Below are 56,423 nucleotides of genomic sequence, written 5' to 3'. Positions count from 1 at the left end.
GAGGCGGTAGTCCAGCTTCTGCACCGCCGCCGTCGTCTCCGCCGTGGTGTGCCGGATCGTGTACGTCGCGCCGGGCGTCAGCGAACCGGCCTCGGCGAGCCAGCACACCATCGCGTCCAGATCCTGCCCGGTGTGCGGCCGGTTCGCCGGGCGGCAGATCAGGTCGCCGCGGCCGACGTCCAGCTCCCCGGTCAGCTGCATCGTCACGGCCTGCGGCGGGAACGCCTCGGTGACCGGCATCCCGCCCGGCCCCCAGATCGCCGCCACCCGGCTGGACAACCCGGACGGCAGCACGACCACCTCGTCGCCTGGCTTGAACACCCCGCCCGCCACGGTTCCCGCGTAGCCGCGGAAGTCCCGGCCGCCCTGGCGGATCACGTACTGCACGGGCAGCCGCGCGTCGATCAGGTTGCGGTCGGAGGCGACGTGCACCTCCTCCAGGTGGTGCAGCAGCGACGTGCCCTCGTACCACGGCATGCTCGCCGAGCGGTGCACCACGTTGTCGCCGTGCAACGCGGACACCGGGATGAACGACAGGTCGGTCACGTCCAGCTTCATCGCGAACCGGCGGAAGTCCTCGCGGATCTCGTCGAACCGCTCCCGCGACCAGCCCACCAGGTCCATCTTGTTCACGCACAGCACCAGGTGCGGGATTCCCAGCAGGGAAGCCAGGAACGCGTGCCGCCGGGACTGCTGCAGCACACCCTTGCGCGCGTCCACCAGGACGAGCGCGAGGTCCGCTGTGGACGCTCCGGTGGCCATGTTGCGCGTGTACTGGATGTGGCCCGGTGTGTCGGCGATGACGAACTTCCGCCGCGGTGTGGCGAAGTAGCGGTAGGCCACGTCGATCGTGATGCCCTGCTGGCGTTCGGCGCGCAGGCCGTCGGTGAGCAGCGCGAGGTTCGGGTAGTCCTCACCGCGCTGCCTGCTCGCCCGCTCCACCGCGGCCAGCTGGTCGGTGAACAGGGACTTGGAGTCGAACAGCAGCCGCCCGATGAGCGTGGACTTGCCGTCGTCCACGCTGCCGGCCGTGGCCAGGCGCAGGAGCTGGGGCATCAGAAGTAGCCCTCCTTCTTGCGGTCCTCCATGCCTGCCTCGGAGATCCGGTCGTCCGCGCGAGTCGCGCCGCGCTCGGTGACGCGGGTCGCGGCGACTTCGGCGACCACCTCGTCGGCCGTGCTTGCGGTGCTGTTCACGCAGCCGGTGCAGGTGGCGTCCCCGACGGTGCGGAACCGCACGGTCGCCTCGTACGGCTCCTCGCCGTCGAGCAGCCGCAGGAACCTGGTGTGCGCCAGCAACATCCCGTCCCGCTGCACCACCGGGCGGCGGTGCGCGTAGTAGATCGGCGGCAGCTCGATGCGCTCGGCCGCGATGTAGGACCAGATGTCCAGCTCGGTCCAGTTGGACAGCGGGAACACGCGGATGTGCTCGCCGCGCCGGTGCCGCCCGTTGTAGAGGTTCCACAACTCCGGCCGCTGGTTGCGGGGATCCCACTGGCCGAACTCGTCGCGGAAGCTGAAGACGCGTTCCTTGGCGCGCGCCTTTTCCTCGTCGCGGCGGGCGCCGCCGAACACCGCGTCGAACCCGCCCTCGCGGATCGCCCGCAGCAGCGTGACGGTCTGCAACCGGTTGCGGGAGGCGCGCGGGCCGGTGTCCTCAGTGACGCGGCCGGCGTCGATGTCGTCCTGCACGCGGGCGACGTGCAGCCGCAGGCCCATCCGGTCCACCACCCGGTCCCGGAACTCGATCACCTCGTCGAAGTTGTGGCCGGTGTCGACGTGCAGCACGCCGAACGGCAGCGGCGCGGGCCAGAACGCCTTGGCGGCCAGCGCGAGCATGACCACCGAGTCCTTGCCGCCGGAGAAGAGCAGCACCGGGTGCTCGAAGGTGGCCGCCACCTCGCGGAAGATGTGCACCGACTCCGCCTCGAGCAGGTCGAGGTGGGACAGCTCGTAGACCGTGGTCACCCGGAAAAATTAGAACACGTTCTTGCCAGCGGTCAACCGGGCGAGCATGCTGGGCGCATGGACCTTGCCGCGATCGAGGCGATCCGCCGGACCAAGCACGCGTACCTGCGCTGCGTCGACCTGAAGCGCTGGGACGAGATCGGCGGGACCTTCACCGAAGACGCCACCGCCGACTACGGCACCCCCACCTACGGCGACCCGATCCGCCTGTCCGGCCGCGACGCGATCGTGGGCTTCCTGCGCGAGCGCCTTGTGCCCGAGATCATCACGGTGCACCTGGCCACGCAGCCGGAGATCGACGTCGACGGCGACACCGCCACCGGCACCTGGGCGTTCCAGGACCAGGTGATCGCCACCCAGCACAACGTCGCGATCATCGGCGCCGCCTTCTACGAGGACCGCTACCGGCGCGAGGCCGACGGCGTCTGGCGGATCTCGCACACCGGGTACGTCCGCACCTACGAGGCGATGCTGTCGCTGGCGGACCTGAAGAGCTTCCAGCTCACCGCGAACCGGTGGGCCGTCCCATCCGCTTAGAACACGTTCCAGGAGCCGCCGGTGCTCACGCAGCCGTTCGCCGAAGCCCTCGCCGAGGCCGAGAAGATCATCCGCGAAGCCCCGCACATCGCGGGTGAACAAGATCTGGTCGAGGGTCTGGACTACCTGGCCGGCAGCATCCGCGCCTCGCTGCAGATGGCCTGGGCGTACGAGAAGGACTTCCCGTTCTTCGTCCGCTCCACCGGCCCGTACACGAAGATGGGCCTGGACAACCCGGACACCCTGTACTTCCACTCCTACCTGCGCGACGACGCCGAGTACGTGGTCACCGGGCAGCGCGGTACCACCGCCGACCTGAGTTTCCAGGTGCTGAACGGCAACTACTCCCCCGTCGAGGTGCCGGACAGCCTCACCGCGTTCGACGACCGCGCCTTCGACATCGACGACGACGGCCGGTTCGAGATCCGGTTCGGCCCCGGGCTGAGCGGCCGCAACCGCTTTCCGCTCGGGCCGGGCTCGGCGATGCTGATCGTGCGTGAGGTGTTCAGCGACTGGGCCGCCGAGCGGCCGGGGATGGTGCGCATCCACCGCGTCGGCGCCGAAGGGCAGGCTCCGCCGCCGCTGTCGCGGGACACGCTCGTCAAGCGGTACGGCGTCGCGGGCAAGATCCTGCTGTCCCGGCTGAACACCTTCCTGGCCTTCCCGAAGTGGTTCTACCTCGACCTGCCGGTCAACACGATGACCGAGCCGCGCGCCACGCCGGGCGGGCTGAGCACGCAGTTCTCCTCGGTCGGGCACTACGACCTCGACGACGACCAGGCGATGGTGGTGACCGTGCCGCGCTGCGCGGACGCGCCGTACCAGGGCATCCAGCTGGGCAGCATGTGGTACGTCTCGCTGGACTACGCCAACCACCAGACGAGCCTGACCGCGGACCAGGCGCGGGTGGACCCGGACGGGAAGATGCGGTTTGTCATCAGCGAGCGCGATCCCGGCGTGGCGAACTGGCTGGAGCGCACCGGTCACCGGCGGGGGTACGTGCAGATCCGGTGGCAGCGGCTGTCGCGCGACCTGAAACCGGACGACGGGCCGGAGGTCGAGATCGTGCCGGTGGCCGAGCTGCCGGACCGGCTGGCCTACTACGAGCAGGCGACGGTGACCCCCGCGGAGTGGTCCGCCCGGATCGCGGCCCGGCAGGCCGCCACGGCCGCGAGGATGCTGGGCTGATGTTGTTGCGCGACAAGGTGGTCGTGGTGTCCGGGGTCGGGCCGGGGCTGGGCCGGTCGATCGCGGTGGAGAGCGCGAAGGCAGGCGCGGACGTGGTGCTCGCGGCGCGCACCGAGTCCCGGCTGGCGGAGGTCGCCAAGGAGATCGACGAGCTGGGCCGCCGCACGATCTCGGTGCCGACGGACATCACCAGCGAGAGCGACGCCCAGCGGCTCGTCGAGGCCACTGTGGACACTTTCGGCCGGGTGGACGCGCTGGTGCACAACGCGTTCGCGATCCCGCCGATGACGAACCTGGCCGACGTGGACCTGGACGGGGTGCGCGCGGGGTTCGAGGCGAGCTCGATCGCGGCGCTGCGGCTGACCCGGCTGTTCCTGCCCGCGCTGGAGTCCGCGGGCGGCTCGGTGGTGGTGATCAACTCGGCGGTGCTGCGGCACTCGCGGCAGCCGTACGGGCCGTACAAGATGGCGAAGGCGAGCCTGCTCGCGCTCGCGCAGAGCCTGGCGACCGAGCTGGGACCGCGCGGCATCCGGGTCAACTCGGTGGCGCCCGGCTACATCTGGGCGGACTCGCTGAAGTGGTACTTCGGCTACCTCGCCGAGAAGCGCGGGATCACGCGCGACGAGGTGTACGCCGAAACCGCCTCGACCATCGACCTGCGCCGGCTGCCCGAACCCGACGAGATCGCCGACGCCGTCATCTTCCTTGCCTCGCCGATGGCGCGGGCGATCACCGGGCAGTGCCTGGACGTCAACTGCGGCGAATACCACCACTGAGGAGGCTCCGGCGATGAGCATCGGACGCGACAGCGTCGGCACGGTCGACGACCTGCACGCCTCCGCGACCCGGTTCTGCGGATTGAGCGACTTCGGCGGCGACGAGTACCACGAGGGCCTGGCCGTGCTGCTGGAGTCCTACGCGCGGGACGCCGGGCTGACCCCGTTCGGGAACAAGATCAAGCGCGCGTTCCTGCGGCAGGCGCTGGTGGCCCGGCTGCTCAGCGAGGAGGCGTGGAAGCGCTTTCCGGAGTACGCCGAGGTGCGCCTCGAGCGGCCGATCTTCGTCACCGGGCTGCCCCGCACCGGGACCACGGCCCTGCATCGGCTGCTCACCGCCGATCCGGCGCACCAGGGGCTGGAGGTGTGGCTGGCCGAGGTGCCGCAGCCGCGGCCGCCGCGGGAGATGTGGGCGGCGAACCCGGTGTTCCAGGGCATCCAGGCCGGGTACGAGAAGCACCACGTCGAGCACCCGGAGTTCCTCGGGGTGCACCACAGCTCCGCCGAGCAGGTCGAGGAGTGCTGGCAGCTGCTGCGGCAGTCGGCGAAGTCGGTGTCGTACGAGTGCCTGGCCCACGTGCCGACGTACTCGGAGTGGCTGGCGGCGCAGGACTGGACCGACGCGTACGCGCGGCACCGGCGCAACCTGCAGCTGATCGGGCTGCCGGACCGGGACAAGCGGTGGGTGCTGAAGAACCCGTCCCACCTGTTCGCGCTGGACGCGCTGCTCGCGGTCTACCCGGACGCGCTGGTGATCCAGACGCACCGCGCGCCGGAGACGATCATCGCGTCGGTGTGCAGCCTGAACCAGCAGGCGTCGGCGGGCTGGTCGACGGTCTTCCAGGGCCCGGTGGTCGGCCGGTCGCAGCTGGAGCTGTGGTCCCGCGGGGCGGCGACGTTCAAGCGGGAACGGGCCAAGCACGACCCGGCGCAGTTCTACGACGTCGACTACGCCGACTTCGTGGCCGACCCGCTGGCGGTGGTCGCGTCGGTCTACGAGCACTTCGGGTTGCCCTTCACGACCGCCGCGGAGTCGGCGATGCGGGCGGTGTACGAGGAGAGCACCACCGGCGCCGGCCGCCCCTCGCACCGCTACACGCTGGAGGAGTTCGGCCTGACGGCGGAGGAGGTGCGGGAGCGCTTCGCCTGAGGCTGCTGCCGCCGTCACGGCGTCAGGCGGGACAGGTGGTGATCCACGAGCGAGATCACCTCCGCCGGCGTCCGGTGCCCCAGCAGGACCGCGTCGCCGAGACCGGCGACGAGGGCCAGCAGCAGGTCGGCTTCCCGGATCGGGTCCAGGTCCGCGTGCAGGTCGCCGTCGGCCTGGCCGGCGGTGATCATGGTGGCGACGGCGTCGCGGAGTTGCGCGTGGCCGAGGCGGAACCGCTCGGCGATCTCCGGGTCCTTCAGCGCCTGATCGGTGAGCCGGGACGCAGCGAGCAGACCGCGCCTATCCGCGACGCCGACGACCAGGCCGCGGGGCTCGGCACCGTGCTCGCCACGCTGGGCCCCCCGACGTCCACCTCGTCGGCTACTCCTTCGGCGGGTGGCTCGCAGCCAACTTGGCCGTGCGCGCACCGGACCGGCTCGCCTCGCTGCCCCGATCGACCCGGTGCGGACCTTCACCCCGTTCCCGGTCCCCCTGCGCGTGCGCACCGCCCTCACGCTCGTCCCCGCCTTCCTGGCCTGGATCTCCGGCGGCGCCGAAGTGGCCGAGGACGACCCGGTGACCACGGTGATCGATGAGGGCATGCGGACCTACCGGATCACGCTGCCCACGCCGGCGCTGTTCACCGACGCGCGACTGCGCGGCCTGACCGTCCCCGTCCTCGCACTCATCGCGGCCCGCAGCGTCATCCACGACGGCCGGCGCGCGGCCACCCGCGCCCGGGAGCTGCTGCCGGACGCCCGGGTCGAGCTGTGGCCGCGGGCGATCGCGGGCGAGTCGGCTGACGAGGTCAACGCCCGGGTGCTGGAGTTCCTCGCCGAGCTCGAGCAACGACGTGAGTCACCCGAGCGCTTCGCCTGATCTAGCGAACGCTGTCGAACCGTTCCGTGCCGACCACGCCCAGCAGCTGCAGCTTCTCCGCCGCCTCGGTGCGTGGCGGCGCCGTCAGCACCAGCAGCATCTGCGACTGGTCCTCGGTGAACAGCACCTGGCAGTCCACCTCGATGTCGCCCAGCTGGGGGTGCACGAGCACCTTGTGGTCCACGAACCGCTTGGCCACCTCGTGCCGTTCCCACAGCTCCGCGAACTCCGGGCTGGCCTTCGTCAGCACCCGCACCAGCTCGCCTGCCCGGGACTGCGGCCCCATCGACCCGAGCGCCGCCCGCAGGCCCGCCACGAGGGCCCGGCCTTGGCGCCCCCGGTCGTGCTCCGGGTAGATCCGGCGCTCCGCGGGGTCGGTGAACCAGCGGTAGATCTCGCTGCGCGCCCAGCCCGTCAGGTGCGACCGGTCGCCGTAGAGGGCGTCGGCCATGCTGTTCTGCACCAGCACCTCGCCGAGGTTCGACAGGATCAGCGCGGGCGTGTCCGACAGCCGGTCCAGCACGCGCTGCAGCGCGGGCGCCACGTGCGCTGCCGCCACCACCGGTGTGGGTGCGTTGCGGCCGGCGATGCGGAACAGGTAGTCGCGCTCGGTGGCGGTCAGACGCAGCGCGCGGGCGAGCGCGGCCAGCATCTGCTCGCTCGGCTGCGGGCCACGCTGCTGCTCCAGCCGCGTGTAGTAGTCGGTCGACATCGCCGCCAGGGCCGCGACCTCCTCCCGCCGCAGACCCGCCGCCCGGCGACGCGGCCCGGCGGGCAGCCCGACGTCCTCCGGCCGCAGCTGTTCCCGGCGGCTGCGCAGGAACGCCGCCAGCTCTTCACGCTCCATACCCCCAGTATCCGCCCCCGGGCCGGGCGAACCAGGGACCGCCGATCCCCCGATGAGCGATCTCTTCACCGCCCTGTCGCGCCCGGCCAGACTCGGGAACATGAACATCAGCGGAAACACCATCTTCATCCCGGGTTCCACCAGCGGCATCGGCCTCACCCTCGCGCGGCGGCTGCGGGCCAAGGGCAACACCGTCATCGTCGGCGGCCGCCGCACCGAACTGCTCGACTCGCTCGCCGCCGAGGGGTTCGACACCGTGCGCATCGACACCGCCGACGCCGGCAGCATCCGCGCCGCGGCCGACGAGGTCATCGGCAAGCACCCCGACCTCAACGTGATCATCGCGATGTCCGGCATCATGCGCGTCGAGGACTGGCACCGCCCGGAGGGCTTCCTGGCCTCGGCCGAGGAGACCGTGACGACGAACGTGCTCGGCCCGATCCGGCTCATCGCCGCATTCGTCGAACACCTCCAGAGCAAGCCTGACGCGACCATCGTGACCGTGTCCTCGGGCCTGGCGTTCGCCCCGCTCAAGGCCACGCCGAGCTACAACGCGAGCAAGGCCGCCATCCACATGCTCAGCGAGTCGCTGCGGCTGCAGCTCGCGGACACCTCCGTCAAGGTCGTCGAGCTGGAGCCGCCGTCGGTGCGGACCGCCCTGCTGCCCGGCCAGGAGGAGAGCGAGTTCGCCATGCCGCTCGACGACTTCGCCGACGAGGTGGTCAAGCTGTTCGAGACGCAGCCGGACGCCAAGGAGATCCAGGTGGAGAACGTGAAGTTCCTCCGCTACGGCGAGGCCCGCGGCGACTACGACCAGGTCGTGGCCACCCTCAACGCCGCGGACCCGCACGGCAAGCACTAGGTGGCCAGGCGCCGCCAGGACAGCAGGAACACCAGCGCCGCGACGATCGACCCGGCGGAGGCGAACGATCCGGCGCCCAGGTAGATCACCCACTCGTCCGCCCCGGCCAGGCCCTCGCGCGCCAGCGGGACACCCCACAGGATGGCGCCGAGGGTCAGGCCGGCCAGGGCGGCGAGCACCGCGAAGGCACCGATGACCACCCGGCCGAGCCGGCGGTTTCCCTCGTACGGGTGCACCGCGCCGCGCCGCGCGAGCCACCACGACGCCAGCGCCGCCAGCGCGAGGGCGATCGCGTCGGCGGCGAGGGTGTCGGAGAGCCGGTGCCACTTCGCGGTGAGCGTGTACTGGCCGATGCCCACCGCCCACGGCAGCACGACCAGCATCACCACGCCGCGCCAGCGGTACGGCGCGACGATCACGGCCGCGAACAAGACGGTCATGGCGATCGTGGTGTGGCCACTGGGCAGGCTGTTGTGGCCGAAGTCGCCCGTCACCGGCACCAGCGCGGGCCGGACCAGCACGAACCGCTTCAGCACCTGCACGACCACCTGGCCGAGCACGATCACCCCGACCGCCGCGACCGCGAGGTCCCAGCGGCGGCGGAGCGCGCCCGTCAGCGCGATGAGCAGCGTCGCCCCGGCCAGCGAGTAGACCGTGATCTCGTCGAGCGCCTGCCACGCCTGCCCCGACTCGGCCGCGTCCGCCTGGTCGGCGCCCCGCAGCGCGGCGTTCTCCAGCGCCTGTCCACTCGCCGTCCACACGGCCAGCAGGTAGACCGCCACCGTCAGCGCGGCCGCCACGGCGGCGATCACCAGCCACCGCCGCGACGAAACGCCGGCGGTCCGCCGGACCACCTCGTCGTCCACCACCACCCGCCCAGGATGGATCAAGCCGGTCCTCCGCGCCTGTCGTGCGATGCTGACCAGGTGAACGACCTGTACGTGACGGGCGTGCGCCCGTGGGGCGGCCCCCTGTCCGACGTGGAAATCCGCGACGGCCGGATCGCGGCGGTGACCGCGGCCGGCGGTTCCGCACCGGAGGGCGTGCCGCAGCTCGCGGGCGAGGGGCGGTTGCTCGTCCCCTCGTTCTCCGACGTGCACGTCCACCTGGACTCCACGCGGCTGGGCCTGCCGTGGCGGCCCAACGACTCCCCCGGCGGGGTGTGGGCGAACATGCTGCACGACCGCGCCCACTGGCGCGAGGGCGACGTGCCGATGCGTGAGCGGTCCACGCACATGCTCGGCCAGCTCATCGCGCACGGCGTCACCCGCGTCCGCGGCTACGCCCAGGTCGACGCCGACTGCGAGCTGGAACGCCTGGAAGCCGTCGTCGCCGCGCGGGAGGCGCACGCCGGCCGGGCCGAGGTCGAGATCATCGCCTTCCCGCAGGCCGGGCTGCTGCGCGAACCGGGCGTCCCGGACCTGATGGAGGCCGCGCTGCGGGACGGCGCCGGCGTGATGGGCGGCATCGACCCGTGCGGCGTGGACGGCGACCCGGTGCGGCACCTGGACATCGTGTTCGGGCTCGCCGACCGGTACGGGGTGCCGGTGGACGTCCACCTGCACGAACCCGGCGAGCTGGGCCTGTTCAGCCTCGGCCTGATCATCGAGCGGACCCGCGCGCTGGACCTGCGCGGCCGGGTCACCATCTCGCACGCCTTCACCCTCGCCCACACCCCGTCGCCGCGGCTGGACGAGGTGCTGGCCGAGATGGCCGAGCTGGACATCTCGGTCGCCACCGTCGCGCCGCCGGGCCGCGGCACGCTCCCGCTGCAGCGGCTCACCGAAGCCGGCCTGCGCGTCGGCCTCGGCGACGACGGGCAGCGCGACTACTGGTCCCCCTACGGCAACGCCGACCTGCTCGACCGGACCTGGCAGCTGGCGTTCACCAACGGGTTCCGAAACGACCACCTCGTCGAGCACGCGCTGGCCGTGGGCACCTGGGGCGGCGCGACAGTGCTCGACCCGTCGCTGCCGCGGCTGCAGGACGTGCGGGACCGCCCCGGAGTCGCGGTGGGCGACCCGGCGGACCTGGTGCTGCTCGACGGTGAGGCGCCCGCGGCCGCGGTGCAGGACCGGTTGCCGCACCGCACGGTGGTCCACGCCGGCCGGGTGGTCGCTCACGACCTCGCGCTGGTGTGAAGGAGCGCGCCGACGGCGAGTTCGTAGATGCCGCGCAACCGCCCGAACAGCGCGGGGTCGCTGTCCGGGGTGATCTGCGCGGTGGCACTGACGGCGACGGCCCGGCGGCCGTCCAGGGTGGCCGCGGCGAACTGCGTGTAGCCCGGGGTGTTGCCGGTGTGCCCGTAGACGCGGCCGTACCGCGTGTCGTAGCGGAAGATGCCGAGTCCGGCCGCGTTGACACCCGGCCCCGGCGGTTCCGAACCGCCCGGCCGGAACGTGAGCTGCGCGGCGCGCACCGCCGGGTGCAGGAGCGCCCGGTAGCCGCCGATGAAGCGCGCCAGATCGGCCGGTGTGGACACCACTCCGCCGGAGGCCCAGCTCCAGCCCGCGGCGACGAGCCGGGTCACGTCCTCGGTGCCGTCGTAGCCGTGCAGGTGCGGTTCGGGCAGCGCGGAGCCGCGCGGCAGGCTCGTGCGGTGGAGCGCCAGCGGTTGCGCGACGTGCCGCCGCAGCAGGTCCTCGTAGCGCCCGCCGGCCGCGGCCTCGCACATCAGCGCGACGAGGATGTTGTCCGAGTTGGAGTAGGCGTACCGGGTGCCGGGCGTGAACAGCAGACCGGGGTCGTCGAGGTAGCCGAGCAGGTCGCGCGGGGGCGGCGGGTCCTGCAGGGACGCCAGCAGCGCGTCGCGGAACCGCTGTGACCGGCTGAAGTCCGGGATCCCGCTGGTGTGTCCGAGCAACTGACGGAGGCTCACCGCCGACCACTGCGGGGGGAAACCGTCCAGCCGCCGCCCGACCGTGTCGTCGAGCCCCAGCCGGCGGCGGCTCACCAGGGACAGCGCGGTCGCGGCGCTGAACGCCTTCGCCACGCTCGCGACGCGCATGTGGTCGTCGGGCCGGGGTTTCCGGCCCGTCGCCACATCGGACACGCCGACGCTGCGGAAGGCCGTGCCGTGGTTCCGTCTGAACGCGACGGTAATGGCGGGCGGACCGCCTGGCGCGCCTTGCAGTTCGCGCATCGCCTCGCGCAGGGCTCGCTCGACGGGTGGTGATTCACCGGCCACCGCGCGGCCCGTGAGGACCGTGCACCCGGCTGTGCCGAGTGCCCCCAGCTTCAGGACCGCCCTGCGCGACAGTGCCATCGAGCGAGGGTAACACCGCGACCCGTCAGAGCTGAAGCGCCGATTTCTCTTGCCGCAGAAGCGATTCGATCTTACCGGGGTGCTCGTCGGCGACCACCACGGCGCCGCGGACCAGGTCGCGCGCCCCGTCGAGCAGCTCCGCGGCGAGCGCGAGCCCGACCTCGGCCTCCCGCTCCCCGGCAGCCTCCAGATCGGACAGTGCCCGCGGCGGGATGGTCACGTCCGGGACCTCGTAGGCCAGGTACTCGGCTTCGGCGAAGCCGGACAGCGGCGCGATCGCCACCAGCACCGGGATGTCCACTCCGGACAGTTCGGCGACCATCCGGGACAGGCCCTCCAGCTCGTAGACCGGCCGCGTGATGAGGAACTGCGCGCCCGCGGCGATCTTCGCCTTGGTGCGGGACAGTTCGGCGTCCTGGTCCTCCGCGCCGGGGTTGACGCGCGCGCCGATGTGGAAGGCGGTGCGGGTGGCCAGGGTGAGGCCGGTGTGGTCGCGGCCGGAGTTGAGGCCGGCGAGCAGCCCGATCAGGCCGACCGAGTCGACCTCCCAGATGCCGTCGGCGCCCGGGTAGTCGCCCAGCGGTGCCGGCGTTCCGGTCTCGCACACGACCGTGCGCAGGCCGAACGCGTGGGCGCCGAGCAGGTCCGCCTGTAGCGCCGCGAGGGACCGGTCCCAGGCGGTGACGGTGGTGATCGTGTCGACGCCCGCCTCGCGTTCCAGGCGGAGCGCTTCGCCGAAGTTGCCGCGCACCAGCGCCAGGTCGGCGCCGCGGACCCGCTCCACGTCCTCCGGTTCACCGTGCGGGGTGACCTGCGCGGCGAGCACGAAGCCGGGCCGGGCGAGGCGGCGGGCGAGCGGGCTCTGCGGCGGCGCCGGGCGCGGCTTGGGCACGGCCGTGACGGGGCTGGCCTGGCGGGGCCGCAGGTCGGCCAGGCGGGCGACGACCTCGCGGATGTGGCCGGGTGTGGTGCCGCAGCAGCCGCCGATCATGGCGGCGCCGTGCTCGGCGAAGCGCCGCGCGTACCGCCCGAAGTGCGCGCGGGCGACCGGGTAGGTGAAGCGCCGCCCGGTGCGCCGCGGCATGCCCGCGTTGGGGTGCACGCCCACCGGCAGGTCGCCGGCGTCGCGGAGTTCGTCGAGGATCGCGAGCATGTGCTGGGGGCCGACGGTGCAGTTGGCGCCGACCGCGGTGACCGGGAGGCCGGTGAGGGTCTTGACGACCTCGCGGGGCGTCTCGCCGGCCGGGGTGAGGCCGTCGCTGGTGAAGGTGGCCTGGGCGACGATCGGGAGGTCGGTGACCTCCGCGGCGACCGTGATGGCTTCGACCAGTTCATCGAGGTGGCCGAAGGTCTCCAGGACCAGCAGGTCGACGCCGCCGTCGACGAGGGCCTGGACCTGCTCGCGCACGACCTCGGCGCGCTCGTCCGCACGGACGCCGGCCCGCGCGGACGAGGACACCGCCGGGGAGACGGACCCGGCGACGAAGATGGTCCGGTGCACCCCGCGACGAGCCTGCCGGGCGAGCCGCACGGCGGCGAGGTTGATGTCGCGGGCGCTAACGGAGCACCCGTGCTCGGCCAGCCGCAGCCGGTTCGCGCCGAAGGTGTTGGTGAGGAGCACGTCCGCGCCCGCGGCCACGTAGCTCTCGTGGATGGTGCTGACGAGCTCCGGGTTCGAGAGGTTGAGTTCCGGCAACGCCCGGTCCAGCGAATTGCCCGCCACGTGCAGGACGGTGCCCATGGCCCCGTCGAACACCAGAACCCGCTCGGACAGCTGCTCCGCGAACCGACCTCTCACGTACCCTCCCGGCGCCGTTACCTCCGGGCGTGCACGTGCACGAGGATCCGGCCGGCGCCGCACCCCCACCAGAGCACCGCGCCGCCCGCCATGCACCCATCCTAGGCGCTGAAACGGGCACATCGACCGGTTCGACACCGCAGGTGCACCACCACTGGGCCGTCCGGGTGACCCGCCCACCGCGGTGGTGGCCGGTCGGTGTGCGATATGTTGTCGTTCACCCTTGGATGGGTGCGGGCGCGGCTGTGTGCGCCCGCCTGGGGCCGGTAGCTCAGCTGGTTAGAGCAGGGGACTCATAATCCCTTGGCCGCGGGTTCGAGCCCCGCCCGGCCCACCGGTTCTGACCAGCGAAAACAACTTCAGACGATCAACCGAAGTTGATCATGGGTGCGAGTGTCCTAGGGTGATGGCGCGAACACGCCTTGAAGCCCGCCAGCGCGGCCGCATCGAGCAGCGCGGCGACAGCCTCCGAGTGGTGCTCTACGCCGGCATCGACCCAGTCACCGGCCGTCGTTCTTACCTGCGCGAGACGATCAAGGGCTCCGACGACGCCGCATGGCGCAAGGCCGCCGAGACGCACTTCAGGCGAGAGGTGCGACCACTACGGCAACATCGTCCCACGGCTCGACACCAAAGCGCGTGGCCCCACCGAACCGAACCCGAGGCAGACCTTCTTCAGACAGTCCCCTCGCACCCCGCCGACGGAGGATGCACCGACACCGTGCGCCGACCAAGTGATTGCCGCGAGCTCCATCGAACCGCGATCGGAGTCGGACGTGTGGGCTTCGCCAGGGGGCAAGTGAGAACCAAGAGTGCACCCATGCCCGGCAGCTACCACGCGGTCGCCGAATGCACGAGCGCCAGGTACGCCTACGGAAGCTGGGAACGGCCGGAAGCTCCGGGCAGTCCACCACCAATTGCGGCAACGTGCGTCCGATCTCGGCCAGCGTCGGCCTGAGCCAGTCACAGGCACGCAGCCCGGGTACCACTGGAATCCACCACTGCGGGATCAGGCCCGTGGTCGACCTGTCAGCTCCACAGGAGATGACCGCCGGCGAGAATTCCGGTCACGCTGGTGATCGCTGTGGCGATGAGCAGGGTCCGGGGCGCCACGGCGCGACGCGGGAACAGCCCGGCCCGCAGCAACACGACAGCGGCCACCGCGGCGGACAGCGCCGTCCGCCGCCACGCCAGCGCCGTCCGCTCCGGCTGCAGCCCCGGGTCCCGCTCGCTCACGGCCGGTGGGTCAGCACGACGAACACCACGACCAAACCGGTGAGTGCCGCGATCGTGCCCATCGCGGCCGGTAGCCAGTCCATCGGCAGCGGCCGCTGGTGCCGCATCGCCCGCTGGACCGTCGCCCACCGCCGGTGGGCGAAGGCCGCCAGCACGGTACCTGCCACCGCCAGCAAAACCGCCAGCCCGGTACGCAACCAGGCCACCGAAAACGACGGCACCAACTGCGCCAACGCGACCGCACCGGCGATCAACGCCAACGCCGTGCGCAGCCACGCCAAGAACGTCCGCTCGTTGGCGAGGGTGAACCGGTAGTCCGGCTCCTCCCCCTCCTCGTACCAGCGGGGCGTCACGATTCGGCCAGGAACGCCCAGTAGGTACCGAGCAACGGATCGCCGGTGGCGTCCAGCCAGGCGAGCAGCTCCCGCCGCGCCGCGGCCAGGTCCTCCCCGTACGCGGGGTCCGCGGCGAGGTTGGCCAGCGAATGCGGGTCGGCCCGCAGGTCGTAGAGCTCCTCCGGGGCGCGGTGCAGGTAGAAGCCGACCCGGTCACCACCCGCTTCGACCATCGCCGGCCAGGTCAGGCCCAGCATGTTCTCGGCGCGGTACTCGCGAACGCCGTCGGACCAGGCGTTCCAGATGTAGCCGAACCGGGCGTCCTGGCGGCAGCGCATCTCGAACCGGCCTTTCGCGGCCGTCTCGTGGAACACCGTGTGCACCGCGTCGCGCCCGTCCTGCGGTTCCCCGCGCAGCAGCGGAAGCAGGCTCTGTCCGTCCACTCCGGACGGTACGGGCACCTCGGCGGCCGCGCAGAAGGTCGGGAAGAGGTCCAGCGCCGACACGAACGCCGTGTCCTCGCCCGTGCCGGGCCGGGTGACGCCCGGCCAGCGCACGATCAACGGCGTCCGGCTGCTCTGCAGGTAGCAGTTGGCCTTGGCGAACGGAACCGCGATCCCGTTGTCGGAAAGGAAGACGACGAGCGTGTCCGTCGCGTCCACGGCCCCGAGGACGGCGGCCACCACGTCGTCACAGCGTCGGGACGAGCTGAGGTACTCGCGGTACTCCTGCCGCACGGCGGGCAGGTCCGGCAGGAAACCGGGCACCCCGACGTCGTCCTCGGGCCCGAACACCCGCGACGGCGCCGGGTACGTCGCGCGGGCTTCGGCGGGAAACCGCTCCTGCTCGGCCTGGCTGCCGGAGTAGGGCCGGTGTGGATCGTGCGCGTTCGCCATCAGGAACCACGGCCTGCCCTGCTCGGCCGCCTCGGCGACGAAGGCCGCCGAAGCCTCGCCGTAGGCCGCGGGGCTGCGGCCCATGCCCAGCTCGCGCATGCCCCGCGTGAAGTCCCAGCCGAACCGCTCGACCGGTTGCAGGTGGTCGACCTTGCCGAGGATCCCGCAGAAGTAGCCGGCTTCGCGCAGCACCTCGGTCAGCACCGGGACGCCGTCGGCGATCGGTTCGAAGCCCTGCGCGCCGTTGCGGTGCGGCCAGCGGCCGGTCATGATCGCCGACCGGCTGGGCTGGCACACCGCGACAGCGACGTGCGCCCGCCCGAACGTCATGCCTTCGGATGCGAGCCGATCGAGGGTGGGGGTGACGCCCGCCGGGCCGCCGAAGCAGCCCGGCGTGTCGCCGCCCATGTCGTCGGCGGTGATCAGCAGGATGTTCGGCGGCATCACGCACTCCCGATCCGCAGGGTGGCGCGGACGTCCCCGAGGCCGCGGGCGAGCAGCAGCTCCCCGTCCGGTGGCAGCTCCACCCAGTTCCCGCTCTCCCAGCGGCGCCGCAGCCGCGGATCCCCGGTCACTTCGACCCTCGCGCTCTGCCCGGGTTCGAGGGTCGCGGCGCCCCACCCGACGAGCCGCACGGGTTGCCGTTCGTCCGCCGGGCGGAAGTACACCTGGACGACCTCGCGGCTGGTGCGGCCGCCCGTGTTGGTGACGGTGACCGCGACCTGGTGGCCGTTGTCGTCCAGCACGGCGGCGTCCGAGTAGTCCCAGGTCGAGTAGCCGAGGCCGTGGCCGAACCAGAACGCCGGCGCAGGCGCTCGGCCTGCCTCGTGGCCGCGGTAGCCGATGAACGGGCCTTCGGCGTACTCGAGCCGGCCGTCCACCGGCGTCACCGACCACGCGGGAGACGCGCCGTCCGCCGCGGGGAAGGTCGTCACCAGGCGCCCGGCGGGTTCGAGGTCGCCGAGCAACGCGGCCGCGACGGCGTGGCCACCCTCCTGTCCCGGCAGACCGGCCCAAAGCACGGCGTCCACCTGCTCCAGCCACGGCATCAGCACCGGGGTGGCGGCGTTCACGACGACCACGGTCCGGCGGGCGGCGGCCGCGACCGCACGCACGAGGTCGTCCTGCGCGCCGGGCAGCCGCAACGTCGTCTTGTCCACCGCCTCGGTTTCCTGCTCCTCGGTCAGCCCGACGACGACCACGGCCACGTCGGCGGCGCGCGCGGCGGCCACCGCCCGGCCGACCGCCTCGGTCACGTCCTCCGGGGCCGGGCGCGCGACCAGCCCGTACCGGCCCCGGCCGCCCGGCTCGAGGGTGACCTCGGCTTCGAGCAGCGCGCCCGGCTCGACATCGACGAGCAGGGTGTCACCCGGTGGCTGCAAGACCGCTTCGCCGACGTCGCCACTGGTGAGCCCCAGCTCGAACCGGCCGGTCCGGCCGCCGGCGCGCACTTCCCACGTACCGACGCCGATACCGCCGACCAGCATTCGCCCGCCTCGCGGCAGTCGCGCGGACAACCGGACGGCTCGCGGCGCCTCCGGCAGGTCGTCGTCGATCCCGATCATCGTGCTCGTCGCCGCGAGATCGCGTTCGCCGAGCAGCGAGCCGTCGGCCGCGTGCAGCGTCACGCGCATGCCGGGCTCGCCGGTCGACGGGTGGACGACGAACTCCGGCCCGGCCGGGACCGGACGCTCCCGGACCTCCACGCCGTCGACGACGGTGACCGCGTCGCCGAGCAGCTCGGTCAGCCCCTCGGCGACGCTCACCTGGTACGGCGGGTTCACCTGCGCCGAGCCGCCGCCCATGTCGACGGTGTCGACGGCGTGCCGGCCGACCAGCGCGACCGTCGTTTCGCGTCGCAGCGGCAGGACGCCGTCGTTCGTCAGCACCGTCATGCCTTCGGCCGCCAGCCGGGTCAGCTGCGCCCGCCGGGCCGGGCTGTCCGGCGCGGGAACTTCGCGGGCAGGCCGCGGAGTGCTGACGCGTTCGGCGAGCAGCAGCAGGCGGCCGAGGTGGTCGTCGATCACGGCCTCGTCGACCTCACCGGCCTTCACGGCGTCGACGAGCCGGTCTCCCCACGGCCCGACCGGACCGGGCATCACCAGGTCCAGTCCGGCGTTGGCCGAAGGGGCCGTGCTCGTGGTGGCCCACCAGTCGGACACGACCAGCCCGCGGTAGCCCCACTCCCCCTTCACGATGTCGGTGAGCACGTGCCGCTGTTCCGTGGCGGGGGTGCCGTTGACCCGGTTGTAGGCCGCCATGATCGACCACGCGTCCGCGTCGGCGACCGCGATCTCGAACGGCAGCAGGTACACCTCGCGCAAGGTCGCTTCGTCGACGACGCTGTCGACGGTGTGCCGCTCGGTCTCGGACTCGTTGGCCACCAGGTGCTTCAGGCACGCACCGACCCCGTGGTCCTGCAGGCCCCGGACGTACGCGGCGGCGAGCGCCCCGGACAGCAGCGGGTCCTCGGAGTACGCCTCGAACAGGCGGCCGCCGAGCGGGCTGCGGTGCAGGTTGATCGTCGGCCCGAGCACGACGTGGATGCCCTGCGCCGAGGCCTCTTCGGCCAGCATACGCCCGACTTCGTAAGCAGTGCCGGTGTTCCACGCCGACGCCAGGAGCGTCGCGTTGGGGAACAACGTGACCGCCGGGCCGCCGGAGAACGTCAGGCCGCGGACCCCGGTGGGCCCGTCCGACAGGCGCAGCTCGGGCAGCCCGATTGCGGGCTCCGGGCGCAGGGTGAACATGCTCGCGCCGGTCAGCAGCGCGACCTTGGCCGGCAGGTCCAGCGCACTGTCCACAGTGGAAGTCATCGGAAACCTCTCGGTCAGGCGGGGTCGGCGGCCGCGATCATCTTGTCCCAGGCCGCGTGCCGCTCGGGCGTCCACGCGACGTCCGAAGCGTGCCAGGACACCGGAGTCGCTCCGGTCGCGGTCGAGAGCCGTGCGGCGAGGTCGTCGGCAAGGTGGCCACGCCCGGTTGCGCGCAGATGTTCCTGGTACCGCACAGGGTCGTTGTAGTAGACCGGCCCGACCTGCAGCGTCGTCTGCATCGGATCGGGCAGCGCGCCCGGACGCCCCGCGTAGGTGTGCAGCCACTCCGCCAGGTACGTCCGCATCCGCGCGGCCAGCTCCGGCTCCTTGTCGAGCAGGTCGGTGGTGAGGTGCGGATCGGCGGTGACGTCGAACAGCTGCTCCCACTCCGCGCGGAACGCCCCGGGGTGGTAGGTGCGGATGTAGAGGTGGTCGCGGGTGCGGACCGACCGCTGGTAGGTGTGGGCGCCGTGGCCCAGCACGAGATACGGCCGCGACGGGATCTCGGCGCCGCGGACGGCGTCGGCGAACGAGGTTCCCTGCCAGCCACGGGGAATCGGAACGCCGAGCAGGTCGCAGATCGTGGGTGCGAAGTCGATGTTGTAGAGCAACGCGTCGCAGTGGCGCGCGTCGTCGGGCAGCTGATCGGTGACGCCGGGCCAGTAGACGACCAGGGGCAACCGGTGGACCGGCTCGTTGGCCAGCCCGTGCTCGGCGTAGGAACCGTTCTCACCGAAGGATTCGCCGTGGTCGGCGCTGACGATGATCGCCGTCTCCCCGGCGATGCCGAGTTCGTCCAAAGTGGCCAGAAGCTCGCCGAAGAGGCTGTCCCAGTACATGATCGTGCCGTCGAATCCGTTGATCAGGTGCTCGAAGTCGGCGCGGGTGCGGATCGCCTCGGGCATGGTGTCCGGGTACGGCGACTTGCGCGGGCCCACCGAATAGTGCAGGTCCAGCGCGCTGCGGGGCCCATAGACCTCGGCGTGCCCGTCGATCGCCTCCTGATCCGGCCACGCCGGAGCCGGACCGGACGCGGCGGCCCGCTCGGTCCACTCCTTTCCGGTGAGGTACGGGGTGTGCGGCTCCCAGTAGGTCAGGTGCAGGTACCAGTCGTCCTCGTGCGCGTGCCGGCGGATCCAGTCCAGCCCCACGCGGTTGATCTCCCGGCCGTCCTCGTCGTTGATCTCGTCGGTGGCCCGGATCGACTCGCGGAAGTTGCCCAGGAAGTGGTAGGCGCGGTGCCGTTCGGCGAACATCGAGACGGCGGCGGTGTAGTGGCCGTGCTGTCCGAGGCGCTGGCCGAGCAGCGGCCGGTCCGGGTGCGGGGCGTGGCCGGAGTCGAGCCGGAACCGGGCGGCTTCGCCGAAGTGGCCGATGACGCCGTTCGTGATGCCGAACTGCCCGCTGGTCATGGCGGTGCGGGAGGGCAGGCATGGCGAGTCGGAGCAGTAGTAGCGGTCGAACACCACTCCCTTGTCGGCCAGTGCCTGCAGGTTCGGCGTGGTGGGCCGGTGGTAGCCGTACGGCTGCGTGTGGTCGGCGCGGAGCGTGTCGACGTCGACGTAGATGACGCGCATGGAAACCCTTCTCGTGGCGGCGGTCAGCCGGGATCGCGGGCGCAGCGGAACCCGGTGTTGCCACCGGAGCTGTCGGGGGTGTTGTGCGAGCGGGCGGCGACGCGGTAGCGGTTGCAGTAGGAGACGTGGCAGAGGTAGGAACCACCGCGCGTCACGCGGTCGGTCCCTGTCGACGGCCCGATCGGGTCTCGCGCCCGGGGCGGGTGGTCGGTGCCCCAGCGGTCGGCGCACCACTCCCAGACGTTGCCGGCCATGTTGTGCAGGCCGAAGTCGTTGGGCGGGAACGCGTCCACCGGCGCGGTGCCGGCGTAGCCGTCTTCGGCCGTGTCGGTGACCGGGAAGCGGCCCTGCCAGATGTTGGCCAGGTGACGGCCGCCCGGGTTCAGTTCGTCGCCCCAGGGGTAGCGGCGCTGGTCGTGCCCGCCGCGGGCGGCGTACTCCCACTCTGCCTCGGTCGGCAGCCGCTTGCCCGCCCACGCGGCGTACGCGCCGGCGTCGTGCCACGACACGTGGACCACCGGGTGGTCGCCGCGACCGCTCAGGTCGCTGCCGGGGCCTTCGGGACGCCGCCAGTCGGCGCCGGTCACCGCGGCCCACCACGGGGTGACATCCGGGCGGGGTGAGATCCGGCGCAGCTCCCGGTCCAGGAACCGGACGAACACGTAGGACCAGCCGAGGCGCTCGGCCTCCGTGACGTATCCCGTGTCCGCGACGAAGGCGGCGAAGTCGTCGTTCGACACCGCGTACCGGTCGATCAGGAACGGGGACAGCTCGACGGTCCGGACCGGGCCCTCGCCGTCGGCCAGGAAGCCTTCGGCGTCGTCGGTGCCCATGCGGAACTCCCCGCCCGGCAAGGCCACCATCCCGTCGGTGGACCCCGGCCGAGTCGGCAGCGGCGCCACCGGGGTCTCGTGCGAGCCGGGCGACCGGCCCGGGGTGCAGCAGCTCATGCGACCGCTCCGGTGCGGGCGAGTTCCCCGGCGAAGTGGCAGGCGGCCAGCTGCCCACCTTCGGTCGGGGTGAGCTCGGGGTCCTTCTCGGCGCAGACCGTCCGGTCCGGACGGTGCAGCGGGCCGATCGGGCAGCGGGTGCGGAACCGGCACCCGCTCGGCGGGTCCTTGGGGCTGGGCAGGTCACCGCCGAGGACGATCCGCTCGCGGGTCCGCCCGCCCGTGTCCGGCACGGGCGATGACGCCAGCAATGCGGCGGTGTACGGGTGCTGCGGCGACGAGTAGACGGCTTCGGCGTCCCCGATTTCGACGAACCGGCCGAGGTACATGACCGCGACCCGGTCCGACAGGTGCCGCACCACCGACAGGTCGTGGGCGATGAACAGGTAGCCGAGGTCGAACTCGTCGCGCAGCGATTCCAGCAGGTTGATGATCTGGGCCTGGATCGAGACGTCCAACGCGGACACCGGTTCGTCGAGGACCAGCAGCTTCGGCCGGGCCGCCAGGGCCCGGGCGATCCCGACGCGCTGGCGCTGCCCGCCGGAGAACGCGTGCGGGTACCGGTCGAGGTGCCGTTCGTCGAGCCCGACCCGCTCGACCAGCCGCACCACTTCCGCCGCCCGCTCCGCCGCCGGCATGCCGCGGACGGCGAGGGCCTCGTCGAGCGACTGGCGGATCGTGCGACGGGGGTTCAGCGACGCGTAGGGGTCCTGGAACACGTACTGGACGGTGTCGCGCAGGTGCGGCGAACCCGCGGGTTCCTTGGGGCCGAGGGTGTGTTCTCCGACCCGGATGGTGCCGGCCGCGGCGGTGTTGATGCCGACGATCGTCCGCGCCAGCGTCGACTTCCCGCACCCGGACTCGCCGACCAGTCCGACCGTCTCGCCGCTGGACACGGTCAGCCCGACACCATCGACCGCGTACACCGGGCGGTGCCGGCGGAACAGGCCGGTGCGCTCGCCGTTGACGTCCACCTTCAGGTCGGTGATGTCCAGCAGTGGCACCGGAATCCGCTCGCGGCGGACGGCGGCCGCGGCGGGCGGGCGCATCGGCGGGATCGCCGAACCTGCCTGCGTGACGTGGCAGGCGGCCAGGTGCCCGTCGCCCCGCGACACGAGCGCGGGCACCTCGCGGGTGCAGACGTCTTCCTTCAGGCGGCAGCGCGGGTGGAAGGCGCAGCCGCTCGGCAGGCGCGCGGGGTCGGGCGGGGCGCCCGGGATCGACGGCAGCCGGCGGCCGGTGGACACCTCGTCGACCCGGGGCATCGCCGCGAGCAGGTCCGCGGTGTAGGGCAGCTCGGGCCGCTCGAAGATCGCCGCGACCGGGCCGCGTTCCATCACCCGGCCGCCGTACATGACGACGACCTCGTCACACATCTCGGCGACCACACCCATGTCGTGGGTGATCATCAGGACGGCGATGCCCAGTTCGTCGCGCAGCTTGCCCAGCAGCCGCAGGATCTGCGCCTGGACGGTGACGTCGAGCGCCGTGGTCGGCTCGTCCGCGATCAGCAGCGACGGCGAGCTCGCCAGTGCCACCGCGATCACGACGCGCTGGCGCATGCCGCCGGAGAACTGGTGCGGGTAGTCGTCGATCCGCCGGTCGGCGTCCGGGATGCCGACCTGGTGCAGCAGCTCGCGGGCACGTTCCCGCGCGGGCCGCTTGGCGGTGCCGTGCACGATCAGTGCTTCGGCGATCTGGTCGCCGACGGTCATCGCCGGGTTCAGCGCCGACTGCGGGTCCTGGAACACCATCGCGATCTCGCGGCCGCGCAGCTCGCGCATCCGCTTCTCCGGCAGGGCGAGCAGATCCGCGCCCCGGTACCGGACTTCGCCGCCGGCGATCCGCCCGGGCGGGCGGACCATCCGCAGGATCGAGCGAGCCGTGACGGACTTGCCGGACCCGGATTCGCCGACGATGCCGACGACCTGGCCGGGCCGGACCGAGAACGTCACGTCGTTGACGGCGTGCACGACCCCGGCCGGGGTGTCGAAGTGGGTGCGCAGGCCGCGCACGTCCAGCAGGGTCTCAGTGGTCATCGCCGGGTCGCCGCCTCGTTGAGCGCGTCGGACAGGAGGGTGAAGGCGAGCGCGAGCAGCAGGAGCACGAGCCCCGGCCCGAGCACGTAGGTCGGCAGCGTGCTGACGTACCGCGCGCCGACGTTGAGCATCGCGCCGAGCGACGGGTTCGGCGGGTTGATCCCGAGCCCGACGATGCTCAGCCCGGCCTCGATGAAGATGGCCACCACCATGAACACCGTGGCCTGCACGAGGATCGGGTCGGTCACGTTCGGCAGGATGTGGCGCACCAGCACCTTCGGCCGGGACACGCCGAGCACCCGGGCCGCGAGCACGTATTCCCGCTGCTGCTGGGCGAGCAGGCCCGCCCGGGCGAGCCTGCCGAAGCCGGGCAGCCCGGCGATCACGATGGCGACGAACAGCGACGTCCAACCTGCCCCGATCATCAGCACGATCATGATGCCGAGGATCAGACCGGGGAAACCGAGGATGATGTCGAGCAGCCGCTGTGTCGCCGAGCCGAGCAGTTTCGACAGGTAGCCGGAGAGGCCGAGCAGCGTGCCGAGCACCATGCTCACCGGCACCGCGGTGAGGATCAGGCTCAGGTCCGTGCGCAGCCCGTAGATCGTCCGGACCAGGATGTCCCGGCCGAACTCGTCGGTGCCCAGCAGGTGGGCCGCGGACGGGCCGGTGAGGGCGTCGCGGGCCTGCTGGTCGTAGCCGCCGGGCGCGAGGACCGGGGCGAGCACGGCGACGGCGACGAGCAGCGCGAGCAGCACCGCGGCCGCGATCCCCTTCGGAGTGCGGAACGCCTTCGCGTACCGGACGAACGTACCGCCCCGCTCGGGTTTGCGCGCGGTCTTTGGTGCGGCGACGGCGGCCGCCGCGACGGGCCCGGTGAGTGTCCTTTTCGGAATGTCCATGGTCACTGCCCCAATCGGATGCGGGGGTCGAGCGCCGCGAGGGCGATTTCGGTGAGCAGCTGGGCCAGGACCGCGATGAACACCGTGCCGACAATGAGCACCTGGACGACCGCGTAGTCGGCGTTCTGCGCGCCGGACACGGCCAGCTGGCCCAGCCCGTTGCGGGCGAAGATCGCCTCGATGACCACGGCGCCGGCGAGCAGGTCACCGAACCGGATGCCGATCGCCACCACGGCCGGGCCGAGGCTGTTGCGCAGGACGTGCCGGACGCTGATCCGCCGCGACGGCACGCCCTTCGCGACCGCCAGGTCGACGAAGTCCTCCTGGCGCACGCCGACCATCGACGTCTGGACCAGCCGCGCCACGCCGGCCGACATGGGCAACGCGAGCGCCAGCGCGGGCAGCAGCAGGTACTGCAACCCGATGGACGGATTGTCCAGCACAGGCGTCTCGCCGCTGATCGGCAGCAGCCGCACGGCCACCCCGAAGACGAGGATCAGCAGCAGGCCGACCAGGAACGGCGGGGCGGCCAGCAGACCGGTGTTCGCGCCGCCGATGAGGGTGCGCGCCCAGCGGCTGCGGGCCGAACCGGCGAGGACGCCGAGGCCGATGCCGAACACGACGAGGAACACCCCGGCCAGCACGGCCAGCTCGACCGTGCTTTCGAGCCGGTCGCCGATCAGCTCGGCGACCGGCCTGCCGTACTGGAAGGACTGCCCGAGGTCACCGGTGAACAGGCCGCCGAGCCAGTGCAGGTACTGCGTCACCCACGGCTGGTCGAGGCCGAGCTGGGCGCGGATCGCGGCGATCGTCTGCACGGACGCGTCCGGGCCTGCGATCACCGCGGCGGGGTCGCCCGGTGCCAGGCGCGGCAGCAGGAAGGCGATCACGCTCGTGGCCAGCAGCACCAGCACGATCGACGGGAGGCGGCGGAGGAGGAAGCGGCTCATCGGACCAGGCACGTTTCCCGGGACAGCAGCCCGCCGGAGGTGAAGGTGGTACCGCCGACCGCCGTGGAGCGGACCATGATGCCGGGCGTCGTGACGACCACGTGCTGGACGGCCTGGTCGAGCATGTAGGCGGTCAGGTCGTGCACGGCCTTGGCCGCGTCCGGACCGCTGCCCGCCTCGACGAGACCCTGCACCAGTGCGGTGTACTCGGGGCTGCCGAACTGCCGGTGGGCGCCCTGCAGCCGCACGTCCGGGTTGGTCTGCGCGATCAGCGACGGGGTGTCGGCGACCCCGCGGAAGGACAGGTAGTTCCCGCCCTTCTGCGCCGCCAGCCGCGCCTGGTAGTCCGGCGCCGCCAGCGCGACGAGGTTCGGCTTGAGGCCGACATCGGTCAGGTTGTTCGCGATGATCTGGTATTCGGCCTGCAGCTGCGGGTTGTTGATGATGGTGATCGGCACCGCGGCGCCGGTCGCCCCGGCCTGCTGGATCAGCTGGCGGGCCTTGGCCGGGTCGTACCGGTAGGTGTTCTCGAGGTCCTTCGGGTAGGTGTCGCCCGGCGGCCAGATGAGGCCCGCGGTGGTGCCCAGCCCGCCGAAGACCTGCTGCTTGATCCGGTCCCGGTCGATCGCGTAGCCCACGGCCTGCCGGACGGTCTTGTCCGCGAAGACGCCGCTGGTCGTGTCGAGGACGAGCGAGTACGCCGCCTGCAGGGTGTTCTGAAGCTGGAACTGGTCGCCTTGGCGGGTCACGGTCTGCGCGTCCTGCGTGGTGAGGCCCCCGGCGAGCTGGGCCCGCGAGGAGCGCAGTGCGGCCAGCTGCGCGGTCGAGTCCGGGATGACGACGTTCTCGATCCGGTCCAGGTGCGGCAGGCCCTGCTGCCAGTACTTGTCGTTGCGCACCAGCACGATCTGGGAGCCCGGCTGGTACTCCTCGACCTTGAACGGGCCGGTCCCGATGATCTTGCTGCCGTCGGCGAGGCCCGCGTAGGTCTCCGAATCGACGATCGGGGTGTCGTCGAGGACGCTCGCGAGCACCGGCGACAAGGCCGTCTTCGAGCGGATCGTCACCTCGTGGTCACCGGTAGCCTCGATCTGCCAGCCACCGATGATCTGCTTGTCGATCGAGGGGCTGGCCGGGGTGAGGGCCTGCTCGAACGTGTACAGCACGTCCGCCGCGGTGAAGGGACGTCCACTGTGGAAGGTGACGCCCTGGCGCAGCGTCAGCACGGCGCTGCGGTCGTCGGCTCCCAGCTTCCACGCGGAGGCCAGCAGTGGTTCCGGGTTCTTGACGTCGCCGTTCTTCACCGCGAGCAGCGTTTCGAAGACACCACGGACCCAGAACAGGTTCGCCGCGCCCTGGGCGAGGATGCGGCCGGGGATCGGGGGTTGGGCGTTCGCCACGACGAGGGTGCCGCCGGGGCGGCAGGCGGCCGTCGACGAACCGGACGCCGCCTGCTGCTGCAGGTCCACAGCGGACTGGCAGCCGGCCACCAGGACGGCCGACAAGGTCAGCAGGAGGGCACCACGGATTCTGGATACGCCTGAGCGCATGGAAGGACTCCTCGTTGAGTCAGGATTCGCCGGCGCGTGTTTCGCACACGCGGCGACCGGACCGTCAGCGGCCGGTGCGGGGTCGGGAAAGCCGGGCTGCCGCCGGGGCGGCAGCGCTTCGCGGGAGCGTGGTCAGCGCTTTTCGAGGCGGCGCATGCTCGTCTCGAAGATGCCACACATGTCGACCGACGGGTCGCGAAGCCATTGCAACTGCAGGCCGTTCATCAGCGAGACCAGTTCGGCGGCGGTGTCCGCCGGGTCGAGCGAGGCGGGCAGCCTGCCCGTCTCCTGGTCGCGTTCGATCAGCCGGACGATGTGGCCGCGGACGCGGCGGTTGCGTTCGCGGAAGAACTCGTGGGCCGGGTGTGCAGGGTCGAGGCTTTCGGCCGATTGAACGGTGAACAGCCGCACGAGACCGGGTTGCGTCTCGTTGCGGCGGCAGTGCGCCACCAGCCACTCGCGCGTGGAGGCGTCGACACCGGCGAACTCGGCCGCCAGGGCCTGCTCGTCCTGGAGGTCACGCTGCTGCAGCAAGGCGAGGATGAGCGCGTCCTTGCTCGGGAAGTGGTGCAGCAGCCCGGGTTGCGAAACCCCGACCTTCGCCGCCACCTCGGCGATGCTGGTGCCGTGGAAGCCGGCGACGGCGAACGCGTCCGCGGCGACGGCGAGGATCTGCTCCCGCCGCTCGGCGGCCGGGAAGCGGACCCGGCCGGACTCTGCTCGTGTCATGCGGCTCCTTCCATCGATACGGTTAACTTACCGAGTACTCGGTAAGTTAGGAAGGTGTACTGCCGAGTAACTTCTGGTCGTCGCTGATCAGGGCGTCGCTGATGGCCCGGAGCTTCGCCCGGGGCAGCAGACCGACGGCCATCGCGGCGATCTCGACCAGGCTCAATCCCCCGGCCACGGCGGCGAGTGGACCGGTGAGCAGTCCCGGCACCCGCTCCTGGAGCACCGCACGGGCCCCGGGATCGGCGAGCAGCTCGCGCAGCGGGGTGTGCGCGCTCAGCGGACCCCGCGGGTAGTCCTCGCGGCGGATCGGTTCCCGGGCCGCTTCGACTTGAGCCCAGTGGCGCCGCACCTGCAGGTGCTCGCGGCCGGGATCGCCGTGCTCCGGCAGGCCGAGCCGCACGTACTGTTCGGGTGGCGCGTCGGTGTCGCGCATGAGCCGGGTCAGCAGCCCGATCATCCGCAGCTCCAGCTCGTCGTCGACCAGCGGCCGTTCCTGGCCCGGATCCTCGTGGAGGTCGTACAGGAGCGTGCCGAACGCGTACGGGTTGGACATCGCCTGGCCCCGCGTCCGCAGGACCGGGACGCCCTTGGTGAACGCGAACGGGGGCACGAGTTCGGCGTCGCGCAGCTCCTCGGGCGCGAAGCGGGCCATCATGTGCGTCGGCATGAGCGTGTACTCCGCCAGCGGCGCGTTCGCTTCGGTCGCGGGGGCTCGCATGTAGACGTACCGGCCGTCGGTCACGCTGACGTGGCCGCCGAACCCGCCGAACAACGCCGCTTCCCGGACCGGTTCGTCGGCGGCGATGACGTCCCGCAGCGGCCGCCCCTGCATGTCCGGCGGCCGGGGCACGCCGAACCACTCGAGCAGTGTCGGCCCGAAGTCGATTGTCTGCACCAGAGCCGATCTCCGCTCGCCGGCGGCGCCCGCCCGAGGGTCCCAGACGAACAGGGGCGTGTGGATCGTTTCGTCGTACCACGGCGGCACGTTCTTGCCCCACCAGCCGTGCTCCCCCAGCAGGTACCCGTGGTCGGTCACGACCATCAGCAGAGTGTCCCGCCAGAGGTCGAACTCGTCCATGCGGTCGAGCACCCGGCCCAGCGAGTGGTCGCACATCGACAGCAGCGCGGCGTACCGGTTGCGTACGTGGGCGACCTGCTCCGGGGTTTCGAGCACCTGGGCGTAGTCGGGCCAGTCGAGTTCCGGGCCGTCGTAGTCCTCGGGGTAGAGGTCGTGGTAGCGCGGGTAGCTGAAGAACGGCTCGTGCGGGTCGAACGTCTCGATCTGCAGGAACCAGCCGTCCTCGGCGTGGTTGACGTCCAGGAAGCGCAAGCCCGCGTCGAAGGTCCGCGTCTGCGGGTGGTCGGCCTCGTCGGCGAGGTGCTGCCGGTTCACCCGGTCCTGGCGGTAGGCGGGGCGCCGGAGCCGTTTGAGGTCCGGGGCCGGCTCTGGATCGGCGACCTGCCCGTGCCAGAAGTCGCCTTCCTGGCCGCGGAAGAACTCGTAGGTGCGGAACCGGTTGTGGTAGGTGGCGCCGCCGTCTTCCCAGTAGTGCGCGTGGTCGGTGGCCAGGTGGGTGTGCACGCCGGCATCGGTGAGCAGTTGCGGGGCCGAGTCGTCGAACGGCTCCAGCGGACCCCAGCCGCGGTGGAGGAAGTTGTAGCGGCCGGTGTGCATCTCCCGGCGGGCCGGCATGCACGGCATGCTGCCCGCGTAGCAGTTGTCGAACACGGTGGTCCGCCTGGCGAGCCGCGCGAAGTTGGGCGCGTGCACGTCCTGGCCGCCGTAGGCGGGCAGGTGGCGGCGGTTGAGGCTGTCGAACATCACGACGATCGCCTTCATGGGACCTCCTTTACTTACCGAGTACTCGGTAGGTAGCGTGACCACATCCAACCCCGGACCCCGGCACCCAGGCAACCCCGGAGGCATCGTGGCCCCACCCGACTTCGTCGTGATCGTCGCCGACCAGCTGCGCGCCGACGCGCTCGGCGCATTCGGCGCCGAGCACGCCCGCACCCCTAACCTGGACGCGCTCGCCGCCGCGGGGATGACGTTCACCAACGCTTTCGTCCAGCACCCGGTGTGTTCGCCGAGCCGGGCGTCGTTCCTCACCGGCTGGTACCCGCACACCGCCGGGCACCGCACCCTGGACGGACTGCTGCGGCCGGACGAGCCGAACTTCCTGCGGACCTTCCGCGACCACGGCTACCACGTCGTGTGGGCGGGCGACCGCGGCGACACGTTCGCCCCCGGAGCGACCGAGCTCAGCGTGCACGAGCACGGGTTCACCGAGGTCCCGGCCGGGGCGCGCTGGGGCGGTGCGCCCGCCGAGCGGCGGCGCCGCCGTCCCGCTCTTTCCAGCATCGAAGACTCCTTGTGGGACCGGCTCTTCTACGGCGGCGAAGTCCTGGACGACGCCCTCGACTTCGACGAGGCCGCGGTCCGCACCGCTGAATCGTGGCTCGCCGATCCGCCGGACCGGCCGTGGGTGCTCTTCGTGCCCTTGATCGCACCGCACTGCCCGTTCGAGGCCGCCGAGCCGTGGTTTTCCCTGCACGACCGCAACGCCCAGCCCGCGCCCGTTCCCCCGGGGACCGGTCCCGCCTACCTCACCGCCATCCGCGAGAAGTACGGGCTCGACCGCGCGACGCTGCCGGTGTGGCAAGAAGTCGCCGCCGTCTACCACGGCATGGTGTCCCGGTTGGACGCCCACGTCGGCCGGATCGTCGCCGCGCTCGGCCCGGACACCGTCGTCGCCTTCTTCGCCGACCACGGCGAATACCTCGGCGACTTCGGCGTGATCGAGAAGTGGCCGTCGGCGATGCACGCGTGCATCACCCGCGACCCGCTCATCCTCAGCGGCGGCCCGGTGCCCGCCGGGACGACCGACGCGCTCGTCGAACTCGTCGACGTCTTCCCCACGCTGCTCGACCTCGCGGGGATCGAGTCCGAACACGTCCACTATGGACGGAGCCTGCGGCACCTGTTCGACGACCCGGACGGCGACCACCGGACGTACGCGTTCAGCGAGGGCGGCTTCCTGGCCGAAGAGGAGCCCCGGCTCGAGCGCGGCGCGTTCCCCTACGACCTCAAGGGCGAACTCCAGCACGAAGACCCCCGGCTCGTCGGCAAGGCGTTCGCGGCCCGCGATCGCGACTGGACCTACGTCTGGCGGCTCTACGAACCACCCGAGCTGTACGACCGCCGGACCGACCCGGCCGAGACGCGCAACCTCGCCGGACGAGCGGAATTCGCGGCCGTCGAGGAGCGGATGCGCCAGGCCGTCCTCACGTGGCTGGCCACCACGGCCGACGTCCTCCCCGCCGGCCGCGACCCCCGGCGACCCGCGGTCGACCTGCCCGCACCGAGGTGCACTCCCTAGGTGCGGGCGCGCAGTTCGCGCAGCAGGGCGTCCCGGATTTCCTCGTGCGCCGCGCTTTCCGCGAGGTTCCGGAGCTCGCGGGGATCGGCGAGCGAGTCCGCCAGGAACACGTCTTCCTCGCCGGTTGCGGCGGGGCGTCCGTCGATGCGGACGGTGGCGTCCAGCCGGTGGCGCCGGGTCCGGATGCAGCTGCGCCGCGGCCAGCCCCTCCCGTCGTCCCAGGTGCCCTCGTCGCGGTTGGGGAACGCGCGGCTCGCCGGGTCACCGTAGCCGATGGTCGCCAGGACGTGGTCCGGCTCCGGCTCGCCGAACAGATCACGCCCCGCCATCGGCGCGGCAGCCGGGATGCCCGCCGCCCCGAGGAGCGTCCGGGCGAGGTCGAGCGACTGGACCAGATCGTCGCGGCGCTCCCCACCTGACCGGCCCGGCCGCCGGACGATCAGCGGAACCCGGTGACTCTGCGGGGCGAAGGTGTGCTTGCCGAAGGCGCCCCCTTCGCCGAGGTGCACGCCGTGGTCGGAGGTGAGCACGACGATCGTGTTCCCAGCCAGGCCGAGGTTCTCCAGTTCCCGGAGGATGAGCCCGATCTGCTCGTCCACCCAGGCGACCAGCGCCAGGTAGTCGGCCTGGGCTTGCCGCAGCTCGGCTTCGGGCATCTCGCGCCCGCCGTTGAGCTCGGCGAAGCGGCGGTCGAAGCGGCTGCCGTCCGGATCGCCGTCGAGGGCGTGTCCGGGCTGGGCGTCCGGCGGGAACAGCCGGGCCCAGCGTTCGGGCGCCACGACCGGCGTGTGCGGCTGCAGGAACGACGCGCGCAGCAGGAACGGGCCGTCCACCGCGCGCAGCCAGGCGATCGCCCGCCGCGCCACCTCCTCGGGGACGAACTCCTCCCCGGAATGCCGTCCGCCGACGACGAACCGCATGCCCGGCGTCCGCACCAGTGAGCCTTCGTCGGCCCCGGAGAGCGGATCGCGCATCCCGGCCCCGGTGTGGTCGTCCACCTGCCACGGCTTGAGTTCGGGCGGGAGGTGCTCCTTGCCGAAGCTGGCGGTCGCGTACCCGGCGCCGGCGAACAACTCGGGGAAGGTCACCAGCCCGGCGGGCAGCGGCCAGCCACCGGCGGCGGCCTCGTTGTGGAAGACACCGGTCCGCTCCGGCGGCAGCCCGGTCAGCGTCGAGGTGCGGCTCGGCACGCACACCGGTGAGTTGGTGTAGCAGCGGTCGAACACCACGGCGTCCGCGGCCAGCGCGTCGATGTGGGGGGTGCGTGGCGCGAGTCCCCCGGCTTCGGCGTAGCAGCCGAGCGCGTCCGCACGCAGCTCGTCGCAGTACAGCCACAGGATGTTGGGACGATCGTGCACGCGGACACCTCCGGACTCTTACCTACCGAGTACTCGGTAGGTAACGTGGCACACGGTAACCCTGGCGGACCCGCGAAGGCAACCACGGCCGGGTGCTCAGATGTCGGCGACGGTCCGGAAGCCCAGGTTCCCGCTCGAGCTGTCCGGCATGTTCGCGGTGCGGGCGGCGACGCGGTAGCGGTTGCAGTAGGAGTCGTGGCACAGGTACGACCCGCCGCGCATCGCCCGGTTCGCGTGGGCGTCGTCGAACCAGTCGGCGCACCACTCCCACACGTTGCCCGACACGTTGTACAGCCCGAAACCGTTGGGCGGGAACGCGTCCACCGGCGCTGTTCCGACCTGACCGTCCTCTTCGGTGTTGTGCACCGGGAAGCGGCCCTGTCAGATGTTGCAGCGGTGTTCCCCACCCGGCGTCAGCTCGTCACCCCACGGGTAGCGGGCCTGGTCGAGACCGCGCCGCGCCGCGTACTCCCATTCCGCTTCGGCCGGCAGGCGCCGGCCCTCCCAGTCGCAGTAGGCCACCGCGTCGTGCCAGGACACGTGCCCCCCAGTGCGGCGGACACAAGACACTGACCTGCGGAAACCGAGAATCACCTGGCCAGGATCGGGAAGTTGGAGCGCGTTGAGGGCCGTTCAAGGCAACAGTGGAATGCACCCCGCTCCAGATTCGCTCCTGCTTCGCCTGTACCTCCGCTTGCCCTCGAGCGGGGCCGCGACCACGACAGTCCGGTTCTCCGCGGCGACGTCCCCCAACTCGAGACGCTGCTGTTCGAAATGAACGTCGGTCAGGTCGGGATGACTCTTCCGGCCTCGCCGCGTGCCATCCATCGGTGGAACGTTCGTCGCGCTGCCGGTGGCCACGTGGTGTGCGAGGTCCGCCCGCACTGAACGGAGTGCTTCGGACAGCCGGACCCGTTCCTCGCGGGGTGCGTGGACGCGGCGGCGCCGGATGGACGTACGGGAATTCCTGCGTTCAGCGAGCTTTGACGGCAGGTCTCCAAGTGTGCCAGTGCACGACCATCCTGGCGCGTACCGCCTGCGCAATCTCCAGAGAACAGGCGCCCTCCCAAACCCCTGCTCAGCTGTTCACGTCGACGACGATCCGGCCTCTGATCCGGCCGTCGAGCAGTTTCGATGCTGTCGGGATCGCCTCGCTCAACCCGATCTCCTGGCTGATGTCCTCCAAGTGCGCCAGGTGAAGCTCGCGGCTCAGCCGCTCCCACGCGGTCTTGCGGCGGGTGTAGGGCTGAGTGACGCTGTTGACGCCCAGCAGGCGCACTCCCCGCAGGATGAAGGGCGCGACCGACGCGGGGAAATCCAAACCCTGCGCCATTCCGCAAGCCGCAACGAGGCCCTCCGAGCGGGTCGCGGCACAGACGTTGGCGAGGGTGTGGCTGCCTACCGAATCGATCGCCGCGGCCCATCGCTCCTTGGCGAGCGGGCGTCCGGGCTCGGACAGCTCGGCCCGGTCGATGATCGTGCCGGCTCCCAACCGCTGCAGGTAACCCGCCTCGGATGGCCGTCCGGTCGCGGCGACCACCGAATAGCCGCGTCGAGCCAGCAATGAGACCGCGAAGCTACCGACTCCACCGCTGGCGCCGGTGACGAGAACCTCCCCATCTTCCGGCGTCAGGCCATTGCTCTCCAGCACCATGAGGCACAGCATCGCCGTGTATCCCGCGGTCCCGACGGCCATGGCTTGCCGTTCGTCGAGTCCAGCAGGCAGCGGGATAAGCCACTCTCCTCGCACCCGGGCGCGCTGAGCGAGCCCACCCCAGTGGGTCTCTCCGATGCCCCAGCCGTTGAGCAGGACGTGGTCGCCTGGCGCATAGGCCGGGTCGCCGCTGGACTCGACGACGCCGGCCAGATCGATGCCAGGCACCATCGGAAAGCTGCGAACGACGGGCCCCTTACCGGTGATGGCGAGTGCGTCCTTGTAGTTGAGGCTGCTGTGGACGATCCGCACGGTCACATCGCCGTCGGGCAACTCCTCTTCCTCGAGGTTCCGCACCTCGGCCTGGTAGTCGGTGTTGCTTCGGTCGATGAGGATCGCTTTGAACATGATTCTCCTCCGGTGACGATCGCTTCCAGATCGATCAGAGCAGGCTGCTCCCCGCGTCGATGGCGAGCGCCGCACCAGTGATGTACCGGGCCTCGTCACTTGCCAGGAAGAGAAGTGCGTTGGAAATGTCGACCGGCTCCACCCACGGGACAGGCAACATCTGCAGCCGGCTCGACGCCGCCGCGAACTCCTCCTTCGTGGCGCCCTGCTTACCCGCGAACAGGTCGTAGATGGGCTGGTTGTGGATCATGTCGGTGTTGACTTGCGTGGGATGCAGGCTGTTGACCCGGATACTGTCGGGTGCCAATTCCATCGCGAGTGTGCGGGTCAATCCGACAACCCCGTGTTTGGCCGACACGTAGTGCGCCATGTTGGCGTATCCACGGAGACCTGCGACCGAACTGGTAAGGATGATCGAGCCCCCACGACCGGCGTTCTTGAGGCTGGGGATCGCTGCCTTGACGGTGTGCCACACGCCGGTCAGGTTGATGTCGATCATCGTGCGCCACTCGTCTTCGGGGAGCGACTCCGTGGTGGTCGGGGTGCCGACGACCCCAGCGTTCGCGCTGACGATGTCCAACCGCCCGAGGATACTGACGCCTTCCTCCACCGCGGCCTTCACGGCGTCGAAGTCCCGCACATCCGCCTGCTTCGCGACGATGCGCCGGCCCAGACCTTTCACCTGCCGCTCCGTCTCGGCAAGGTCCTCTTCGGTCGCCGCGGCGCTCACCTCGTACGGCACTTGCCGGCAGACGTCGATCGCAATGATGTCGGCGCCCTCCTGCGCCAATCGCAGTGCGTGTGACCGGCCCTGTCCGCGCGCGGCGCCGGTGATGAAGGCGACTTTGCCTTCAACCCTTCCAGCCATGATGTCCTCCTACAGTTACTTCGCTATTGGTGAACTCGACTTCGATTGCGGCAGCAGTCACCCTCTGCCGGAGCCGGCCAGCGGGTCCAGCCGGTGGAAGGAAGAGGCGTGGAACACCAGGGGGTCAGCGTCGCTCGGAATCGCCATCCGCTGTACACGGAGCAGCACGACATCGTGGTCTCCGCCCCGCAGCTCGGCCTCCACGGTGCAGTCGATCCAGGCGGCCGCGTCCGGCAGGAACAGTGCTCCGTCCTCGCTGCTCGCGACCTCCAGATCCGCGAAGCGGTCTCCATTCCGCGACGAGAGCCTGCGCGCCGTCTCCGCCTGCGAAACCCCGAGCACGCTCACCCCGAGCCGGGGAGCTCTGCGCAGCGATGGCCACGTGCGAGAGCTGTGGGCAGGGCAGATCGAAACCAGCGGCGGGTCGAGGGAGACCGAGGTGAAGGAGCTGAACGCCATCCCGACGGCGTTCCCGTCCACCAGCGCGCACACCGAGACGACGCCACTGGGAAAGGCTCCGAAGACACGCCGGAGGTCGTCTGTGTCGGCGGGCGGGGTCAGCTTCGTCTGCACTGGAGTGCTCACTGCTTCCCCCACCTGGTGGCAAGCCAAGCGGCGGCATTCGCGACCGTGGCGTCCGCCTCAGGCGCACGTCCGGCCATGAGTACGTACACGTGCTGCATGCCGGGCGAGAGCTCGGCCGTGACGTCGACGCCGGCTGCCCGGGCGCGTTCTATGAATCGCTCGCTGTCGCTCTGCAACGTTTCCTGGTCGGCGTAGGCCACGTAGATCGGCGGCAGTCCCCGGAGGTCGGCATGAAGCGGGCTCGCCAAGGGGTCCGTCGGTGAGGTCCCGTTCAGGTACATGGCGGCCATGTTCTCCGCGACCGGCCGCTGCACGAACGCGTCGCTCGCCGCATTGGTCTCGAAGGTCGGGCCCGTGCACGTGAGGTCGAGCCACGGTGAGAAGGCCACGATGGCGGCCGGAAGCGGCAGGCCCTGGTCACGCAGCCGGACCGCGAGGGCTGTGACCAGGTTGCCGCCTGCCGAGTCGCCGGCGAACGCGATGTCCTCCGGAGCGAATCCCTGGCCGAGGAGCCACTCCACGGCAGCGGCCGCGTCGTCGAGCGCCGCCGGGAAGGGAGCCTCGGGCGCCAGCCGGTAGTCAAGGACAACAACCGGCGCACCGAGGAGACGGGCCAGGTGTCCGCCCAGCTTCCGGTGCGTGTGCATCGAGCTGCCGACGAACCCACCACCATGCAGGTAGAGCACGGCACCCCTGGCCGTGTGTTTCGTGGGTGTGCACACGATGCCGGCACACTTGCCGACGTTCACCTCCGCGTAGGTGACATCCGTCGGCTCGGCGCTGCGGGCGTGCAGTTCCTCGAGCATTGCCCGGATGGTCGCGAGATCCGCGTCAGGGTTGGCGGCGAGACGCTCGGTGAAGGAATTGAAGTGGACGCGCAACGCGTCGGACTCGACACTGGGCATGATTGTCCTCAAGAGTTGATCGGTGGTCGCTGCGGCCTCGCCGGCGTTGTGGGTGGCAGCGGCTTCGCCCGGCGCTGGGGCCGGTCGTCGAGGACTGAGTCCGCGCGACCGGCCACGAGCCGCAGAACTGGTCAGAGATCCTTCAACACCGGGATGACCTTCTCGGCGAACAACCGCATGCTCGCCTCGGCCTTGTCGTGCGGCAGACCGGCGTAGGTGAACGCGCAGTTCAGGTGGTAGTCGCCGATCACGGCACGTCGCGCCCTCACCTTCTCGATGATCTGCTCGGGCGTACCCCACGTCTGCGCGTCGACATAGGCGGCGGCGGAGGCTTCCTGGCCGGCCTCGCGGATCACCTCGGCCACCGCGTTGTAGGACTCGTAGCCCGACGTGCCGGCGAAGTGCGTCCCGCCGAACTCGTAGTGGCGCATGACCTGGATGAAGTAGCGCGAGATGTACTCCGTCGCGGTCTGCTTGGCCTCCTCGGGGTCCTCCGCGCAGTAGACGAACTCGGTCAGCGTCGGAGCAGGCGCCTCGCGGCCCTGCTTCTTACGGAAGGATTCCCGGTAGGACTCGATCAGAGGGGCGTGCTTCTCGATCGGGAACTGGACGAAGGTCGCCATGGCGGCACCGAGATTCGCCGCGACATCCAAGGAGTCGGGCGACATGGCGATGCACACGGTCCGGTCGCGGAACCCCCGCGGCGGGGCGGGCGCGATCGGGGCTGACGGCTGTGGGAACAGCGGCCCGTCGCCCGAGATCACACCTGTCTCGAGGGCGCGGAGGACCATCTCGGCGGACTCGTCGAACCGCTCGCGCGCCTCGTTCATGTCCATGCCGAGCGACGCGTACTCCATCCGCGAGAGGCCCCGACCGAGACCGAGTCGCACGCGTCCCTCGGCGAGGATGTCAAGCATCGCGATCTTCTCCGCGACCCGGAGGGGCTGGGTCCACCATGGCAGGATCACCGCGGCCGGGACGAGCTCGATCGAGTTCGTCTTCGCAGCCAAATAGGACAGCAGCTGCATGTTGTCGGGACACATCGAGTACTGCGCATCGAAGTGGTGCTCGACGCACCAGATGGCTGAGAAGCCGAGCGGCTCAGCCAGCTCAGCCAGGTAGAGGTCTTTGCGGTAGAGCTCCGCATCGGACTGGTTCGGGTCCGAATTCTGGAAAAGAAGCTGGAAACTGGGGATCATAATTCGGCGTCCTCCTGGTGCGACGGGGAAATTTCCTTCCACGTTCTTGCCGCTGAGATGGATCGACGTGTCCATCGGGTGTCGCGCTACTTTCGACGCCGTTAACTCTGTCACCGAAGGCGCGGTTCGATGTGTCGCATTCTGCGACGATGTGACGTCCGGACCGCACCTGTGTCGAATTGCGACAACCAGGAGGCCGCCTCTGACTGTCTCGTTATGGGACACTGCGCGAGGCGTGACTGAGGTAACATCGACGACAAGGTGGGCGCCGGGCCGCAGCGTGACGGCCCCAAGCTCCTCGCAGCGCACGGGAGGAGGCCAGACGAGATGACAGCCTCGGATGGCCCTCGGCGGCCGGATGCGCTGGTAGCACCACCGGGCAACGATGCTCGAGTCAAGGAACCAAGAGATGAACGACTGGCTTCGAACAGCCGCCAAGGCACGGGACGACATCTTTTCGAGCTCGCTTGACGTATCGACCCATTCATCCTCGGTCGTTCGTCCCACCGTCTACGAGTCGTGGCGACGCTCCCGCTTGCAAGGCCTGGCCCCCGAGGCCGTCTCGCCCGTGGAGTTTGCCGAGATCGAGCTCGACAACTACCTGTCCCGGACGGTGACCTCAATTGTCGAGAAGCGAGCGGCAGCACTCGACCAGAGCGCGTGCGCACTGGTACTGACTGACCGTGACGGGAACCTGCTGCGCCGATGGGTGCGCGACCACGAAATGGCCGCGGACCTTGACGCCAAGGGCGTCGCCGCCGGTTTCACGATGGATGAGTCAACGGTCGGCACGACAGGGCTCGTCACGTTGCTGACCGGAAGGCCCGAGCTGATCCGTGGTCCCGAGCACTTCTCCGAGGAGTTCAAGCAGTACAGCTGCGCGAGCGCGCCGGTCGTCCACCCGGTCAGGCGAACGCTGCTCGGAAGCGTCTCGTTGATCTGCCGGGTGGCGGACACGACTCCATTGATGCTGTCCTGGGTGACCGACCTGATCACGGCGGTCGAGGAGGCGCTGCGCGCCCGCGCCTGCCAGCGCGAACAACGCCTGTTCGAGGCCTACACGACCTACAATCGGGACGTACGTCACCCCATCGTGGCGCTCGACATGACGACCGTCATCACCAACGCGGCCGCTGCTCGCCTGCTGGGCGGCGTGGATCAAACGCTGCTGTGGGAACACGCGCGGCGCAGCCTCCGTGAGCGCAGGAGCGGGCCGACCAGCCTGACACTGCCGAACGGCGAGGTGCTCAGCGTCGACTGCTGTCCCCTGTCCGGGCAGGACACGGACGCCGGCGCGATCCTGTTCCTTCGAAAAGCATCCGCCACTCGGCGCAAGACCGAAGCCCGCGCCCTTCCCCAGCCTTCGGTGTTGCTGCCTGGCCTCGTCGGCAGATCCGAGAAGTGGCGCGCACTGTGCCGCCAGGCGCACCGCCTACGGAACGGAACCAGCCCGGTGCTGGTCGTGGGCGAGCCAGGCTCGGGCCGGCTCGCGGTGGCGGAGGCGCTGCAGGACGCACAGACTGTCCGTGTCGTGGATGCGGTCGACGCGGCGGCACTGGGGGACGGCCGCTGGGTCCAGCACCTCCACGTGCAACTCGAGGACCCCACTGGTGTCCTGGTCATACGGCACGTTGACTCGTTGGAGCCGTCAACCGCTGTCGCCACACTGGCCGCGCTGCGCCGCACGCCGCCCGGACGGCTACTGGCCACCGCACAGCGCAGGTCCGGCGAGCCCGCCGTGCACAACGCCCTGCTCGACCACTTCGAGTCCGTCCTCGAGGTTCCCCCGCTGCGCGAGCGCCTCGACGACTTCCCCGGCCTGCTCGCGCGGTTCTCCGAACAGGTGGCGGGAGCGAAGAACTCAGTCGAGTGGACCCCGGAGGTCGTCCAGGCCCTGACTCGACTCGAGTGGCCGGGCAACCTCAACTCGCTCAAGACCTTGGTGCGCCGCACCGTCACTGGCAGCGGCGCTACGAAGATAGGTACCGACGACCTTCCGCCTGAGTACGTAGCCCGCGCCGCGCGACGCCAGCTCGCCACCTTGGAGCAGATCGAAGCGCAGACGATTCTCCAGGCCTTGCGCGAGGCAGGAGGCAACAAGCACCAAGCAGCGCTTGCCCTGGGCATCGCGCGATCGACCCTGTATCGGAAAATCAGAGCACTCGGCCTCGATCTCTCCGCCAGCATTTACTGACCGGAAGGAGGCCGGGCGCCGCAACGCCCGCACTCTCCGGCCACCACTTGGTCAACTTGCCATCAAGAAGACTTTTCTGGCATTACGGATGATGCGGCGAGGAAGAACCCGGGGTTGAGCTTGCGGTTGCCGGTCCGGGCTGGATGCTCGCTTTCGATGCTGGTGCCGGAGGTGCGGGTCACGGGGCGATGCCGGCGTCGGCGAGCAGGTGGGTCGCCGAGCAGGTCGAGGAGATACTCGACGCGCACCCTCTTCCCCCGGGCCTGACCTCGATGCCGAAATCGGCACCAGGAGCGCAGCCCGCATCTGCGTGCATTTGAGCAGACGCCAACCGGCCGCAGTGTGCGCGGCAGCGAGCGGGCGGCGTCGGCGATGATCGAACTGTCGCAAGTTGCGACAACTCACTTCAGCCCAATTCTGCGACAATCGGCCTGGGTCCGGCATCACCGTGCACCGTCGGTGGCCCCAGACGCAGCCGGTCCACAATCGCACCGGCTCACACAGCCGGACAATTCAGCGCAATGAGAGGCACGTAAACGATGAGCACGCTGACCAACATTTTATCTGGAATGTCGTTTCTGGAATGCCCTCGCTGGCACGAAGGTCGCATTTGGGTCTCCGACTTCTACACCAATCGCGTTTTTTCCGCGGCTGCGGACGGTACCGGCCTCCGGACCGAACTCGAGGTCCCGAACCAACCAGGTGGCCTCGGCTGGCTTCCCGACGGCCGGTTGCTCGTGGTCTCCGCACGGGACTTCACGTTGCTGCGTCGAGAGCATGATGGCCGGGTCGTCGTCCACGCGGACCTGAGCGGCCATGTCAGCGGAAATCTCAACGACATGGTCGTCGATCGCCTCGGACGCGCCTATGTGGGGAACTTCGGCTTCGACATCGGCGCTGGAGCTGATCCCGTCCCGACGAACTTGGTCAGGGTGGACCCCGACGGAACTGTCGCCGAAGCCGCGGCTGGCCTCCATTTTCCGAACGGGAGCGTCATCACCGACGACAACGTGCTGGTGGTCGGTGAGACCTTCGCGAACCGGATCACCGCATTCGACATCGAAGACAGCGGACAGCTCACGAATCAGCGGATCTGGGCGAAGTTCGGGGAGGTGCCGACCGGGGATTTCGCCACGGTCCTGAGTCAGGTGAAGGTCGCACCCGACGGTTGCTGCCTCGACGCCGAGGGGGCGGTGTGGGTAGCGGACGCCTTGAACGGCAGGGTGATCCGCGTGCAGGAGGGCGGGGACATCGTCGAGGAAATACAGGTCGGCAGCGGTGTCTACGCATGCATGCTGGGCGGGGACGACGGTCGGACGCTGTTCCTGTGCACAGCTCCGGACTTCGACCCAGCTGCGCGGGCCAGTGCACGTGAGTCCCATCTGCTGACCGTCCGGGTTTCCGTACCGCATGGCGGACACCCGTAGCCCGGCATTCGTGATCGTCGCGAGGAGACACAGCAGATGTCCAGAAGTTCACAGAACGCGATCGACAAGCGCGTTCGCTCCGCCCTGAGCGCGATTGCCGCCGGGCGACCGGTGGTGGTCGTCGACGATCAGAACCGTGAGAATGAGGGAGATCTCATCTTCGCGGCAGAACTCGCGACCCCGAAACTGGTCGCCTTCACCGTCAGGCACACTTCCGGTTTCCTCTGTGTCGCCCTTGCCGGCGAGGCGTGCGACCGGCTCAACCTGGCCCCCATGACCCACGCCAACCAAGATCGATACCAAACCGCCTACCAGGTGACCGTCGACTTGGTCGGCACCGGTACGGGAATCTCCGCGAAGTCCCGTGCGGCCACGATCGCCGCCTTGGGATCCGACAACGCGAACCCGGAAGATTTTTCACGTCCGGGCCACGTCGTACCGTTGCGTGCACGCGCGGGCGGAGTTCTCGAACGGCCCGGTCACACCGAAGCGGCAGTCGATCTGGCCCGGCTTGCGGGCCGCACGCCCGCCGGAGCGCTCTGCGAGATCGTGTCCGTGGACCGGCCCACCGAAATGGCCAAAGGTGAAGAACTGGCGCGTTTCGCTCTCCAGCACGGACTCGTGCACTTGTCTGTCGCTGACATCATCGATTACAGGCTCCGCCACGAAACCCGGTTCACGCGCGTCACCGAGGCGACGCTGCCCACGTCGTTCGGACGGTTCCGCGCTCTGGGCTACAGCGAGTACCTGTCCGGCAACGAGTACCTGGCCTTGGTCGCGGGAACGGGCGATGGCCGTGTTCCTGTCTACGTTCACACCGAATGTCTTTGCGGCGACGTCTTCGGTGCCGTTTCGTGCACGTGACGAGGAAACCTTGATCGCGCACTCACGGAGTTCGGCAGAACAGGTCGCGGGGTGGTGATCTACCTACGTCCGGACGGCAGAGCGAGCGCCTGCGGACTGCTGCAGGCGGACACGCCTCCTCAACCTGGCCCAGAGATCGTCGTACCCAACATTCTCGCCGATCTCGGTCTCGACGCCGTGTACGAGTTCGAGCAGCAACCCAGACCCGCGGCGGGGTGACTACGGCCACACAGCCCCGGGCGCGAACCGAGCCTGAGCTGTGTCACCGTCACCAGGTGACCTCGAGCCGTTCCAGGCCGCGGAAGAAGAAGCTCGCGACGTAGGACGGCTCGTAACCGGGTGCCAGGCGAAGGTCCGGTAGCCGGTCGAGCAGGGTTTCGATGGCCGTGCGCACTTCGGTGCGCGCCAGCTGCGCACCCGGGCACTGGTGAATGCCACTGCCGAACGCCAGGTGCTCGTGGATGTTCGCCCGCGAGAGCCGGACTTCGTCCGGCGCGGCGAAACGGCTCTCGTCCCGGTTCGCCGAACCGAAGAGCAGCAGCAGCGACGTCCCCGCCGGCAGCGGCGTCCCACCGATCTCCACGTCCCGGGTGGTCACGCGCATGAGCCCGCGGTGCGGCGCGTCCCGCCGTAGCGTCTCCTCGATGACCTGCTGCAACACCGGGCGGTCGGCGCGGACCATCTCCCACAGCCGGCGGTCGTTGTCGAGCAGCAGCAGGAGCGTGCTGGTCATGAGATCGCGTGTGGTGTCGTGCCCGGCGAAACGCAGGCCGCGGAACATGTAGTGCAGGTCGTCCCTGCTCACCGCGGGAACCATGTCGGTGCCGTGCACGAGGTCGGTCATGAAGTCGTCTCGCGGCGAGGTCCGGCGCTGCTCCGCCAGCGCGTCGATGTAACGCTCGTAATCGTGCATCCGCCGTGCCGCGGCGACCTTTTCCTCGACGCCGACCATCGGGTTCAGCAGAGTGAGGTAGTCGTTCGTCCAGCCCTGCACCCGGTCGTTGTCCTCGGCGGGGATTCCGAAGACGTCGCTGACGATCGACTGCACGTAGGGGTCGGCATAGGCGCTGACGAGGTCCGCCCGGTGTGCCCCCGCGAACTGGTCGACGAGTTCGGCCGAACGTGTCCTCATGAGCGGAAGCCGCTGCCGGATGCGGCGGCCGGAGAACGCGTGATCGAGCACCTTGCGCAAGGGTGCGTGCTGCGGTTCGTCGGTGTTCACGACGGTGGCCGCCTCCGGGATGATCCCGTGGCGTGCTTCGACGACGGGTTCCGGATTCTGCCACAGGACCGGAATGGCGTTGCTGGACGAATAGGTGTCCGGGTCGTCGACGATCGACTTGATGTCGTCGTAGCGCGTCACGACGTACGCGTTGAGCGTCGGCGAAAAGCAAATTGGCTGTTCCGTGCGCGACCACTTGTAGAACAGGTGCGGATTCTCCCGATGCGGCGATTCCATCGGGTTGAAGTCCGTGAACGCGGCCTGCTGCGTCATCATTGACCTCCAGTCACCGTTGGCGCGATGAGGCGATTTTGTGCGGTTGGCCAATCGGCCGACAACCGCGAGTCCCACCGGTCGGGATCGGCCTTTCCCGCGCAGTGGGACTCCTGATGGCGGCTCTTCCGGCGTCGCCCGAGGCTCTTGCACGGGTTCGCAGTCGTGCATCACCCAGCACCGGAGCCGGGAGGAGGCGTCATGACACGTGAGCTGGTCGTGACCTCGAAAGAAGAGGCCGCCGAGGACGTGATGGTCATTCACCTGACCGACCCCGGCGGGGACCCGCTGCCGGAATGGACACCAGGGGCGCACGTGGGAGTCGACGTCGACGGCGACGTCCGTCAGTATTCGCTCTGCGGGCCGATGTCCGAGCGGTTCACGTGGCGGATCGGGGTCCGGCGGGAATGGAACGGAGTCGTCTCGAACAAGCTGCACGATTCCGTTTCCGTCGGCCGGCGGCTGCGCGTTTCGGATCCCGAGAATCTGTTCCCGCTGGTTCCCGCGGAACGGTATGTCTTCATCGCGGGCGGTATCGGCATCACGCCTTTGCTTCCAATGCTGGAAGAGGTCAAGCGCGCGGGCCGGGAATGGAGCCTCTACTACGGCGGCCGGTCACGCCGCCACATGGCGTTCTGCTCTGAAGTGGACGGTCCGGGCGTGACGCTGTGGCCGGAGGACGAGCACGGGTTGCTTCCGGTGGATTCGCTCCTCGGCGAGCCGCGGCCAGGCACAGCCGTGTACTGCTGCGGTCCGGCCCCGCTGATAGACGCCGTCACGGAGACCTGCGCGGCCTGGCCGGCGGGCACGCTGCATGTCGAACGGTTCACCCCCGTCCGGCCGGGCGACTCCGCCCGCCCGTTCGTCGCCGAACTGCGGCGGTCCAAACGCACGATCGAGGTGCCCGCCGACAAAAGCCTGCTCGAAGCCATCGAAGCCGCCGGCATCTCGGTGCTCTCGTCGTGCCGGACCGGGACGTGCGGCACGTGCGAGGCGACCGTGCTCGACGGCGAGCCGGAGCACCACGACGAAGTACTGACCGACGAGGAACGGCAGGACGGAAAGCTGATCATGCTGTGCGTGTCGCGCTCCCGGTCCGCGGTCCTCGGACTCGATCTTTGACACCCGGAACACAACGAAGGAGACGCCATGACGACGAACCACACAACGGCCGGTGACACCCAGGAATGGCTGGCAACCGTCACGGTCGAGCAGTTGGAGAACGACCCGTACCCGATCTTCGAGAGGCTTCGCCGCGAGGCGCCGGTGGCGTGGATTCCGGCCGCGCACGCCTGGGTCGCCTCGACCTGGGAAGCGTGCCGCACGATCGCCGACGACGCGACGAACTTTCGTGGCGGCACCAGCCCGATGCACGAGCGAGTCCTCGGCGCCGACCACATCCTCGGCGCCGAAGGCGAGACCCACCAGGACCTGCGGGCGGCCGTCGACCCGCCGCTCAAACCGCGAGCGTTCCGCCCCCTGCTCGAAGACCAGGTTCGGCCGACCGTGCGCCGGTACCTCGAAGCGATCCGCGGCCAAGGCAAGGCCGAGTTGATGGCCGACTACTTCGAGCCGATCAGCGTCCGGTGCGTCGGCGACGTCATCGGGCTGACCGATGTCGACTCCGACACGCTTCGCCGCTGGTTCCACGCGCTCGCGCGGGGAATCGCGAACACGGCGATGGACGCCGAAGGCCGCTTCACCAACCCCGGAGGTTTCGCCCCGGCGGACGAGGCCGGTGCGGAGATCCGCGAGGTGCTCGAGCCGCTCGTGGCGAAGCTGTCGGCCGAACCCGACGGCTCGGCGCTGTCGCACTACCTGCATCACGGCCGTCCGCACGGCGACCCGCGGACGCTGGAGCAACTGCTCCCCTCGCTCAAGGTGATCATCCTGGGCGGCTTGCAGGAGCCCGGGCACCAGTGCGCGGCGACGTTCCTCGGCCTCACCACCAGGCCCGAGCAGTTGAAGCGGGTAACCGAGGACACCACTCTGCTCCCGCGCGCGCTGACCGAGGGACTCCGGTGGATGTCCCCGGTCTTCAGCGCCTCCAGCAGGCTGCCGCTGCGCGAGATCACGATGGGCGAGGCGACGATGCGGCCGGGACAGACGGTGTGGCTTTCCTACGGCTCGGCGAACCGCGACGAGACCGTGTTCGATCGTCCCGACGTCTTCGATCTCGACCGCGCGACGCACCCGCACCTGGCGTTCGGAACGGGGCGCCACATCTGTTCGGGCAGCGCCTACGCGCCTCAGGTCGCTCGGATCGCGCTCGAGGAACTGTTCGCCGCCTTCCCTTCCATCCGCCTCGACTCCGCCCACGAAGTCCCGGTGTGGGGATGGCTGTTCCGCGGGCCGCAGCGGCTCGACGTGCTCTGGGACTGATCGTCACCCGGCACGCTGCGGTAACCGGGCGAGCTTGCGGGACGCGGCGGCCGCGGTGGCCCGCACGACCGGTCCGAACCGGTCCGTGCGCACCACCGCGGCCGGCCCCGTGACCGACAGCGCGCCGACGACGTGCCCGAGCGGGGTGCGTAGCGCGGCGCCGACACAGCTGACGCCCACGTTGCCTTCCTCGTCGTCGACGCTCCACCCCCGCCGGGCCGACACCTCGAGTTCGTGCCGGAGCGCGGACGGCACGGTGATCGTGCGCTTTGTACGCTGTTCGAGGCCATGACTGATGACCTGGTCGACGACGGCGGGCGGGCCGGCCGCGAGTATCGCCCGGCCGAGGCTGGAACAGTGCGCGGGGATCGAACCACCGGCTTTCGACAGCATCGGCAGCTCCAGGTGCCCGGTCACCGTGTCGACCACCAGCACGTTCGGCAGGTCGAGCACGCCAAGCTGCACGGTCAGGTGGCTGCTCTCGTAGAGATCCTGCATGAACGGCTGGACGGTCTCGCGCAGTTCCCGCCTGAGCTGGGTCAGGCCGGACAGCCGCACGAAGTCGTTGCCCAGGTGGTACCGGCCGTCGTCCCGGCTGAGCCAGCCCAGCGCCACCATGCGTCCCGCCACCCGGTGTGTCGTAGAGCGGGGTAGCCCGCTGCGGCTCGCCAGGGACATCAACGTCAACCGCCGGTGCTCGTCGTCGAATGCCTGGAGAATCGCGGCAGCCCGCTCGAGAATCCCGTCGGAGCCGTCGCCGACGATCTGGCTTGTCATTGTGTGCCGCTCCGTATCTGTTCGCGCCATTGCGACGTGGGCACGATAAGCCAGCCGGAGGAACCGGGCGATCCATCTCGCGCAGCCGATCCGATCCGCGAAGCTCAACGCCTCCGCAGCGTCTGCGACGGCAACTCACCGAACCTGTCCCGGTACAGCGCGGCGAACCGGGGCACGTGCGTGAACCCCCAGCGAAGCGCGACGTCGGTGACGGTGGTCGGCGCGTCGCCGGCACGCTGCAGATCGGCCCTGGCCCGGTCGAGCCGGACGAACCGGAGGTACTGGCTCGGGCTCGTCCCGAGGTGACGCCGGAAGCCCGCCTGCAGGGACCGGACGCTGACCCCGGCCACCGCCGCCAGCTGCGACAGCGTCAACGGCTGCCCGGGATCGGCGTGCACGAGATCGACGACGCGGGCGATGCGCGCCGGGAGCTTGCGATCGGTTCGCTCCTCGCCCTCGGCCTTGACCCGCTGCGCGTCGAGCAAGCCCAGGATGACGAGATCCTCGACGTGGGCCGCGGCGAGCCGGTTGTCCAGCAGTCCCCCGCTCTCGGCGGACCGCACGGTCCAGCTGACGAGATCCACCCAGCTCTGCGTCTTCGGTGAGCGCAGATCCAGCGGCATCGCCAGGCAGACGCCGTCGTCCAGGGTGCCGGCGGCCTCGCGGCGGGATTCCAGCGCTTGCCTGCTCACGAGCACGGACAGATGCGCGCACCCGTCGTCGACGAACATCTCGGTGGGTGACCCCGGGTTGAGCACCGCGCCGACACACCGCCCGCCTGTGCTGACGGCGCCGGCCGCCTGGCGGTACTCGCCGTACCCGGCGAGCACGATGTTCGCGGCGTAGTAACCCAGCGGGTCCGGCCGGATCGTCGTCGCCGTCCCCAGTGACATGTAGACGAGGCGGATGCCGCCGAGCGAGACCGAGTTGGCGGTAGCGCAGAACCTGCGCGGGGCTCGGTCGGGCCGCAGTGTGTGCGGGCTGAACAGGCGAGCCAGACGCGACTCCGCCTCGAGCACGTCGCGGGTGCGCACGGAGCGGTACGGCGCGAGGCGTTCGCGGGGCGCGCGCGCTGCATCCACCAATGCGGTCTCCGATCATCCGTACGGAGGGCGTCGACCGGGACGGCGCAGGGTCGGAGGTGGTCGTCGGGAGCCTCCCGGCCGGTGCGCGTGACCGTAGTCACGCGCACCAGACACAGGTTAACCGCGCGGATGGTCCGGGGCCACCGCCCGGTCCCGGCCTAATCCACTGCGAAGGTGGTCCCGATGCCCATGCCCGTGATCCACTCGGGAACCGGCTCGTAGCTGGTCCACTGCAGCGGCAGGCCGGCCGCGGCGTGGCCGATCAGCCAGCACCGCACCTCATGCCCGCCCGTCCCGGCGTTCTCTTCGAGGCCCCGGTGACCCAGCGTCGCCACGGCAGCCGGGTCGTCCGCGACGAGCCGGTCGAGGAACCACTGGTCCCATTCCTGGTTCACCCGCGCGTCCGGGTCACCGCCCATCGCCCGCACCCTCGGCTCCCGGGCCGCGGCGAAGGCCGCCACATCGGCCCGGCCGTGGATGAGGGCCTCCCGGCGCTCGCCCGCCACCGACGGATCCCGCGGATCGTTGGACGGCAGCCAATGCGACAACCCGCCGCTCGCCACCAGCAGGACCCGGGCGGGCTCGGCGGACGAGCGAACGGCCGCGCCGAGCGCGCGGCCCAGCGCCAGGCACCGGTCGAGCGACGGCAACGGCGGCGCCGCGGTGTTCACGACCAGCGGGACGAGCGGGCAGCGGGCGGTCACCATGTCGTAGGTCTGCACCAGACCGTGGTCGACCGTCAGCGAGTACGACAGCGAGAGATCGAAACCCGCTTCCGCCAGGCTGTCGCGCACCGACCACGCCAGCGCGCCCGCGACCGGGAGCGGGCCGGACCGGCTGTCGAAGTCGCCGAACGCCTCGACGTCTTCGACGCCGAGCACGAACGGGGGCATGACGTCGTAGAAGTTGCCGTGGAAGTGGTCCGGGCCGATGACGACGACCGCGTCCGGCGCCAGCCGGTCCACCGCGCGCCTGACCCGGTCCGCGTCCGCGAGGAAGCGGCCCCCGGGTTCGCCGGTGCTCTTCGGCGGCAACATCGTGGCGAACGGGCTGTGCGACATGCCGACGAACCCGATGATCTCGGCCATCAGGACGGTTCCTTCCCGTTCAGCAACCACGAGCGATGGGTGTCGAGGTACTCGTCGACCTTCTCCCACTGCGGCCAGTGGCCAGCGTCGGCGATGACGTGCAACCGCGCGTCCGGCAACCACCCGAGCAACAGATCGGCCTCGTCCAGCCCGCCCGTGGGATCGTGTTCCGTCCACAGCAGCAGGGTCGGCGCCACGACCTTGCCGACCCACTCGGGCGACCACGCGAAGTCCTTGCGGATCTCGGGGTCCTGCAACACGAGCGTGTTGGAGATGGCTCGCACGAACCCGGGCCTGGAGTAGACCCGCCGCCGAAGGTTGACCAGCTCGTCGGTGACAAGTTCCTTGTGGTGGAAGAGGAACTCGACCCGGCGCCGGACGGTTTCGTCGCTCGGGTCGAGCACCGCGGCCATGGTGCTGTCCCGCATCCGGACCATCACCTCGGGCTTGTTCGCGATGTTCCCCGGCGTGTTGAGCACCAGCCGGTCGACCCGCCCCGGATGGTGCGCCGCGGTCCAGGCCACGACCCAGCCGCCGAGTGACTCACCGGACAGGTGCGCGGTCTCGATGCCGAGCACGTCCAGCAGCCCGATCAGGTGGCCGGACAGGACGTCGATGGTGTACGGCCGGTCGGGCAGATCCGACCAGCCGTGTCCGACCATGTCGTACGCCGTGACATGGAAGTCCCGCGCCAGCCCGGCGATGTCGCGCGCATAAGCTTCGAGGTGCCCGCCGGTGCCGTGAAGCAGCACCAGTTCCGGTCCGGAACCCGCCTGGAGCACGCGGGTGCGGACGGTCTCGTCGCCCAGCGGCACGTCCAGGTGCAGGAGGCGATGGTCCACGTCGCCCAGTTCGCCCCAGATGCTGATGTGCTCGGGAATCGGAGTCATGCGTCCTCCAGAAACTTCTCGCGGGCTTCGGTCATGTTCACCAGGCCGGCGCTCTGCCTGCGGATCAGACCGAACTGGCCGAGCAGACGTGAGTTCTCGATGGTGAGAAATTCGACGGGGTGTGCGCCGGAGTCGTTGTAATGGCGGTGCCAGGCCCAGGGCGGCGTGTAGATGAACGACCCCGCGGTCCAGAGGACGACCTCCTCGGGCCCGCCGGGGACCTCGATCTCGCTGTGACCGTCGCCGGCGAGCACGAAGTGGACGGTCTCGTGATAGTGCCGTTGCATGTCGGAGCTTCCGTCGGCGGGAATCACCTGGCGGAAGAGTTCGAACGTCGTGGTGGGCAGCGTGCCGGCCACCCGGAGCGTCGTCGGGTTCGGCACGGAACCCGCGGGCAGCTCGACGAGGTCTTCGTCGTGCACGACGAACGGCCGACGCGCGGCCGGTCGTATCGCGGAGCCGAAGCTCGCGAAGAAATCTGTCAGGGTGAAGCCGGGTCCGGATGTGGCCATCGCCTTCTGCGCTCCTCGTCTAGACCGTCTCGGTGCGTCCGCCATCGACGGTGAGCACGGTTCCGTTGACATAAGCGGCTTCCTCGGACGCGAGAAACGCCACGGCCGCGGCGATTTCCGATGGTTCCGCGGCGCGCGCGGCGGGAATCTCGGCCTGGTCCTCGGCCACGGCCTGGGTGACGTCGACGCCCCGCGCCGCCGCCCGGCTGCTCAGGATCTCCATCCGCCGAGGTGTGAGTGTCGCACCGGGGGCGACACAGTTCACCGTCACCCCGCGGTCAGCGTATTCACGGGACGCCAGTTTCGCCGCGGACGCGACTGCCGCGCGCAGCACGGTCGAGGTCGCCAGCTGGGGCTGCGGTTGCCGCACCGCGGTCGAGGTGATCACCACGACACGACCGAAACCGTTGGCCGCCATGCCTGGTAACGCCGTACGCAGCAGCGCCAGCGGTCCCAGGAGCAGGAGGTCGAACGCCGCGCGCCAGGTTTCGTCCTCGACTGCGAGGACCCGGCCGGGAGGCGGGCCGCCCGCGTTGACGACGAGCACGTCGAGGCTGCCGTGCCGCTCGCCGATGTCGGTCACGGCGGCGGCGCACGCCAGCGGGTCGGCGAGATCGACGACGACCCGGTCGACGAGATCGCCGCCATCCAGCTCCTTCGCTGTCGCATCGAGAGACGACGCCGTCCGCCCGGCGAGAACGACGCGGTGGCCACGCTCGAGCAGGGTGCGCGCCACCGCGGCGCCGATACCGCCCGATCCGCCACCGATGAATGCGGTTCTTGGCTGTTCAGAAGAGTTCATGATGGTTCCAGTTTCGTCAGCCGCTCGGGCGTCACCAACCGCCAGTCCCGGTCGATGGGACACCGCGTTGGCTTCCCCGGCCGCGCGGCTCACGATGGGCGCTCGGCACACCGACCGTGCCGAGTCAGGAGGACCGAAGATGCGTGTGGCGATCGTCGGAGCCGGGATTTCCGGATTGACGACGGCTAAAGTGCTGACGCAGGCCGGACACGATGTCGTGGTCTTCGACAGGTGTCCCGACGTGGGCGGCGTGTGGAGTCGTACCCGCCGTTACCCCGGAGTGACGACGCAGAGTCCGGCGGCCCAGTACGCGTTCTCCGATTTCCCGATGCCGAAGGATTTCCCGGAATGGCCGACGGGACGCCAAGTGCAGGAATACCTCGCGTCCTATGCGCGCAATTTCGGCATCGATTCCCTGCTGCGGCTGGAGACCGAAGTCGAGTCCGTTGTCCCGGACGCCGGCGGTTGGCTCGTGACCACCAAGGGGGACGGCGTTCCCGAAACCGAGCGGTTCGACCGTGTCGTCGTGGCAAACGGGGTGTTCTGCGAGCCCGCGGTGCCGAAGTTTCCTGGCGTCGACGAGTTCCGCGCAGCCGGCGGTGTGCTGATGGCTGGGACCGAGTTCCTGGACCTCGATGACGCGCGGGACCGGCACGCCGTGGTGGTCGGCTACGGGAAGTCGGCGTGTGATGTCACCGTGGCGATCGCGTCGGTCGCCGCGAGCACCGACATCGTGGCGCGCCAGCTGCTGTGGAAGATCCCGCGGAAAGTCGCCGGGGTTCTGAATTTCAAGGTGCTGCTGATGACCCGCCTCGGCGAGGCGCTGTTCCGCTACCGCACGCTGCGCGGGTTCGAGAAGTTCCTGCACGGTCCCGGCGACAAGATCCGGCGCTCGCTGATCAACTCGATCGGCTCCGTCTCGGTCAAGCAGTTCGGTCTGGACAAGCTCGGCCTGATCCCGCGGGGAACGATGGAAGGCATCGTCCGGGGCGCGATCGGCCTGGCCACCGAAGGATTCTTCGAAGGCGTCGAGGCCGGGACGATCCGGGTGCGACGCGACCGGACGATCGCCCGGCTGTATGCCGACGGGGAACAGCGGTACGCCGAACTCGACGATGGAACCGTGATCCCGGCGGACATCATCGTCTGTGCGACCGGCTTCCAGCAGTCCGTTCCGTTCCTCGACGCGAACGTGCAGGCCAAACTGCACGACGACCGCGGAAACTTCGCGCTTTACCGGCAGATCCAGCCGCTGGACGTCCCCGGCCTCTATTTCAACGGCTACAACTCGTCGTTCTTCAGCCCGCTCAACGCGGAACTCGCGGCGTTGTGGATCGCCGCGGACATCGAGGGAATACTCGAGCTGCCCAGCCTGGACGCCCGGCGCGAGCAGGTCACCGGGCAGCTTGAATTCATGGACGACGCGCTCGGTTCGCACCACTGCCGAGGCACGAAGATCATCCCGTTCTCGCTGCACCACGCCGACGAGGTGCTCACCGACCTCGATCTTCAGATCGGCGTTATGACCAGGGCGTTCCAGTGGCTCGCCCCCGTTGACCCGGCGACCTATCGCAAGGTGACACCGGCACTGCTCGACCGGATCGCCGCTGCCCGGGCGGCCCAGCCGAAGGCCGAACCCGTCTTGCCGGAGACGTCCGCGAACAAGTCCTAGATCACGTTGACGGAAAGGATTGGAAATGACCACCGAATCCACGGCCCCGAGCCGGGTGTTCCGGACCGAGGACGGAACGAATCTCGGCGCGATCGGGCTGGGCATCTACACAAGGCTGACCGGCGCGGAAACAAAAGGCGCCTATTCGCTCTTCGAATACGTCGTCCCGCCCGGCCTCGGCGGCCCGCCCACCCACATCCACTCGCGGGAGGACGAACTCTTCACCTGTGTCGAGGGGCGGGTCACCGTCGAGCTCGACGGTGTGGAGCACGTGCTCGCGCCGGGCGACTCCCTGCTCATGCCACGCGGCGTCCCACACGTCTTCTACAACTCGTTTGACGTCCAAACGCGGGTGATCGCCGTCGTTTCCCCGCCCGGCCTGGAAAACTACTACCGGGAACTGAGCGAACTGCCACCGGGACGCGACATGAAACTCGTCGCCGAGGTCATGACCCGCTACGGGCTGGCACTCCAGTGAGCGGCGACGTGACCGGCCGCGCGCAGATGGTGCGCTCGATGTGCGCGGCCGTCGATCGCGGCGACGCCGAGGACTTCGCCAAGTGGTTCCACGACGATGCCACCTACACGTTCGGCAACGGCGAGACGATCACGGGCCGGACGGCCATCGCCGCGGCTACGGCCGGCGCCGTGGCCGCGCTCCCCTGGGTACGGCACACGATCCGGGAGATAACCGACACCGGCGACCGCCTCTTCTGCCACTTCACCATCGAAACGGCCGCGCCCGAAGGGAAACACCTGGCGTTGCCGTGCATGACGGTCATCAGCCTGGCCGGGATGCAGGTCGCCGACTACACCGTCTACATGGACTTCTCCCCGGCGATGGCCGGAGACGGGTGAGCCTTCCTGACATCAACTGCCGGGCTCTGGCGGTCCTCCGCGCGACGTACACCAGGCGGGTGCAGCTTTGCCGAGCTGCACCCGCCTTTGCTCGTCAACGGCCTCGCGGTCAGCGACCCACTGCGCGCCCGCGTCCACGCCGGACCGGTGCGTGCCGCACCGCACGGCGCGGATGATGACCCGGGACGTGAAACTCGGATCCGCGGGCACCGCAAGTCGTTTCGCGGACGATGCGGTGCGGAAAATGGCTCAGGTGGATCGATCGTCTCGGCTAGCGTGCTTCCTGGACACGGGCTCTTGCCACCCATGGCGACATTCTCCGGGAGGTCCCCGAATGCCCACTTTGCAGCAGCCATCGGGTCGAGGGCGGAGTGACGGCATGGTGGAACGCCCCACCAGCTCAGACAAAGGGAGCCGAATCCGATGACCGAGTCCCAGCACCGTGTCGCTGTCGTCACCGGGGCCGCCCGTGGCATCGGCCGGGCCGTGGCCCAGGGGCTCGCCGAGCGTGGTGCTCACGTCATAGCGGTCGACCTCGACCACCCCAGCGAGACGGTCGGGCAACTCGAGGCGTCGGGCCACAAGGTGACCGGACTGCGGGCAGACGTCTCCGACCCCGATCGCACCGCCGAGATCGGCGAGGAGGTCCGCAGCCGGCACGGCCGCTGCGACATCCTGGTCAACAACGCCGGGATCTTCCCGTTCGTCGACATTTCAGAGCTCACGTACGACACCTGGCGCAAGGTGCTGTCGGTGAACCTCGACTCACAGTTCCTCATGACGCAAGCAGTACTGCCTTTGATGAAGGAAGCCGGCTGGGGACGGATCGTCAACATCACGTCGAATTCCATTGGTCTCGCGGTGCCGCAGATGAGTCACTACATGGCCAGCAAGATGGGGATCATCGGGTTCACCCGGGGCTTGGCGAACGACGTCGCGGATCACGGGATCACCGTCAACGCGGTCGGCCCGACCCTGTCCCGGACTCCCGGCGTCACCTCGGCGGTTCCGGCGGAACTGATGGCACAGGTTTCCCGGAGCCAGGCGATCAAGAAGATCGGCGAAGCCGACGACGTCGTCGGCACCGTCCTCTTTCTGACCAGTGAGGACTCGTACTTCGTCACCGGACAGACCATCATGGCCGACGGCGGCCTGGTCCGCTTGTGAAGCCCAGTCAATACACAACGGAGTGTGTCGAATGGACAGCACGACGGGCGCGCGCAGCGCCCCCGAAACCGACTTCGATCACCACGACACAAGCTTGAGCCGCGACGAGGTGCTCGACGTGTACACCTCGCTGCGAGAGCAGTGCCCGGTCACGCATAGTTCCGCGCACGGTGGTTACTTCAATGTCACGCGCTACGAGGGAGTGCGCGCGGTGACCACAAGTCCCGACCGGTTCAGCTCCGCGGACGGAGTCCTGATTCCCTCGACCCCGTTGCCGCCGATCCCGCCGCTGGAGTTCGAGGGTGCCGAGCATGAGGCATGGCAGAAGATCATGCAGGCTCCCCTTGTCCCGGCTGAGGTCCGCAAGCATCAACCACTGCTCGACGATGTGGTCAGGACCGAGATCGACGGTTTCGCGCGGGAAGGCAAGGCCGACCTCTGGTCGGACTTCGCTGATGCCATTCCGGCGCTGGTCATCGGGCGTTTGATCGGTCTGTCGCCGAGTTCCGCTCCGCGAATGCGCGCGTTGGCGATGGGCGTGCTCAACTCACTGGGATCCGGGAATGAAGAACAAGCCAGTGAGGAGTTCTTCGATTTCACGTCCGCCGAACTGGCGTCGCGGCGGGAGGATCCGCGAGACGACTACCTGACGCAGCTGGCGACCGGTTCTTTTGGCGGACGAACGCTGAGCGACGCTGAAGTCGGCGGCATCCTCGTCGCGTTCTTCATTGGTGGCCACCACTCGACCGCGGCGTCGATCGTCGGGCTGTTGCACCACATCCTCACCGTCGAAGGGCTTCGCGAGGCGGTCACAACCGATCCCAGCACGCTCCCGAAGGCGATCGAGGAGAGTCTGCGCTTGACGACGCCGCTTCCGCATTTTGCCCGGAAGGTCCTGCAGGACACCGAAATAGAAGGTGTGCCGATCCCCGCGGGCGGCAAAGTGCTGCTGAACTACCTCGCCGCCAACCGGGACCCGCGGAGGTTCGAGGACCCCGAGAAGTTCGACCTGGATCGGCGCCGAAATCAACATCTCGCATTCGGATACGGGACGCACATGTGTATCGGACGCCACCTGGCCCGCGCAGAACTGGCCACGGCGGCAACCCAGCTTCTCCACTGCCTTCCGGATATCGAAATCGACGGCGACGTACGGTTCACCGGCCTCATCGGCGGCAACATCATGCAGATCGCCTCACTGCCCGTGCGCTTCACACCCGAGCATTCCGACAGTTGACGCGGAAACGGAGTCGATCGCATGGCGAAGATCACCTTTGTCCGGCGCACAGGTCAGCAGGAAACCGTCGATGCCGAAATGGGCACCAGCGTGATGGAAGCGGCGCTCGACAACGACATCGACGAGATCGTCGCCGAATGCGGCGGCTCGATGTCGTGCGCGACCTGCCACGTGTACGTCGACGACAAGGACCTGGGCCGGCTCGCACCACCGAGCGACACCGAGACAGCCATGCTCGAGGGCGCCGCGGCACCGGTCAAGCCGTCGAGCAGACTCTCCTGTCAGCTGACGATGACCGCCGGTCTCGACGGCATCACCGTGTTCCTCCCCGAGGAGCAGTACTGATGGCTCAAGGGAAGGTGGT

Annotated in this window: 52 protein-coding genes, 1 tRNA gene and 1 pseudogene (2 of these 54 only partly in view); 21 read left to right on the top strand and 33 right to left on the bottom strand. The window is 70.0% G+C overall.

Annotated elements, in window-relative coordinates:
* Both cysC and cysD read right to left on the bottom strand, forming a co-directional pair.
* A protein-coding gene (gene cysC / locus ABZ193_RS00820; RefSeq protein ID WP_354708354.1) for an adenylyl-sulfate kinase crosses the window boundary here: on the bottom strand, positions 1–1,056 show its 5' portion. The gene continues 777 nt to the left of window position 1, outside the view; 1,056 of the gene's 1,833 nt are visible here — the first part of the coding sequence; it begins with the start codon at positions 1,054–1,056; the stop codon falls past the left edge of the window.
* Positions 1,056–1,967, bottom strand: a complete 912-nt coding sequence (gene cysD / locus ABZ193_RS00815) for a sulfate adenylyltransferase subunit CysD (protein ID WP_020418703.1) — start codon at positions 1,965–1,967, stop codon at positions 1,056–1,058. The genes cysC and cysD overlap by 1 nt, the downstream gene beginning before the upstream one ends.
* A 57-nt stretch (positions 1,968–2,024) precedes the next feature.
* Between cysD and ABZ193_RS00810 the strand changes: the two genes are divergently transcribed.
* From ABZ193_RS00810 to ABZ193_RS00795, 4 genes are read left to right on the top strand one after another with little or no spacing between them, the layout of a single operon-like run.
* Positions 2,025–2,504: a nuclear transport factor 2 family protein gene (locus tag ABZ193_RS00810; RefSeq protein ID WP_354708353.1), complete on the top strand. Its 480-nt coding sequence runs from the start codon at positions 2,025–2,027 to the stop codon at positions 2,502–2,504.
* Between the two features lie 21 nt (positions 2,505–2,525).
* A complete protein-coding gene (locus tag ABZ193_RS00805; RefSeq protein ID WP_354708352.1) occupies positions 2,526–3,692 on the top strand; it encodes a hypothetical protein in 1,167 nt (388 codons plus the stop codon).
* Complete coding sequence (locus ABZ193_RS00800; protein ID WP_354708351.1) at positions 3,692–4,468, top strand: SDR family oxidoreductase; 777 nt, start codon at positions 3,692–3,694, stop codon at positions 4,466–4,468. The genes ABZ193_RS00805 and ABZ193_RS00800 overlap by 1 nt, the downstream gene beginning before the upstream one ends.
* A 13-nt stretch (positions 4,469–4,481) precedes the next feature.
* Positions 4,482–5,618 (top strand): sulfotransferase, encoded by a 1,137-nt coding sequence (locus ABZ193_RS00795; protein ID WP_354708350.1) that lies wholly within the window; start codon positions 4,482–4,484, stop codon positions 5,616–5,618.
* A 14-nt stretch (positions 5,619–5,632) separates the two neighbouring features.
* Here ABZ193_RS00795 and ABZ193_RS00790 read toward each other — a convergent pair whose 3' ends face one another.
* Complete coding sequence (locus tag ABZ193_RS00790) at positions 5,633–6,046, bottom strand: TetR family transcriptional regulator C-terminal domain-containing protein (protein ID WP_354708395.1); 414 nt, start codon at positions 6,044–6,046, stop codon at positions 5,633–5,635.
* Positions 6,047–6,080: 34 nt separating this feature from the next.
* Here ABZ193_RS00790 and ABZ193_RS00785 point away from each other — a divergent pair, with 34 nt between their 5' ends.
* The gene (locus ABZ193_RS00785; RefSeq protein WP_354708349.1) at positions 6,081–6,497 is read left to right on the top strand and encodes a hypothetical protein; all 417 of its coding nucleotides are present in this window, start codon (positions 6,081–6,083) and stop codon (positions 6,495–6,497) included.
* Between the two features lies 1 nt (position 6,498).
* Here the strand turns inward: ABZ193_RS00785 and ABZ193_RS00780 are convergent, their stop codons facing one another.
* A complete protein-coding gene (locus tag ABZ193_RS00780) occupies positions 6,499–7,344 on the bottom strand; it encodes a helix-turn-helix transcriptional regulator (protein WP_020418696.1) in 846 nt (281 codons plus the stop codon).
* A gap of 100 nt (positions 7,345–7,444) precedes the next feature.
* Between ABZ193_RS00780 and ABZ193_RS00775 the strand changes: the two genes are divergently transcribed.
* On the top strand, positions 7,445–8,206 hold the full coding sequence (locus tag ABZ193_RS00775; protein ID WP_354708348.1) for an SDR family NAD(P)-dependent oxidoreductase: 762 nt from the start codon (positions 7,445–7,447) through the stop codon (positions 8,204–8,206).
* Here ABZ193_RS00775 and ABZ193_RS00770 read toward each other — a convergent pair.
* A complete protein-coding gene (locus tag ABZ193_RS00770) occupies positions 8,203–9,078 on the bottom strand; it encodes a phosphatase PAP2 family protein (protein WP_354708347.1) in 876 nt (291 codons plus the stop codon). The two genes, ABZ193_RS00775 and ABZ193_RS00770, sit on opposite strands and share 4 nt — an antisense overlap.
* Before the next feature lie 54 nt (positions 9,079–9,132).
* On the opposite strand from ABZ193_RS00770, the gene ABZ193_RS00765 reads away from it, so the two are divergent.
* Positions 9,133–10,347 (top strand): amidohydrolase family protein, encoded by a 1,215-nt coding sequence (locus ABZ193_RS00765; protein WP_354708346.1) that lies wholly within the window; start codon positions 9,133–9,135, stop codon positions 10,345–10,347.
* Here ABZ193_RS00765 and ABZ193_RS00760 read toward each other — a convergent pair.
* Positions 10,326–11,471, bottom strand: a complete 1,146-nt coding sequence (locus ABZ193_RS00760) for a serine hydrolase domain-containing protein (RefSeq protein ID WP_354708345.1) — start codon at positions 11,469–11,471, stop codon at positions 10,326–10,328. The two genes, ABZ193_RS00765 and ABZ193_RS00760, sit on opposite strands and share 22 nt — an antisense overlap.
* A gap of 25 nt (positions 11,472–11,496) precedes the next feature.
* Positions 11,497–13,269 (bottom strand): bifunctional homocysteine S-methyltransferase/methylenetetrahydrofolate reductase, encoded by a 1,773-nt coding sequence (locus tag ABZ193_RS00755; RefSeq protein ID WP_354708344.1) that lies wholly within the window; start codon positions 13,267–13,269, stop codon positions 11,497–11,499.
* 260 nt (positions 13,270–13,529) lie between these two features.
* Between ABZ193_RS00755 and ABZ193_RS00750 the strand changes: the two genes are divergently transcribed.
* Positions 13,530–13,603, top strand: a tRNA-Ile gene (locus ABZ193_RS00750).
* 695 nt (positions 13,604–14,298) lie between these two features.
* On the opposite strand, the gene ABZ193_RS00745 is transcribed toward ABZ193_RS00750, so the two are convergent.
* The 12 genes from ABZ193_RS00745 to ABZ193_RS00690 all read right to left on the bottom strand — a co-directional run bounded on the left by ABZ193_RS00745 (position 14,299) and on the right by ABZ193_RS00690 (position 29,092).
* Entirely contained in the window at positions 14,299–14,505 is a 207-nt protein-coding gene (locus tag ABZ193_RS00745; RefSeq protein WP_354708343.1) for a DUF202 domain-containing protein, read from the bottom strand.
* A complete protein-coding gene (locus ABZ193_RS00740; RefSeq protein ID WP_354708342.1) occupies positions 14,502–14,858 on the bottom strand; it encodes a DUF202 domain-containing protein in 357 nt (118 codons plus the stop codon). Before ABZ193_RS00740 ends, ABZ193_RS00745 begins: the two co-directional genes overlap by 4 nt.
* A complete protein-coding gene (locus ABZ193_RS00735; RefSeq protein ID WP_354708341.1) occupies positions 14,855–16,180 on the bottom strand; it encodes a sulfatase in 1,326 nt (441 codons plus the stop codon). Before ABZ193_RS00735 ends, ABZ193_RS00740 begins: the two co-directional genes overlap by 4 nt.
* Complete coding sequence (locus tag ABZ193_RS00730) at positions 16,180–18,552, bottom strand: glycoside hydrolase family 3 C-terminal domain-containing protein (RefSeq protein ID WP_354708340.1); 2,373 nt, start codon at positions 18,550–18,552, stop codon at positions 16,180–16,182. Before ABZ193_RS00730 ends, ABZ193_RS00735 begins: the two co-directional genes overlap by 1 nt.
* A 14-nt stretch (positions 18,553–18,566) precedes the next feature.
* Positions 18,567–20,129 carry a sulfatase gene (locus ABZ193_RS00725; RefSeq protein ID WP_354708339.1) on the bottom strand — a complete coding sequence of 521 codons (1,563 nt, stop codon included), beginning with the start codon at positions 20,127–20,129 and terminating at the stop codon, positions 18,567–18,569.
* Positions 20,130–20,152: 23 nt separating this feature from the next.
* Complete coding sequence (locus ABZ193_RS00720) at positions 20,153–21,079, bottom strand: formylglycine-generating enzyme family protein (protein ID WP_354708338.1); 927 nt, start codon at positions 21,077–21,079, stop codon at positions 20,153–20,155.
* A complete protein-coding gene (locus tag ABZ193_RS00715) occupies positions 21,076–23,118 on the bottom strand; it encodes an ABC transporter ATP-binding protein (RefSeq protein WP_020418667.1) in 2,043 nt (680 codons plus the stop codon). Before ABZ193_RS00715 ends, ABZ193_RS00720 begins: the two co-directional genes overlap by 4 nt.
* Positions 23,115–24,020, bottom strand: a complete 906-nt coding sequence (locus ABZ193_RS00710) for an ABC transporter permease (protein WP_237337014.1) — start codon at positions 24,018–24,020, stop codon at positions 23,115–23,117. The genes ABZ193_RS00715 and ABZ193_RS00710 overlap by 4 nt, the downstream gene beginning before the upstream one ends.
* A gap of 2 nt (positions 24,021–24,022) precedes the next feature.
* Positions 24,023–24,970, bottom strand: coding sequence for an ABC transporter permease (locus tag ABZ193_RS00705; RefSeq protein ID WP_354708337.1), 948 nt, complete (start codon positions 24,968–24,970; stop codon positions 24,023–24,025).
* Positions 24,967–26,520, bottom strand: coding sequence for an ABC transporter substrate-binding protein (locus ABZ193_RS00700; protein ID WP_237337015.1), 1,554 nt, complete (start codon positions 26,518–26,520; stop codon positions 24,967–24,969). The genes ABZ193_RS00705 and ABZ193_RS00700 overlap by 4 nt, the downstream gene beginning before the upstream one ends.
* 132 nt (positions 26,521–26,652) lie before the next feature.
* A complete protein-coding gene (locus ABZ193_RS00695) occupies positions 26,653–27,249 on the bottom strand; it encodes a TetR/AcrR family transcriptional regulator (protein ID WP_237337016.1) in 597 nt (198 codons plus the stop codon).
* A 46-nt stretch (positions 27,250–27,295) separates the two neighbouring features.
* The gene (locus tag ABZ193_RS00690) at positions 27,296–29,092 is read right to left on the bottom strand and encodes a sulfatase (RefSeq protein ID WP_354708336.1); all 1,797 of its coding nucleotides are present in this window, start codon (positions 29,090–29,092) and stop codon (positions 27,296–27,298) included.
* Positions 29,093–29,180: 88 nt separating this feature from the next.
* Here ABZ193_RS00690 and ABZ193_RS00685 point away from each other — a divergent pair, with 88 nt between their 5' ends.
* Positions 29,181–30,632 carry a sulfatase-like hydrolase/transferase gene (locus tag ABZ193_RS00685; protein WP_354708335.1) on the top strand — a complete coding sequence of 484 codons (1,452 nt, stop codon included), beginning with the start codon at positions 29,181–29,183 and terminating at the stop codon, positions 30,630–30,632.
* On the opposite strand, the gene ABZ193_RS00680 is transcribed toward ABZ193_RS00685, so the two are convergent.
* The 7 genes and pseudogenes from ABZ193_RS00680 to ABZ193_RS00650 all read right to left on the bottom strand — a co-directional run bounded on the left by ABZ193_RS00680 (position 30,629) and on the right by ABZ193_RS00650 (position 37,684).
* Positions 30,629–31,990 (bottom strand): sulfatase-like hydrolase/transferase, encoded by a 1,362-nt coding sequence (locus ABZ193_RS00680; RefSeq protein WP_237337019.1) that lies wholly within the window; start codon positions 31,988–31,990, stop codon positions 30,629–30,631. The genes ABZ193_RS00685 and ABZ193_RS00680 overlap by 4 nt on opposite strands.
* Positions 31,991–32,086: 96 nt before the next feature.
* Positions 32,087–32,533: pseudogene (locus ABZ193_RS00675) on the bottom strand (SUMF1/EgtB/PvdO family nonheme iron enzyme); the annotation flags it as partial.
* Between the two features lie 535 nt (positions 32,534–33,068).
* On the bottom strand, positions 33,069–34,052 hold the full coding sequence (locus ABZ193_RS00670; RefSeq protein WP_237337020.1) for an MDR family oxidoreductase: 984 nt from the start codon (positions 34,050–34,052) through the stop codon (positions 33,069–33,071).
* A gap of 34 nt (positions 34,053–34,086) precedes the next feature.
* Entirely contained in the window at positions 34,087–34,920 is an 834-nt protein-coding gene (locus ABZ193_RS00665) for a mycofactocin-coupled SDR family oxidoreductase (protein WP_237337021.1), read from the bottom strand.
* 57 nt (positions 34,921–34,977) lie between these two features.
* Positions 34,978–35,505 (bottom strand): flavin reductase family protein, encoded by a 528-nt coding sequence (locus tag ABZ193_RS00660; RefSeq protein WP_237337022.1) that lies wholly within the window; start codon positions 35,503–35,505, stop codon positions 34,978–34,980.
* A complete protein-coding gene (locus ABZ193_RS00655; protein WP_237337023.1) occupies positions 35,502–36,410 on the bottom strand; it encodes an alpha/beta hydrolase in 909 nt (302 codons plus the stop codon). The genes ABZ193_RS00660 and ABZ193_RS00655 overlap by 4 nt, the downstream gene beginning before the upstream one ends.
* Positions 36,411–36,541: 131 nt before the next feature.
* Positions 36,542–37,684 carry an LLM class flavin-dependent oxidoreductase gene (locus tag ABZ193_RS00650; RefSeq protein WP_237337024.1) on the bottom strand — a complete coding sequence of 381 codons (1,143 nt, stop codon included), beginning with the start codon at positions 37,682–37,684 and terminating at the stop codon, positions 36,542–36,544.
* Between the two features lie 334 nt (positions 37,685–38,018).
* Here ABZ193_RS00650 and ABZ193_RS00645 point away from each other — a divergent pair, with 334 nt between their 5' ends.
* The 3 genes from ABZ193_RS00645 (at position 38,019) to ribB (ending at position 42,094) form a co-directional block, all read left to right on the top strand.
* Positions 38,019–39,803: a helix-turn-helix domain-containing protein gene (locus tag ABZ193_RS00645; RefSeq protein ID WP_237337025.1), complete on the top strand. Its 1,785-nt coding sequence runs from the start codon at positions 38,019–38,021 to the stop codon at positions 39,801–39,803.
* Positions 39,804–40,342: 539 nt separating this feature from the next.
* On the top strand, positions 40,343–41,230 hold the full coding sequence (locus tag ABZ193_RS00640) for an SMP-30/gluconolactonase/LRE family protein (protein ID WP_237337026.1): 888 nt from the start codon (positions 40,343–40,345) through the stop codon (positions 41,228–41,230).
* Between the two features lie 36 nt (positions 41,231–41,266).
* Entirely contained in the window at positions 41,267–42,094 is an 828-nt protein-coding gene (gene ribB, locus ABZ193_RS00635) for a 3,4-dihydroxy-2-butanone-4-phosphate synthase (protein ID WP_354708334.1), read from the top strand.
* Between the two features lie 268 nt (positions 42,095–42,362).
* On the opposite strand, the gene ABZ193_RS00630 is transcribed toward ribB, so the two are convergent.
* Positions 42,363–43,760, bottom strand: coding sequence for a cytochrome P450 (locus ABZ193_RS00630; RefSeq protein ID WP_354708333.1), 1,398 nt, complete (start codon positions 43,758–43,760; stop codon positions 42,363–42,365).
* A gap of 30 nt (positions 43,761–43,790) precedes the next feature.
* On the opposite strand from ABZ193_RS00630, the gene ABZ193_RS00625 reads away from it, so the two are divergent.
* Positions 43,791–44,711 (top strand): PDR/VanB family oxidoreductase, encoded by a 921-nt coding sequence (locus tag ABZ193_RS00625; protein WP_354708332.1) that lies wholly within the window; start codon positions 43,791–43,793, stop codon positions 44,709–44,711.
* A gap of 27 nt (positions 44,712–44,738) precedes the next feature.
* A complete protein-coding gene (locus ABZ193_RS00620; protein ID WP_354708331.1) occupies positions 44,739–45,971 on the top strand; it encodes a cytochrome P450 in 1,233 nt (410 codons plus the stop codon).
* 3 nt (positions 45,972–45,974) lie between these two features.
* Here ABZ193_RS00620 and ABZ193_RS00615 read toward each other — a convergent pair whose 3' ends face one another.
* The 6 genes from ABZ193_RS00615 to ABZ193_RS00590 form a co-directional block, all read right to left on the bottom strand.
* On the bottom strand, positions 45,975–46,748 hold the full coding sequence (locus ABZ193_RS00615; RefSeq protein ID WP_354708330.1) for an IclR family transcriptional regulator: 774 nt from the start codon (positions 46,746–46,748) through the stop codon (positions 45,975–45,977).
* Positions 46,749–46,852: 104 nt separating this feature from the next.
* Complete coding sequence (locus ABZ193_RS00610; RefSeq protein WP_237337032.1) at positions 46,853–47,830, bottom strand: AraC family transcriptional regulator; 978 nt, start codon at positions 47,828–47,830, stop codon at positions 46,853–46,855.
* 161 nt (positions 47,831–47,991) lie between these two features.
* On the bottom strand, positions 47,992–48,921 hold the full coding sequence (locus ABZ193_RS00605; RefSeq protein WP_237337033.1) for a 2,3-dihydroxyphenylpropionate 1,2-dioxygenase: 930 nt from the start codon (positions 48,919–48,921) through the stop codon (positions 47,992–47,994).
* Positions 48,921–49,811, bottom strand: coding sequence for an alpha/beta fold hydrolase (locus ABZ193_RS00600; RefSeq protein ID WP_354708329.1), 891 nt, complete (start codon positions 49,809–49,811; stop codon positions 48,921–48,923). The genes ABZ193_RS00605 and ABZ193_RS00600 overlap by 1 nt, the downstream gene beginning before the upstream one ends.
* Positions 49,808–50,323 (bottom strand): cupin domain-containing protein, encoded by a 516-nt coding sequence (locus tag ABZ193_RS00595; protein ID WP_354708328.1) that lies wholly within the window; start codon positions 50,321–50,323, stop codon positions 49,808–49,810. Before ABZ193_RS00595 ends, ABZ193_RS00600 begins: the two co-directional genes overlap by 4 nt.
* 19 nt (positions 50,324–50,342) lie before the next feature.
* Positions 50,343–51,059: an SDR family oxidoreductase gene (locus tag ABZ193_RS00590; RefSeq protein ID WP_354708327.1), complete on the bottom strand. Its 717-nt coding sequence runs from the start codon at positions 51,057–51,059 to the stop codon at positions 50,343–50,345.
* Between ABZ193_RS00590 and ABZ193_RS00585 the strand changes: the two genes are divergently transcribed.
* The 7 genes from ABZ193_RS00585 to ABZ193_RS00555 form a co-directional block, all read left to right on the top strand.
* Positions 51,049–52,797, top strand: a complete 1,749-nt coding sequence (locus tag ABZ193_RS00585) for an NAD(P)/FAD-dependent oxidoreductase (protein WP_354708326.1) — start codon at positions 51,049–51,051, stop codon at positions 52,795–52,797. The two genes, ABZ193_RS00590 and ABZ193_RS00585, sit on opposite strands and share 11 nt — an antisense overlap.
* A gap of 25 nt (positions 52,798–52,822) precedes the next feature.
* On the top strand, positions 52,823–53,275 hold the full coding sequence (locus ABZ193_RS00580; RefSeq protein WP_051362681.1) for a cupin domain-containing protein: 453 nt from the start codon (positions 52,823–52,825) through the stop codon (positions 53,273–53,275).
* Complete coding sequence (locus ABZ193_RS00575) at positions 53,272–53,655, top strand: nuclear transport factor 2 family protein (protein WP_354708325.1); 384 nt, start codon at positions 53,272–53,274, stop codon at positions 53,653–53,655. The genes ABZ193_RS00580 and ABZ193_RS00575 overlap by 4 nt, the downstream gene beginning before the upstream one ends.
* Before the next feature lie 423 nt (positions 53,656–54,078).
* Positions 54,079–54,822: an SDR family oxidoreductase gene (locus ABZ193_RS00570; protein ID WP_237337040.1), complete on the top strand. Its 744-nt coding sequence runs from the start codon at positions 54,079–54,081 to the stop codon at positions 54,820–54,822.
* Between the two features lie 31 nt (positions 54,823–54,853).
* Positions 54,854–56,059: a cytochrome P450 gene (locus ABZ193_RS00565; protein ID WP_354708324.1), complete on the top strand. Its 1,206-nt coding sequence runs from the start codon at positions 54,854–54,856 to the stop codon at positions 56,057–56,059.
* 21 nt (positions 56,060–56,080) lie between these two features.
* The gene (locus ABZ193_RS00560; protein WP_237337042.1) at positions 56,081–56,404 is read left to right on the top strand and encodes a 2Fe-2S iron-sulfur cluster-binding protein; all 324 of its coding nucleotides are present in this window, start codon (positions 56,081–56,083) and stop codon (positions 56,402–56,404) included.
* A protein-coding gene (locus tag ABZ193_RS00555) for an FAD-dependent oxidoreductase (RefSeq protein ID WP_354708323.1) crosses the window boundary here: on the top strand, positions 56,404–56,423 show its beginning. It continues 1,174 nt past the right edge of the window; only the first 20 of its 1,194 coding nucleotides appear in the window; its start codon is at positions 56,404–56,406; its stop codon lies beyond the right edge, outside the window. Before ABZ193_RS00560 ends, ABZ193_RS00555 begins: the two co-directional genes overlap by 1 nt.

This window comes from Amycolatopsis sp. NPDC006125 (assembly GCF_040614195.1).
Taxonomy (GTDB): Bacteria; Actinomycetota; Actinomycetes; order Mycobacteriales; family Pseudonocardiaceae; genus Amycolatopsis_E; species Amycolatopsis_E tucumanensis.
The sequence above is the reverse complement of the archived record's forward strand: the minus strand, read 5'-3'. Positions and strand labels throughout refer to the sequence as shown.

Bases quoted from the DNA above. Each gene is read 5' to 3' on its own strand.
- ABZ193_RS00810 (WP_354708353.1), top strand. From the start codon at position 2,025: ATGGACCTTGCCGCGATCGAGGCGATCCGCCGGACCAAGCACGCGTAC.
- ABZ193_RS00800 (WP_354708351.1), top strand. From the start codon at position 3,692: ATGTTGTTGCGCGACAAGGTGGTCGTGGTGTCCGGGGTCGGGCCGGGG.
- ABZ193_RS00795 (WP_354708350.1), top strand. From the start codon at position 4,482: ATGAGCATCGGACGCGACAGCGTCGGCACGGTCGACGACCTGCACGCC.
- ABZ193_RS00780 (WP_020418696.1), bottom strand. From the start codon at position 7,344: ATGGAGCGTGAAGAGCTGGCGGCGTTCCTGCGCAGCCGCCGGGAACAG.
- ABZ193_RS00775 (WP_354708348.1), top strand. From the start codon at position 7,445: ATGAACATCAGCGGAAACACCATCTTCATCCCGGGTTCCACCAGCGGC.
- ABZ193_RS00760 (WP_354708345.1), bottom strand. From the start codon at position 11,471: ATGGCACTGTCGCGCAGGGCGGTCCTGAAGCTGGGGGCACTCGGCACA.
- ABZ193_RS00735 (WP_354708341.1), bottom strand. From the start codon at position 16,180: ATGCCGCCGAACATCCTGCTGATCACCGCCGACGACATGGGCGGCGAC.
- ABZ193_RS00730 (WP_354708340.1), bottom strand. From the start codon at position 18,552: ATGACTTCCACTGTGGACAGTGCGCTGGACCTGCCGGCCAAGGTCGCG.
- ABZ193_RS00725 (WP_354708339.1), bottom strand. From the start codon at position 20,129: ATGCGCGTCATCTACGTCGACGTCGACACGCTCCGCGCCGACCACACG.
- ABZ193_RS00720 (WP_354708338.1), bottom strand. From the start codon at position 21,079: ATGAGCTGCTGCACCCCGGGCCGGTCGCCCGGCTCGCACGAGACCCCG.
- ABZ193_RS00715 (WP_020418667.1), bottom strand. From the start codon at position 23,118: ATGACCACTGAGACCCTGCTGGACGTGCGCGGCCTGCGCACCCACTTC.
- ABZ193_RS00710 (WP_237337014.1), bottom strand. From the start codon at position 24,020: ATGGACATTCCGAAAAGGACACTCACCGGGCCCGTCGCGGCGGCCGCC.
- ABZ193_RS00705 (WP_354708337.1), bottom strand. From the start codon at position 24,970: ATGAGCCGCTTCCTCCTCCGCCGCCTCCCGTCGATCGTGCTGGTGCTG.
- ABZ193_RS00700 (WP_237337015.1), bottom strand. From the start codon at position 26,520: ATGCGCTCAGGCGTATCCAGAATCCGTGGTGCCCTCCTGCTGACCTTG.
- ABZ193_RS00695 (WP_237337016.1), bottom strand. From the start codon at position 27,249: ATGACACGAGCAGAGTCCGGCCGGGTCCGCTTCCCGGCCGCCGAGCGG.
- ABZ193_RS00690 (WP_354708336.1), bottom strand. From the start codon at position 29,092: ATGAAGGCGATCGTCGTGATGTTCGACAGCCTCAACCGCCGCCACCTG.
- ABZ193_RS00670 (WP_237337020.1), bottom strand. From the start codon at position 34,052: ATGTTCAAAGCGATCCTCATCGACCGAAGCAACACCGACTACCAGGCC.
- ABZ193_RS00665 (WP_237337021.1), bottom strand. From the start codon at position 34,920: ATGGCTGGAAGGGTTGAAGGCAAAGTCGCCTTCATCACCGGCGCCGCG.
- ABZ193_RS00655 (WP_237337023.1), bottom strand. From the start codon at position 36,410: ATGCCCAGTGTCGAGTCCGACGCGTTGCGCGTCCACTTCAATTCCTTC.
- ABZ193_RS00650 (WP_237337024.1), bottom strand. From the start codon at position 37,684: ATGGACACGTCGATCCATCTCAGCGGCAAGAACGTGGAAGGAAATTTC.
- ABZ193_RS00645 (WP_237337025.1), top strand. From the start codon at position 38,019: ATGAACGACTGGCTTCGAACAGCCGCCAAGGCACGGGACGACATCTTT.
- ABZ193_RS00640 (WP_237337026.1), top strand. From the start codon at position 40,343: ATGAGCACGCTGACCAACATTTTATCTGGAATGTCGTTTCTGGAATGC.
- ribB (WP_354708334.1), top strand. From the start codon at position 41,267: ATGTCCAGAAGTTCACAGAACGCGATCGACAAGCGCGTTCGCTCCGCC.
- ABZ193_RS00630 (WP_354708333.1), bottom strand. From the start codon at position 43,760: ATGCACGACTGCGAACCCGTGCAAGAGCCTCGGGCGACGCCGGAAGAG.
- ABZ193_RS00625 (WP_354708332.1), top strand. From the start codon at position 43,791: ATGACACGTGAGCTGGTCGTGACCTCGAAAGAAGAGGCCGCCGAGGAC.
- ABZ193_RS00620 (WP_354708331.1), top strand. From the start codon at position 44,739: ATGACGACGAACCACACAACGGCCGGTGACACCCAGGAATGGCTGGCA.
- ABZ193_RS00615 (WP_354708330.1), bottom strand. From the start codon at position 46,748: ATGACAAGCCAGATCGTCGGCGACGGCTCCGACGGGATTCTCGAGCGG.
- ABZ193_RS00605 (WP_237337033.1), bottom strand. From the start codon at position 48,921: ATGGCCGAGATCATCGGGTTCGTCGGCATGTCGCACAGCCCGTTCGCC.
- ABZ193_RS00600 (WP_354708329.1), bottom strand. From the start codon at position 49,811: ATGACTCCGATTCCCGAGCACATCAGCATCTGGGGCGAACTGGGCGAC.
- ABZ193_RS00595 (WP_354708328.1), bottom strand. From the start codon at position 50,323: ATGGCCACATCCGGACCCGGCTTCACCCTGACAGATTTCTTCGCGAGC.
- ABZ193_RS00580 (WP_051362681.1), top strand. From the start codon at position 52,823: ATGACCACCGAATCCACGGCCCCGAGCCGGGTGTTCCGGACCGAGGAC.
- ABZ193_RS00570 (WP_237337040.1), top strand. From the start codon at position 54,079: ATGACCGAGTCCCAGCACCGTGTCGCTGTCGTCACCGGGGCCGCCCGT.
- ABZ193_RS00565 (WP_354708324.1), top strand. From the start codon at position 54,854: ATGGACAGCACGACGGGCGCGCGCAGCGCCCCCGAAACCGACTTCGAT.
- ABZ193_RS00560 (WP_237337042.1), top strand. From the start codon at position 56,081: ATGGCGAAGATCACCTTTGTCCGGCGCACAGGTCAGCAGGAAACCGTC.